The organism is Vibrio sp. DW001, from assembly GCF_029016285.1.
Lineage (GTDB): Bacteria > Pseudomonadota > Gammaproteobacteria > Enterobacterales > Vibrionaceae > Vibrio.
In genome coordinates, this window is the sequence record NZ_CP091975.1 from 3,287,277 (window position 1) to 3,344,947 (window position 57,671).

The window sequence follows — 57,671 nt, forward strand, 5'->3', positions numbered from 1 at the left end:
AAAAGTCGATGCCGAACTCAAACAGATAGCACCCAACCTCACCTTTATGCACGACCCTGCGATTACACCGGATAGCTTACTTCGCCAAGCTACCGCGAATATTTGTGAATGCAGCAAACCACATGTTGCCAACTACCCTATGCACGCTGATTTTTACGGTGATAAACAATTTGGCATCGTGAGTTGCTATAATTCACTCCCCTTAGCTGGCGGCGCAAATACACTCGTACGAATGAACTTAAAAGAAGTCGCAGCTCGTTCTAAAGATAGAGAAGAATTTCTCTCTATTGTATTGCCTGAATATTGTCAGGTTATGTTTGAGATTATTGAAGCTCGTAGTGCATTTTTACACGAAAAGTCCAACTTCTTTGACAGTTTTTTAGTCGAAGAAAAACTCATTAATGAAGATAGGTTTGCACCGATGTTCGGTATCTTTGCCATGGCGGAAACGGTAAAAATCTTATTGGATAAAGAAGGTATTAATGCGGAATACGGCCATGATGACATAGCAAACGAACTTAGCTATACGATCTCTGAGACCTTGGCTAAAATCGTTGAATCGACACCAGTAAAGTATGGCTATCACGGACGTGCCCTTCTTCACGCTCAGGCTGGCATTAGCTTAGATACTGGAGCCACTCCCGCGACTCGAATCTCCTATGGCTATGAACCCGACCCAATCACCCATATCAAGGCGACCGTAGGCCATCATAAATTTTATCCTTCTGGTATTAGCGATATTCTCACTATAGATGAAACCGTAAAATCGAACCCTGAAGCGATGTACAATTTATGTAAAGGCGCGCTAGAGCTAGGAATGAGAGAATTTACAGCGAATGTATTTTCCAATGATTTGGTTCGAATTACTGGCTATATGGTTAAGATGTCAGATATAGCAAAATACAAGCAACAAGGCTCTCGAACCAATACCACTTTCTTAGGTTCTGAAGCCGCCGACAACACTGAAATGCTGAATCGAAAGCCTAGAGTACTCAGTGCTGAAATGAACCCGATTTATCAAAAATAATCTAAAAAGTGAATATTGACATTCAACCTGCGAGCCAACTTCGCACCGCTAAGGTAAGTAAAATACTGACCTATTCGTGTGTTGATGGCCCAGGTAATCGATTGGTAATTTTTTTCCAAGGCTGCAACTTTAATTGCGCGTCATGCCATAACCCTCATTCTATTGCTCACTGTAATCATTGCGGTGAGTGTGTGGCTGAATGCCCGGATAACGCATTGACATTGAATGCACAAAACCAGGTAATCTGGCATGCAGACAAATGTACTGGTTGCGATAAATGCATCGATATCTGTTCTTTTCAATCGTCTCCCAAAATTCGCGAATACCGCCTTAACGAATTATTGACGATCATTAAAGATAACCACTTGTTTTTAAATGGCATTACTGTTTCAGGGGGTGAAGCAAGCTTGCAACTTCCTTTCATTATCTCACTATTCAAAGCGATTAAAGCAGACCCAAAACTTCAGAGTCTCACCTGTTTTATGGATAGTAATGGCTCTTTGTCAGAACAAGGTTGGAATAAAGTTTTACCTTACCTAGATGGTGCGATGATCGATCTAAAATCGTGGGATAGCTCAGTACACGAAGCGCTGGTCGGTAGAAATAATGCGGCTGTATTTCGATCTATAGATGTGTTGTCTTCCGCAAACAAGTTACATGAGATACGTCTTTTAACTATTCCCGAACAGACGGATTATGTCTCAAACATTGACGCTTTAACCACCTACCTCAATCGGTTGCCAAACGACGTCATTATCCGCCTAAATGCATTTCAACATCATGGGGTTACTGGTGAAGCTTTGCTTTGGGAGACCTGTAGCAAAGAAGAAATTGTTGCTTTCAAGCATCTTTTACAAGAATCCATACCTCACCACATTATGATGCCACCTGCTTTTAATTAACGATTACATACGTTCGGTACTATTTGCGTCAAAAATTGAGCATTTACACGCATCAATATTGAGAAAAACCAGATCGTTAACCTCAATGAGTTGCTCACTTGGAATGCGATGAGACAATTGATGACCCGATGAGAGTCGAGACCATAACAAGGTGTCCGACCCCATAGGCTCTCTTAATTCAACCGTCCCCCGATGTAGTGACACAATATCCACTTCTGCATCCAATTGACAAGTTAAATGCTCAGGACGCACACCAAGCGTCACTTGTTGACCATTAATAACGTCTTGTTTGAACGAATATCGGGTTACATTCAATCTCAGGTCACCAGAAACAAAATAAACACTGTCATCTTCAATTGTTAATTTACCATCGATACAGTTCATAGCAGGAGAACCGAGAAAGGTTGCGACAAACAAATTGGCTGGTTTATTGTAAATAGTCTGTGGCACATCTAATTGCTGAATAATCCCATCTTTCATTACCGCGATCCGATCCGCTAGTGTTAGGGCTTCTATCTGGTCATGAGTAACGTAAATCATGGTAGAGCGTAATTTTTTATGCAGTTTCTTAATTTCTAACCTCAGCTCAGCACGTAGTTTTGCGTCCAAATTGGATAATGGCTCATCAAATAAGTAGATATCCGCGTCTCTAACTAAGGCTCGGCCGATAGCCACACGTTGCCTTTGCCCACCAGAGAGCGCGGCTGGTTTGCGATTTAATAGGGGTTCAAGCTGTAATAGCTTTGCTGCCCATGCAACTTTATTCTCAATGATTTGCTTATCAACACCAGCAATCCTCAACCCAAATGACATATTCTTATGTACTGTCATCGTTGGATAAAGTGCATAGGATTGAAAGACCATACCAATACCTCGATCTTTTGGATCAAGCCACGTCACGTCGTTTCCATTAAAGCTAATGCTTCCGCCACTGGTATCGATAAGGCCACCAATCGCATTGAGTAAGGTTGATTTTCCACACCCTGACGGACCTAATAGAACCAAAAATTCACCATCTTCAATTCGTAGATCCAACTGCTTAACTACCTTGGTATTTTCATAGCTAATGTCGAGTTTATTAATGCTGACTACACCCATGTTCTATCCCTTTACTGCTCCAGAGGCGATGCCTCTAACAAACCAACGCCCTGAGGCAACGTATATAATAAGTGGTACTAATGAAGTTAGGATGGTCGCGGCCATATTCACGTTATACGCCCGCTCACCAGTAGTTGTATTGACGATATTGTTAAGCTGTACTGTCATCGGCAAATTGTCATTGCCGCCAAATACCAACCCTATTAAAAAGTCATTCCAAATATTGGTTACCTGCATGATCACCGCCACAATAATAATTGGTACGGACATCGGGAAAATAATTGAGAAAAATACTTTAAAGAAACCAGCCCCGTCTATTCTTGCCGCATTAAACAACTCCACAGGTAAACCGCTATAATAATTTCTAAACAACAGCGTCATTATCGGCATACCAAATATCACGTGAGAAAGAACCACTCCGCTTAATGTCCCATAGATACCTATATTGGCGTAAACACGAATTAACGGATAAATAAACACCTGATAAGGAATGAAAGCACCAAGCAATAAGCAAGCAAAGAGGAGATTGGCTCCTTTTATTTTCCAAAATGAGAGTGCATAACCGTTAATCGCACCAAACATAACCGATATAACGACACTAGGAATCAGTATCTGTACCGAATTCCAAAAACCAACTTGCAGTCCAGAACATTCCAATCCTGTACAGGCGCTACTCCATGCCACTTTCCATGAATTAAAACTGAACTGCTGAGGTAACGAAAAAATGGAACTAATACGTATTTCATCCATTTCTTTAAATGACGTTACCAACATCACGTACAATGGTAATAGAAAGAACAATGCTGTAATAATTAAAAAACCATAAATACCAAATCGTGCCCACTTTGCTTTAACGGTCAGTTTCCGGCCTTTGGGCATTTCATTATTGTTAACAAAACGACTTTTGTCTTTTGAAATCATCGTGTTCATTGTCATTATCGCCCCTGTTTCTTGATATAGTTTGAATAAATAAATGGCGCTATCAGACAAAGTACTGTCGTAAGTAATACGGTAGAAGCAGCCGTAGCAAGACCAATATTGGCGCGTTCGAATAGGTTATCCATTATAAACTTTGCAGGGACTTCACTTGCAATGCCAGGGCCTCCCATTGTCATCGCAACCACCACATCGTACATTTTGATAATGCTTATTGAGAGCAAAACAACAGTCGTAACAATCATCGGTCTTAACATCGGCAAAATGATACTGACGTATACCCGCCATGTAGGAATCCCATCTATTTTTGTTGCATTCCATAAGTCATCATCAATACCTCTGAGGCCCGCAAGTAATAGAGCCATAACCAAACCAGCACCTTGCCAAACCGCGGCAATCACCACGGTATAAAGCACCATATCTGGATTGACTATCCAATCGAATGAAAAAGACTCCCACCCCATACTCCGCACCGTATTTTGAATGCCAAGTTGTGGGTTAAATATCCACTGCCATACTAAGCCTGTGACAATGAATGACATGGCGTAGGGAAATAAAAATACGGTTCGGAAAAAACTCTCCGCTTTTATTTTTTGGTCAATAAATATAGAAAGTAAGAAGCCTAAAAAAAAACATATTGATAGAAATAGAATCGCTATAAAAACTAAGTTTTCTAATGACGTGACCCAACGTGAAGTTTCAAATAATCGCTCATATTGAGCAAAACCAACAAAGTCATTTTTAGGTAACAACTTAGAGCTACTAAAAGACAATCGAACAGACCAGAACATGGTCCCCATATAAGCGACAAATACTGTCAAAGCCATAGGTATTATGGCTAAGTATGCAAGCAGGTTACGCCTTATATGCCGTTTGGTAGCGACTATATTCATAGTAATTCCTTATATTACCAAGAGGATAATGCCCAACCTTGTCTGTTGGGCATATGGCGGTTATTAATCACGTAATGCACGAGCAAAGATATTGACCGCTTTATCTGTCGTCATATCTTTGCCATTCCAGACCTCAGTTACCGCATCCTTTAATGAACCGTATAGGTATTCTTCCATCAACATAGATCCATCGGGTACTTGACGTTCTGTTACTTTAAGAATAGCAGCGCCTTTTTGAGCACAAACATCCATGGTGGAAACATCAATATCTGTTCGAACAGGAATAGACCCTTTAAGGTTATTAAAGGCTATCTGTGTGGATGGCATTAGCATACTTTTAACTAGGTTCTGTTGAGCCTTCACTTGCGCTTTATCATCTGTTTTAGGGAAAACAAAAACGTCACCGCCAACGATATATAGCGAGTCATTTCCTAAACCAGGAAAACAACCAAAGTCTTGATCTGCCACTTTTTTTGCTTGGGTAAACTCGCCTTTCGCCCAGTCTCCCATCACTTGCATACCTGCTTTGTCATTGATAACTAATGACGTTGTATCGTTCCAATTTCTTCCCGGAGAACCCGTGTCTACATAAGGTTTTAACTTCAAAAAAGTATCGACTACGTTTCTAAATCCTTCTGAACTCAAAGTCTTTGCATCACGTTTACCAAGCGTATCTAAGTAGAGTTGTTTCCCACCAACATTACTCAAAATAGTCGCAAATAAGAGATTCTCTTGCCAACTTTGACCACCTAAGGCTAACGGTATATATCCCGCCTCTTTTAGTTTATCCAACGTGGAAAATAATTCGTTAGTCGTCTGTGGTTCTTTATCTATCCCCGCTTTATCAAATGCTTGCTTTGAGTACCAGAACCAACCAGGCATATGAATGTTGACTGGTGCGGCATAAAAATGACCATTTACTTTAATAGCATCAAGGGTTGGTTGAGGGAGAATCTGATCCCAATTATTCGCATTTGCAACCGCATCAATATTATTGAGCATGTCTTCAGCGATCATTTCGTGGTACTGCTGAGAAGTATTAAACAAAGCAGCGGTCGTCGGTGCCCCCCCAATCATGCGATTAATCGCGGCGGAACGAGCGTTAGAACCACCAGCAATAGCGCTGTCTTTCCAGACACCGCCTTCTTTTTCATACGCATCAGCCAACACTTTAATTGCTGCAGATTCGCCACCAGATGTCCACCAGTGCATCACTTCTGCTTCTTCTTTTGCTATTACCCCCATAGAGGTTGTCGCAAGCGCAATAACTAACGTCAGATTCTTCATCATCGTAAATACCCTTTAAATTATTATTGTTCATACAAGTTACAGACTAACTCAGACCCTAATGGAATCGGTTCCATTTATATATTTATACTCATAGAAAACCATTTCATCCAGTCAAAAATAAACAAAATTTTAAACATGCGTCACTGGTCACGCTTTCCCTACAAATGCAACAAAACCACAAGTATTAGTGTCAAAAATGGTAATAAAAATCTAGAATAGGAGAATAAACAGAAAAAGCAGAATACAGAGAGAAGGATTATGGCCACAATAAAAGACGTTGCTAAGCTTGCAGGAGTGGGGGTTGGAACGGTTTCCAGACACATATCTGGGAGTAGTTCTGTATCCGATAAAGCACGCGAGAAAATCAATATCGCTATGCAAGCCCTTAACTACCGTCCAAACAGTATCGCTCGATCTTTATCGTCAAAAAAATCAAATATCATTGGACTCTGGGTGCCTTCTTTTTCCGGATCTTTTCATCGTAAGATGCTTCAAACGATAGAAAGAGAACTTAGAAAACGAGACAAACATATTATTTTGGCTAACGCTGAAGACGCTAAAACAGATCAAGAGCGGATAAAGTGTTTGGATTACCTAATAGAACGAGATTGCGATGGCATTCTTATGTCTTGTCCTGAGTTATCGATTTTTGAACTTGCGAAAGTTGAAGCGCGCTATCCAAATATATTATTTTTAAACCGTGAGTTACCCGATCTGAAGAACAAGTCATTTAGTATTGATCACTATTTAGGTGGTCGTCTAGCAGCAGAGCATCTCGTTAACTTAGGTCACACCACATTCGCTATCGTTACGGGACGCATGAACGCACAAGATGCTCAAAAACGACATCAAGGGTTTATTGATGTTCTGGCCGACAATAAAATACATATTGATCCTGATCTCATCATATCGGGTGGTTATAGCTTCGCTCAAGGCCTTGAGGCCACGAACACGTTGATTGCAAAGCGAAAACCATTCACTGCTCTATTTTGCGGAAACGATAATAGTGCGATGGCGGCAATGTCAGCACTCAATCAAAATAGCTTTGTAGTAGGGAAAGATGTTGCTGTTGTAGGATACGATGATATCGATATCGCGGCGTATACATCCCCGCCAATGACAAGTGTAACAACACCTCTAGAAGACGTTTCTCGAAACGCATGTCATCAAATATTGAATTTGTGTTACGGCGAAAAGCTACCAATACAGACTCATTTTACACCTCAGCTAAACATAAGAGACTCCAGTAAAATTGAATAAGTAATCTGCTTTACACCGTATTTAATGCGTTAATTTGCAAATCTTTTATGAGCGAGTCCTTGATGTCAAAATTTATTGATAATGGAAAACGATATGTGCTTTCCGATCCTACTCTAGTACCGAATTCGGCGGGGTATCTTTGGAACAAGAAAATGATGATTCATATGAACTGCCAAGGTTATGCCGTCGCTCAATATATGAATCCCGAACCACAAAAATATGCCCATACTCCAAATTTGGCTGCGAAAAGCTTTATGCAACCAGAACAGCCTTATTTTTCTCATCATCCAGGTCGTTTTTTTTACGTCAGAGACGATGATACTGGTGAACTATTTTCTGCCCCATTTGCGCCGATTAAAGGTGAACTCGACTACTACGAATATTCACTAGGGCTTTCTGACATTCAGTGGACGATTGAAAAACTCAATCTTCGTATTCATATATCCCTTACACTGAGCCCTACACAAGCAGCTGAACTATGGACCGTTTCCATAGAAAATCTTTCATCAGATAAACGAACCGTTTCATTAATTCCCTATTTTCCTGTTGGTTATATGTCATGGATGAACATGGGTGGTCATTTTGACAAATCATTAAATGGCATTGTGTGTACCTCTATCACGCCATATCAAAAAGTAGAGAACTACACGCAGAATAAATCACTCAAAGATATGACCTACCTTATTTCAGACCGTACTCCAGATCACTATGAGATTAGGATGGAGGCGTTTGAAGGGCAAGGTGGATTGCATAATCCAACGGCTTTGCAAAAAGGCCTTAATCTTGCTAATTGCGACTCAAGCTATGAAATGCCGATATGTGCAATGCAGTATTGCCTTGCTCTCCAACCATCGGCAAGAGAACAGATTAATTTAGTATTTGGTCCTGCGTTAGATAAAGATGAAATATCAACGATTAAAAGCCTGCATTTACCGCTTGCTGATGACGGACAATCCTACCGAGAGTATATGGCTTTAGGTCAGGGCGTTATCAATATTGAAACACCCGATAACACGCTTAATCACTTCATCAATCACTGGTTGCCTAGGCAAGTATTTTATCACGGTGACACCCACCGTTTAACGACCGACCCTCAGACCCGTAATCTACTGCAAGATGGCATGGGTATGGCATATATCAATCCAGCGGCTTGTAGAAAGGTCATTCTTACCGCATTGAGCCAACAGCACCGTAATGGTGAGATGCCCGATGGAATACTCCTAACTCCTGAAGCAGAACTAAAGTACATCAATCAGGTTCCACACACCGACCACGGTGTATGGCTTCCATTGATCTTACAAGCCTATCTTAATGAAACCAATGACATTCAAATCTTGCATAAAAACATTGAATGGAAAGACAGCAATGAAAACAAAAGCGTACTTGAGCATATGAATCAGGCCATGTTCTTTATGATCAGCTCAAGAGATGATCGTGGGTTACCTTATATTGCTCAAGGTGATTGGTGCGACCCTATGAATATGGTTGGTCATAAAGGAAAAGGGGTTTCAGGTTGGTTAGCGCAAGCACTCAGTTATAGCTTGCAGCTTTGGATAAACATTAGCGAGAAGTACAATGATCACGAAACGTTAACGTATTTCTCAGAGGTAGTAGAAGAACTTAAATCCACCATCAATACCCATCTATGGCAAAAAGATTGGTACGCAAGAGGAATAACTGATGATGGTGTCACATTTGGTATTCCAGAAGATAAAGAAGGTCGTATTTATCTGAATACCCAAAGTTGGGCGATGCTAGCAAATGTTGCTGATCAATCCCAACGACACGCCATGTTAAAAGCGATTGATGAACAACTGGATACACCATACGGTGTGATGCTCTTTGCCCCAGCGTACACTCAAATGCGTGAAGACGTCGGCCGCGTCACACAGAAGTGGCCTGGAAGTGCCGAAAATGGATCAGTATATAATCATGCTGCTGCGTTTTATGCCGCTGGTCTCTACAATATAACTGAATCAGATCGTGCCTTTGATGTAGTCCGAAAAATGCTAAGTGATGGCGATAGCTTTGAACAACGAGGACAATTACCCATCTATATACCAAATTACTACCGCGGTGCTTATTATCAATACCCAAGAACCGCAGGTCGCTCAAGTAATTTATTTAATACTGGAACCGGATCTTGGGTTTATCGACTTGTGATTGAACAAATGTTTGGTCTAAAGGGTTGCATCTCAGGGCTAGAGATTAAGCCGCAACTACCTTCTCATTGGGGAGATGTCAGTGCGGTGCGAATCTTTAGAGGTGCAACGTTTGAAGTAGATTATATTGCAAAGCAGGATATTGATAATGTCGTTATCTATGTTGATGACCAACAACTTGGCACTGCTATCATCGAAAACATTGAAGATGGTAAAAAATACAGAGTAACCGTTCATTACCCACAGTCTGCCTAAATACTTAGTTAACCACATACGTTACTTTAGCTAACCAGAGTATTCAAAGTCGGTAAATAATACCTGGGGACATGGTGACTGAACAACAATGTTACTAAGAATAAAAAGACTTCCTAAGAAGCCTTTTTATTTGTCCTCAATAAATAACATATCATCATGCTCTAAAAGTTCAATATCACCATAATCGACTAAATTCGTTAGCTCTCGTTTACTGTGCTCAATATGTTCTATCATGGCTTGTTTCGCTAAAACCGGATCACGTTTCTGTAGAGCCGCAAAGATTTTCCTGTGCTCAGTAAGCCAACTTTCTTTCAATGGCGTGTCGTGTAAGTACTTCTTATTGAGTTGTTGCCAGAGTGGATTTTCTGTCCGAACAACATTCCATAACCGATTGGCGGTATCAATTAGCATACGGTTTTGTGTCGCTTCTGCTATGCACAGATGGAATTCACGATCTAATGTTTCAAATTGTTTGCTGTCAGCAAATGAGTTTTCTTGACGTTGAATGATACTTCTAAGCTGACGCAACTCACTAAGTTTAATATTCTTAGCGGCGAATTCTACGATACTAACCTCTAAAACAAAGCGAGATTGAAGAAGCTCAAATGGCCCTACATCATTGATGTTTGCTGTATCTTCTACTTTTATACGTTTCTCATTATCCGTATTTTCTTTGAAGAAAATACCCGCACCTTTTCTTACTTCAACCAAGTCTTTAAGTTCAAGCATTATGATAGCTTCGCGTATAGTAGCTCGACTTGTTTCGTATTGCTGACTCAAATCTCGTTCTGATGGTAGACGGTCACCTGCTTTAAAAAAACCAGAAAACAATTGCTTCTCTATTTGTAACCCAATTTCGTAGTATCGTCGTCTAATCAATTTTTCTTCTGTCATGCTAGGCTCATAAATTAAATTGTTGTACAAATATTAAAGTGATGATAATTAATCTAATTATCATCACTTTAATATTATCATACAATAGAAAATAAATCCTTCAATCATCAAGGCCTGATCTAACTGAACCCCCATTGGTACGGGGGTCCGAGAAGAAATTATATCGTTTACATAATTAAACCAGCAAGCTCAGGTAACGTCATTGAAATCGCAGGAATGTAAGTTACTAACATTAAGACTAAGAATATGACTAAGAAAAATGGTAATAACGTTTTAATTACTGAATCTATACTGATACCGCTTATCTTACAGCCAGTGAACAGAATTGGACCAACAGGTGGCGTTATCGTCCCCAACGACAAATTAAACACCATCAAGATACCAAATTGAACGGGGTGCATACCTAAACCCATACAAATAGGCAGGAAAATCGGAGTAAAAATCAATACTGCTGGGGTTGGATCCATGAATGTTCCAATGAACAATAATACAACGTTAATGATCAACAGAATTAAGATTGGGTCACTCGTAAATGATAATAATGCATCCGCGATCATCCCAGGAATTTGAGTAAATGCCATAACCCAAGACATGATTGATGACGCCCCAATCATAAAGATTACAATCGATGCCATTTTCGCGGTATCTAAGAAGATAGTTGGCAGATCTTTAACTTTCAGTTGTCGATAGCTGAAGCCTAATATCATCGAATAAACAACAGCAATAGCTGACGCTTCTGTAGCCGTAAACACGCCACCTAAAATACCGCCAATAACAACGACTATCAGAGACATACTTGGAATTGCATCGATAGTCACCTTGATGCATTCTTTCAAGGTCATCGAGTTCTTGCTTATGTAGCCTCTACGTTTGCCCATAATACCAGCGACTATCATAACCCCAAGCCCCCACAACAGACCTGGAATATAGCCCCCCATAAACAACGCTGAAACTGACACACTACCAGCAACCGTTGCGTATACTATTAGTGCGTTACTTGGTGGTATCAACATACCGGTTGGCGCTGAGGCAATATTTACTGCAGTGCTAAATTTTGGGTCATAACCTTCTTGCTTCTGAATTGGGTTCATTATGCCACCGACAGCAGCACAAGATGCGACACCGGAACCACTAATAGAGCCAAATAGCATATTGGATACGACGTTGGTTTGTGCCAATGGAGCAGAAAAACAGCCGCTAACAATCTTGGAGAAGTTTATTAACCGTATGGCAATGCCACCGTTATTCATGATATTGCCGGCTAATATAAAGAATGGTATAGCAAGCAGAGCAAATGAATCTAACCCAACAAACATACGCTGTGCGGATGTTGTTAATGCACCATTGTAAGGCAGAATAACCGTCATTGCCGCGAACGACGAGATTCCAACACTAATGGCTATCGGAGCCCCTAGGACCAATAAAACCACAACCCCTATAAACATTACTAATGAGGCGGTAAATGCCATATCCATTAGATATTACCTCGCTCTTCTGACTGCTCATTATTCAAATCAATAAGTTCGTTAATAAAGGTTACTTCATGACAAAGAAAATAAAACAACATGATTGTACCTGATATAGGAATAGCAGCGTAAATGACACCCATTGGTATTTGTAACGCGGAATCCATCTGCCACATTTGACGTACTGAGCTGCTATAACCGCCACTAACCATTACTGTATAAGCAAAAACAACGACAATTAATTCAATAACCATTTCAACAATGATACGTAATTTTTTATTAAATTTATCTTTAATAAATGTGATGGCCATATGTTCTCTTAATCCAAACACATAGGCGCCACCAAATAAAACCAACCAAATAAATAAATAACGGGATGCGACTTCACTAAACGCACTCGGATTGTCAAAAATATAACGAACAACTACTTGGTATGTAACTAATAGTGTCATTATTCCCATAATGGAAATTAAAAAGACTGAAAGGACTTTGTCTATTCCGAACTTAACTTTTCTTAAGCCTAGAAAAAGGCCATTAAATTTATCATTTCGCATATAATTCTTATCCTGAAATGAAGTTATAAGGTCAACGATTCGCTGACCTTATCTTCTATTAATTATTGCAAGGCAACAATTTTTTTATACAACGCTTTCTGTTCTGCTGTTTTAATTAATTCTTGTTGAAGAGGGATACATGCTTCACGGAATGGCGTGATATCAACTTCATTGAACGTAGCACCTTTATCTTGTGCTGCTTTCTTTGAAACGCTGATTTGTTTTTGCCACAAGCCAAACTCTACTAGAGTGCTCTCTTTTGCTAGACTTTCAAACGCTGCACGATCTTTGTCGGACATTGAATCAAGAAAATCACTGCTTGCCACGACGAGATCTGGAACCATCAAGTGACGGGTTGCAGAATAATAAGGTGCAACTTCATATTGTTTTAGATCGAAGTAGGTAATTTCACTGTTTTCCGCCCCATCAAGCACACCTTGTTGTATCGCCGAATAAACTTCACCTTGGCCCATAGGTACACCTTTACCACCCATGCATGAAAGCGTTTTTATCATCGTATCAGATTGCATTACACGAATTTTTTTACCTTTCATGTCGGCAACAGTATTGATTGGTCCTTCTTTGTTATACATGCTGCGCGCACCGCCAGTGTATGCCGCTATAACTTCAAACCCCATAGGTGATGTTTCTTTGAATAACTCATCTAGAACACTAGAAGTGAATACTTTTTGCTGATGTTCATAACCACTGTAAACATACGGTAGACTGAGAATACCAAATTTGCTGTTGTAGTTTTCTACAAGTGGATTTGCAACAACAGCCATTTGAATAGCGCTATTTTGAACGAGTTCAAGTGATGCTCTTTGATCACCAAGAAGCTCATTTGGAAAGATATTCAATGTATAGCGACCATCTGTTGCTTTAGTGAGTTTTTCACCAAAATCTGCAAGCGCTAAAAACTGTGGGTGTTTATCCGATTGGTTAAACGCGACTTTGATTTCTGATGCGGCATTGGCCACGGACGAAAGACCAAGTACGCTGACTAAAGCGGTGGCGATGGTTAGTACTTTAAATTTGGACATTATTTACTCCGTTACTATTAGTAGGATAAAGTTTCATTTTTGATATGTTTAATATATTTATCGAATTTCGTTCATATCAACAAAATCCATGTCATCGAATGTGAGATTCTCGCCTAGCATTCCCCACACAAAACTGTAATTTTGTGTTCCACAGCCTGAATGAATAGACCAACTAGGTGACAACACCATCTGGTGATTACGAACAACAATATGTCGTGTTTCTTTTGGCTCTCCCATGAGATGGAAAACGACCTGTTGAGGTTTTATATCGAAATAGAAATACGCTTCCATACGACGTTCATGGGTATGTGGTGGCATGGTGTTCCATACACTTCCTGCTTTTAGTGCAGTAACACCCATAGATAATTGAGACGTAGGCAAAACATCAGGGTGAATGTATTGATTAATACATCGCTCGTTTGCATTCTCTTTATCGCCCAAATGAATCACTTTTGCTTCATTTTGGTGAATAACTCGGGAAGGATGAATATGATGAGATGGCGCACTGATGGCATACAATAAAGCCGGGAAGTCATCGTCAACAGAACCAAACACGACATTCTCATTGCCTTGCCCCAGGTATAATGCATCCATATGCTCTAAAACATACGTTTCATTTTTTGTCGTAATCTTAGCTTTACCACCAAGATTAATCATTCCGAACTCACGACGTTGTAGGAAGAAATCCGTACCGAAATCTTTATTATTAATAAAGTCATCCAGAGCCAATTCATTACTCTTAGGTGATACTCCCATAACAACAATACGGTCAATGTGGCTGTATACCGTCACAATGTCATTATCTTTAAACATTTTCTCAGTTAGCAATTCATCACGAAGACGAGTAGTGTCGTATAATTTAGCGTCTACAGGGTTGCTATTATAATTAATATGCATCTAATACTCTTTATTTACGTTAGTTACGTATCCATTAAAACTTGTCGTATTAACTTAGTTCGCTAGTGAAGTATTTGAAATTAAATCATCAAACCAACAATACTTAAAAATAATAACGACTCATTTAGTCAAAGGACCGAAGATGGTATTTTTAAAATGGCTTTTTTGATGACCATCGGCTTATCATTACTTGCACAAAGCGGACGATGTGCTTGGTTTGGATAAAAAATCACGAAATCGCCATCTTGAAGCTTAATAAATTGTTCGTTCTCGACATTATCAAAGAACATTACGTCATTCTCCAACTCAACCAATTTAAGCGCTTCTTCTGAGATGGTGTTTGAATAGCCATATACTTCTTCGCCACTCAATAAAATTTGAATATCAATATATTGCTTGTGAATTTCAGATTTTCTTAGTGCTCGTGGCTCCGTTTCACCGTCTACAAGCATAACAAATACACCATCGTCACCAATCATGTACTTACCAAGATCATTGTTTTCAGATAAAGCGATAGCTTCATTGATCCAATTAACAAACTTTTCAGACATGTATGGTACGAGATCTAATTTTTTTACGTTTCCAAATAACATATATCCTCTCCCTTAAAGCGCCTATTACTCACCTATCCTTTTAGATAGTTGTAAACTGATTTAGCAACAGTGATACCGTTGGCTTCGCTTTGTAACTTGTAAGCATTTTGTGGATCATTGGGGGCTTGTACCGAACCTGAGCCAGCCATAGGTTTAACTGCACGAAGTTCCGTTACCATTTGCTGCATCATTACTGCAAACAATGGATTCCCTAGCTTTTCTGGATTAATAACAATGACAAGGCTGGCAAGTTTGCGCATCTTGTCAAAATCTCCGTACATACGGACCACATGGTTGCTAAAGTTAGCATTCATCAAAATACCAGTTAGCGCATCAATCGCTAGCGCAATACCTGAACCTTTATGACCGCCAAATGTCAGTAGATTTTCCACTTGATGTGGATCCGTTGTCATATTGCCGTCTTTATCGATAGCAAGATTTTCACCAATTTGCTGGCCGGTCTCTTTTGCATGAAGCAACTTACCAAAGGCTGTTGCGCTTGTAGCCATATCAACAATCATCGGGTGTGCATTTTCCACAGGAAAACCAAATGCAATTGGATTGGTCCCTAAGAAGCGTTCAGCGCCACCATAAGGAGCAACGCAGGTATCAGTTTGCGTCATCGAAATACCAATCAAACCTTTCGCTGTCGCCTGTTCCATGAAGTATGAAAGTGCTCCACAATGTGAACCATTCTTGACGCTAACAAAACCAAGACCGGTTTCTTCAGCTAACTCTATAGCGTGATTTGTTGCCGCGATAAGTGCCGAGTGTCCCATGCCATCATCAGAGTCAAATACAGCAACTGAAGGTGAAATTTGTTCAATGCTAAACGTAGGCTCTTTATTCAAGCCACCTTCATTCAAGCGGTGACAATAATGCTCAATACGCATAACGCCATGTGAATGGACACCCGTTTTGTCAGCGTGTATTAACACATCAATGACTTCTTTCGTCGTCTGTTCACTAAGGCCCGCTTTAACTAATTTTTTAAGAGATAGTTCACGCAACTCTGTTTCATTTACTTGAATAGTAGACATCATATTTACCTTAAAAATTTATTACGCCTTTAACCAAAGATTTATTTTCAACGACATCTTCTTTGTATGAATTCCCAAAGGTATGGAAATCGTAATCTCTATTTTTCATCATTGATTCAGAAATTTTACCTTGTTCCATCAACTCGATTACACGTTCAAAATCTTGACGTGTTGCATTACGTGAGCTCATAAGCGTGGTTTCTTTCATATGAAAAGTAGGGTTATGAAATGCTAATTCACCCTTTGTGAAGCCAATAAATACGAGCTTCCCACCGTTACGAATCAGGTTTACTGCATTTGTCATTGATTTGTCGTACCCAGTCGCATCAAATACGACATCAGCCAACTGACCATTAAATTGACTACGAATATCATCAACGTACGTTTCACTTAGCGCATTTAATGTAGCTGTTTGTAGTTTGTCTGCTGCCCAAGTTAGACGTTGTTCAGCAACATCAACAATAACAACGTTATGCCCTTCTGCTTTAATGACTGCTGCTGCTGCAAGACCAATTGGGCCAGCGCCGACAACAAGAACATTATTCCCCCCAGTCAACTGCGCACGGCGAACCGCATGTGCACTGATAGCAAAACATTCAACCAGTGCTCCTTTACTGTTAGACACATTGTCAGGAAGTAGAACCAGATTATCTTCAAGAACCGCTAGGTATTCTGTAAAACCACCATCTTGGTGGACACCGTAAAGAGATACACTTTCACAGCAATTGGTTTTACCTTCTTCGCAAGCTGGGCATTCACCACATGGGATACAAGGAATAACAGAATAGCGCTTAGCCACTTCGGCTTTAGTCACTTTCTCACCGATTTTTTCGACAGTACCGCAAATTTCATGGCCTAATACACGCGGGTATGAAAAGAAAGGCTGTCGACCAGCGTAAGCATGGATATCTGTGCCACAGATACCTACTGAATTGACTTTCAGAAGAACTTCATTGCTTTCGATCTCTGGAATCGGGCATTCAATATACTCAATTGAATTGGGTTCATTACAAATTAAAGTTTTCATCTTATTTCCTAATCCTTCACTAGTTTTTCAATTGTGTTATTGATGCCCACGGTCTCAATATCATCAAACGCGTTTAGAACCTGCTCAATAAACCGTTTATTTTCAACACCGTGCTTTCCAAAGACTTTTTCAATCGCCAATAATGATTTAGCTTGCTCACTTTTCTCAGATACGTGAGACATAATTGATTTATATGTTTCTACCAATGGGTCAGATAGTTCATTACCTTTATTAATCATATCAATTACATAGTGCATCCAACCTGCAATTAACACGGGTTGGCATTTAGCGGGGATATGACGTTCTTGAAGTATTAGATATGGGGCAAGCGCACGTTGAGGGAGTTTTTGAGAGCCATCCATCGCGATTTGTTCGGTTTTGTGTTTGATATTTGTGTTACTAAAACGGGCAATGAGTAAATTGGCATACTCGTTGAGATCAACGTTTAAGTCAGGGCTCAATGATTTAGCTTGTTCATCAAGCATTAACTTCAATGTGACTGATTGGAAATCAGAATCTTGCATACATTGATAAATAAATTCGTATCCAGCGAGTGAACCATTGTAAGCAAGGAATGAATGGCTACCGTTAAGCATACGAAGCTTCATTTCCTCATACGGTAGAACATCACCAACGAGCATCGCGCCTGCTTTTTCCCATGGAGGTCGACCTGCTACAAAATTATCTTCAACTACCCACTGACGGAAATCTTCACAAACTACGCCACAAGGATCGCGATAACCTGTTTGTTCTTCGATGACGTCAAATTGGTCATCGGTCATCGCGGGAACAATACGGTCAACCATCGTGCTTGGGAAAGTGACGTTTTCTTCAATCCAATCACTCAGTTCAGAATCAAGCTTCTTAGAAAATGCGAGAATGACACTCTTGGTTAAGTGGCCGTTTTCAGGAATATTGTCACATGACAAAACGCTAAAAGGCGCGAGACCATTATCACGACGAATTCGAAGAGCCTCGGTAACCAACCCAATAGCCGACATTGGTACGGTTGGATTGGCCAAATCATGAATAATTAATTGATTGGTTTCATCTAACATTCCCGATTGCGGTGCAGCACAATAACCTTTTTCAGTTATCGTTAATGAAACGATTTTAACCTGGTCTTCAGTGAGTTTTAGAATTGCTTTTTCAATACCATCTACTGGTGTATGGATTGATTCAGTAATAGTTCGAACAAGACGACTATGAGTTTCTGTTGCAGACTTCTCAACGACGGTTAACAAATGATCTTGTGCTCGCAAACTGTCTGTTAACTCTGACCCACCAAACATATTAATTTCACAGATACCCCATTTATCTTCAGATCGGTCATTCGTTAAATCGTTATAAACGGCTTGATGTCCGCGGTGGAATGCACCAAAACCAATATGAACGATATTACTTTTAAGTACTGTTCTATCGTAGCTTGTTGTTGATGAAAACTTACCGTTTTCTATTTTATTTTGATCTTCCATACAATCCTATCTTTACAGTCCGAGTGTTGCCTAACTTCAGAATTTGTTAGCGTTTCGTTGTTACTGAGAACACTACACCCAATTGGTTGACCTATCAATATTTTGGATAACCAATAATTCACTTTTATGACGAAGATCTAAAAACAAAACAAAAATAAATAACCAAAATTAGCATTAATTTATTATAACTTGTTAAATATCAATATATTATATTGCAACTTTGATTTAGATCAGCATTTGGTTTACCAATAAATATATCTTTATTAAATCGCTTTGTGATTTAATAAAGATGGACAAAAATCAAACTAACGTATCGGAATAGACACACGGATATCATTATGATCGAGGAAAAAAGACACATAGAAAGACCAATTTTTGCTGAAATACTAAGTTTTGGTGAACCAATGTTCGAATTGAGCCAAGTTAACCTAAACAATAACGGTGAAGCGGACTTCTTAAGCGGCTTCGGTGGTGATGCTTCTAACTTTGCTATCGCTGCTGCGCGACAAGGCGCAAACGTCGGTATGCTCACGCACATGGGAGATGATGAATTTGGAAAAAAATTTCTAAATTTGTGGGATAAAGAGAACGTTAATATTTCAACTGTTGTATCGAACACCAATAGTCATACTGGCGTTTATTTCATTACGCATGATAAAAACGGGCATCATTTTTCATTCTTACGTAAAGGATCGGCAGCGAGTCTTATCACACCATCACAATTACCTGTAGAAGCTATTAAAAATGCAAAGCTTTTACATATCACCGCTATAACACAGGCAATCAGTGATACCAGTTGTGACTCCACCTTCAAAGCAATAGAAATTGCATCTAAAAACAACACGTTGATATCCTATGACACTAACCTACGTTTGAAATTATGGTCATTAAACCGTGCTCGTGCCATCATCAATGAAACGGCTTCACTGGTAGATATATGCTTTCCAAGTATTGATGAGGCACAGCTTCTCACTGGTTTAGAACACGAAGACGATATTATCGATTATTACCTCAAAATCGGGTCTAAAACAGTCGTTCTTAAGAAAGGCGCACTGGGGGCAACGGTAGCCAATGAATCAATCCGCGTATCACTACCACCGTTCAAAACCAATCCGTTAGACGCAACCGCTGCAGGTGATTCATTTGCTGGCTCGTTCTGTACACATTTAGTTAACGGATATTCATTGGAAGAGTGTTTGAAATTTGCAAACGCCACCGCCTCTATCACCATTATGGGTTATGGCGCCGTCGCACCACTACCAACACTTGAACAAGTTTTAGATCGCATTAAAAATGGACAATCAAAATGAATACTTTAGATTCACGTCTCGCTAAATTAAAAGTGATTCCAGTCATCGTAGTAGATGAAGCGGAAGACATTTTGCCTATTGGTAAGGCTCTGTCAGAAAATGGTTTACCAGTAGCCGAAATTACGTTCCGTACTGCGGCGGCGGCGGATGCCATCGTATTACTGCGTAAAGAATACCCCGACATGTTGATTGGTGCTGGTACGATTTTAAATGAACAACAATTACTCGCAGCAAAAGAAGCGGGGGTCGACTTCGTTGTCTCTGCTGGTCTTAACCCTACAACAGTAAAAGCAGCTCAAAAACATAATGTAGCGATTATTGCCGGCGTCAATACACCCTCACTTGTCGAACAGGCGATGGAGTTGGGCCTTACGACTGTTAAGTTTTTTCCCGCAGAAGCATCTGGTGGAATAAAAATGCTCAAAGCCATGCTTGCCCCGTATAACCAGATCAAAGTAATGCCAACTGGCGGTATTAATAAAGATAACATTCAAGCGTATCTTGATGTGCCTAGCGTCCTTGCTTGTGGTGGTTCTTGGATGGTTGACCAATCATTAGTTAAGAATAAAGAGTGGGATAAGATGGCGACGTTGATTAGGGAAATTGTGGCGCAACTCAAGTAATGTAAAAAGAAGCAAAATGGTTCTTTTTACACAGGGGGTAAAGGTTTAGTTTTCGAGCTTGACCTTTATCGAAGAACACCTTCACGAAAAAAAATATCCCGTAACAACAGATCAATAACCACCGCCTTTTACTGGTTAACAACGCGACCCACATCCTCAAAAATTAAGGTATTTTATGCACAGATCATGAAATGCTTGCGCCTGAGGAGAGATTGTTCGATCAATGAGTCTAAATATGCCTATTTGTCGTTTCAATGGAGGGTCGACAAGCGGAATCCAAATCAACCTTGTTTCATTCGTTGGAAACGCAAGTTTAGGCAGTGTCGTCACACCGATTCCAAGCTCTAATACAGAAAAAAGAGACGTAATATTCTCGACGGAGTAGAGCGCGTTCTGACTCAATGTTCTCGCGGGTGTCGGATCGAGGAGTGTGCAAGTTCCATTACGAATAAAGGGCTGATCTAGCAACATTTTCCATTCAATACCGGCAGTATGCTGTGCAATAGGGTTATCACGTAAACAGACCACACCAATCGGATCAGAAATTAAAGGGGTAAAATGTATCTCTTTCTCATCAAGGTGGGAGCAATTTCCCAACGCCAAATCAACTTCACCCGACAGCAATCGAGCTTCGACACCTGCCGCATTATCATCGATTAAGCTCACTTCAACATTTGGATGTCTTTCGCAAAAAGCACCCAGAACGCTCGGTATTAGTTTTGCTGCGACAGACGGTACACTGGCAATACGTACTCTTCCTTGCTGCCCCGCAGCTGCAGCCATTAAGTCATTATTCAGTGCATTGTACACATTTAAGAACTGTACAATTTTGGGTAGGCATATTACACCGAAAGGAGTAAGGGTCGATTTATTACCAGGTTCAAATAAAGGTTGGCCTAGGTTGCGTTCCAGTTCTTTTATTGATGTAGAAAGCGCTGCTTGCGATCGATTTGCTCGATGAGAAGCGGCCCGAAATCCCCCTTCTTCCACCACCAAAAAAAAATGATTCAGTTGCTGAAGTTTAATACTCATGTTTGTGGTCCCTTCTTAGTCCTTTGCTTTCCGTGTGCTCAACCTAGCGATAAGTTTTATTTATCAAACGTACAAAATTTACCGTTTGATTTATCGTTCGTCAAGACGCAAGATTTAACCAATTAGAAACATTTATGTAACATAGTTGGATAATTACGTGAGCACACTAGCAAACAAACACCCAATAGAAACGTCTCTTTTTGCCTCTAAAGCACCTCTTGAGTGGGCACTGGTTAACAACGGAACCTTGTATACCGCTCAAATTCCTATCAATCAATCTGGCGCGGTTGTTGAAGGAGGTATTGAAGCCCAAACGAGACAAACATTAGACAACCTTGTCCATACTTTAGAGTGTGCTGGTGAAACACTTGATTCAGTTTTACAGGTACTGATTTACGTCACTGATCGTGAGTATCTCACCACTGTTAATCAGGTCTACGCAGAGTACTTTAACGCGCCCTACCCTAATCGTGCAGCCATGGTGGTTGCAGGGTTAGCTCGTGAAGAAATGCTGGTGGAATTTGTTGTGTATGCCAGTTCCTCACAACCGACTTAACACATTATCTCATTAATTTCGTGATTGAGGTTTACCTTAATCGATAAGTGAAAGGAACGAACAATGACAACGCTAATCAACAATGTTCACGCTGAAAAAGCACTTTATATCGCAGGTGAATGGCACTCAGGCATCAGCACTATTGCCAACATCAACCCTTCAGATATCACTGAAAATATAGGCCACTTTGCACAAGCAAGCGAAGACCAAGTTCATCAAGCGATTGCCGCGGCTAAGCAAGCACAACCTGAATGGGAAAAAACACCTATTGAACGTAAACAGGCCATATTACAGGCGATTGGCGACGAGCTTATTGCGCGTTGTGACGAGCTTGGCACCTTGTTGTCACGTGAAGAAGGAAAACCGTTTGTAGAGGGTAGAGGTGAAATCTATCGCGCAGGGCAGTTCTTTCAATATTTTGCAGCTGAAGTGCTACGCCAAATTGGTGATAACGCGGATTCTGTCAGACCCGGTGTATCCGTAGAAGTTACCCGTGAAGCTGTCGGTGCTATTGCCATTATCTCCCCTTGGAACTTTCCTACTGCAACGGCAGCGTGGAAGATTGCACCGGCTTTAGCGTTTGGTAATAGCGTTATTTGGAAACCTGCAAACCTAACACCAGCAAGTGCTGTTGCCTTAACAGAAATCATCCATCGTCAAGGACTGCCTGCTGGCGTATTTAACTTAGTGTTAGGTAACGGTTCACAGGTAGGTAATGCGCTTATTAACTCCCCTAAGATAGATGGTGTTAGCTTCACTGGTTCTGTTGACACTGGTCGAAAAGTAGCCACCGCTACCGCGCCCAACTTTGTTCGTTGCCAACTTGAAATGGGCAGCAAAAACGCACTAGTGATTGCTGATGATGCCGACATACAAACCGCAGTAGATGCCACCATAGCTGGCTCTTTTTCTGGTGCTGGTCAGAAGTGCACCGCGTCATCTCGCCTTGTGGTCACAGACGGTATTCATGATGCTTTTGTTGATGCGTTAATCAAGAGAATGGGTAGCCTCAAGGTAGGTCATGCTTTAGAAGATGGCATATTTATGGGTCCAGTAGTGGATGGTAATCAACTTGATGCAAATCTTTCATGGGTAGACAAAGCCCGCCAAAGTGGGGCTGAGCTAGCCGTTGGCGGTGAACGCCTAAACATGAAACATGACGGTTTTTATATGTCTCCAACACTTTTCCTAGAAACCAAAAACAGTTGGGAAGTGAATCAAGAAGAAGTCTTTGCCCCTTTGGCTTGCGTTATTCGTGTTGCCGATTTAGATGAAGCTATTGCGACAACCAACGATACACGGTTTGGTTTAACCGGTGGGATCATCACTCAAAGCCTTCGTTCAAGTGCCCTGTTTAAACAGCAAGTACAAACCGGCTGTGTCATGGTCAACCTACCCACCGCAGGCACAGATTATCACGTCCCATTTGGTGGCCGAAAAGAGTCTAGCTTTGGTCCTAGAGAGCAAGGCCAATACGCAAAAGAATTCTATACCGTAGTTAAAACTGCCTATCAACGACCTTATTAGTGTTTTACGTAGAAACCTAAAAAAACAAAGAATTGAGTGAGGAGTTGATATGTATCAGAAGCGAATAGTGATAGACGGATTGCAATATTGCAACTGGAATCGAGAGTACTTCCAAACGCTAAAAGCAAGCGGTATCACTGCGGTTCACGTGACCTTGGTTTATCACGAAAATGCACGTGAAACCCTAACACGCTTTGCCGAGTGGAATTTACGTTTTGAACAAAATGCCGATTTAATCATGATCGTTCGTTCCATGGCTGACGTGACAAAAGCGAAACAACTGGGGAAGGTCGGTATCTTCTTTGGCGCGCAAAACTGCTCTCCTATCGATGATGAAATTGGCTTAATTGAAGTGATGCGCCAACAAGGCCTGCTGATCATGCAACTGACTTACAACAATCAGAGCCTTATTGCTACTGGATGTTATGAGCAACATGATTCGGGTATCACTCGATTTGGCAAACAAGCTATCGCCGAAATGAATCAAGTGGGCATGATTATCGACATGTCACACAGCGCAGAACGGTCAACTTTAGAAGCGATTGACCTTTCTTCAAGACCGATCTGCATCAGCCACGCAAACCCCACATTCGCGCATCAAGCTCTACGCAACAAATCTGATGAAGTAATCAAAGCCTTAGCCGCACGTGGGGGCCTACTAGGGTTTAGCCTATATCCATTCCACCTACCTAATGGCAGCCAGTGTACTTTGGAAGACTTCTGTCAAATGGTGGCATCTACCGCTGACTTAGTTGGTATCGAACATTTAGCGATTGGCAGTGATTTGTGTCTCAATCAACCCCAATCCGTATTGGAATGGATGCGTAATGGGCGATGGTCAAAGGCGATGGATTACGGAGAAGGATCCGTAAATAACGCCGGTTGGCCTGATTCTCTACCTTGGTTTTGCGGTAGTGCAGGTATGGAGAATATATATAACGGACTCATTCGCCACGGGTTCAGTGAACCTGAAGCGGGAAAAATACTAGGCGACAACTGGTTTAACTTCCTTATGCAAGGGCTTGAACCTAGCACGTAATACAGTAACTCGAACAAGGAATGGTCTACTTCTCATAATAAAAACAAGGTAGACGTTAACTAACATTTGCATCAGCAAAAAACGACTGGAGTCAGAGTATGTCTGATTTAACCAATAGCGTAAAAGCATCAGATCTTAATGTATCACACGGAATCACTGGGCGGACATCTGAAATGAAAACGACCAATGCAATTCAAGAAGGATCAACGTCCGACAAATTAGGACTGAAGAATCCAGCATTGTGGTACAGCGGAGGGTTCATCGCTCTGTTCGTACTTTTAGCACTTTACGACGGAGAGCTACTATCAACAATAGTTAACGCCGGTTTCGCATGGTCGGTCAAAGTCTTTGGCCCATACTGGCAGCTTTTATTGTTACTTACCTTTTTAATTGGCCTTGGTTTAGCTGCAGGACGAACGGGTAAAGTCATCTTGGGAGGTATCGACAAACCAGAGATGGACGCCTTCCGATGGATGGCGATCATATTCTGTACTTTACTGGCTGGCGGGGGCGTATTCTGGGCTGCCGCTGAACCAATTGCTCACTACGTCAGTCCACCACCGTTATATGGCCCGCAAGAGAATGCTCAGCAAGGTGCGATAAACGCCCTGTCTCAATCATTTATGCACTGGGGATTTTTGGCATGGGCAATAGTAGGCAGCTTAACCTCTATCGTTGTAATGCACCTTCACTATGATAAAGGTTTGCCTTTAAAACCAAGAATTTTGCTTTATCCCGTATTAGGTGACCGCGCATTGAAAGGCACCATAGGTGCTCTCATTGACGCTTGTTGTATTGTCGCTGTTGCTGCCGGAACAATAGGACCCATTGGTTTTCTTGGTCTTCAAGTGAGTTACGCATTAAATGTGCTATTTGAGATTCCCGATGGCTTTACAACACAATTAATTATCATCCTTTTTGCTATCGTGCTTTATACCCTTTCTGCATTGAGCGGGCTAAACAGAGGCATGCAAATGCTAAGCCGCTATAACGTTATTCTTGCACTAGCATTGATGACTTATATCCTTATATTTGGCCCGACGAACTTCATTTTTAATGGCTATATTCAAGGGGTTGGTAGCATGTTGGATAACTTCATTCCAATGGCAACTTACCGCGGAGACGAAGGCTGGTTAAGCTGGTGGACCGTATTCTTCTGGGGCTGGTTCTTAGGTTATGGGCCGATGATGGCCATCTTCATTGCTCGAATATCTAGAGGTCGCAGTATTCGCCAGTTGGTTACAACTATCAGCATTATTGCTCCTTTGGCAACCTGCTTCTGGTTTACCATTGTTGGTGGTTCTGGCTTAGCGTTTGAAATTGCGGAACCGGGCAGCGTGAGTAAAGCATTTGAAGGTTTTAATCTACCAGGTGCACTATTAGCGGTAACACAACAATTACCGTTCCCAATGTTGATTTCTATTTTATTCCTAATATTGACTACAATTTTCATTGTGACCACCGGTGACTCGATGACGTACACCATCAGTGTGGTGATCAGTGGTGAAACGGAACCAAATGCAATTATTCGAACTTTTTGGGGTGCGATGATGGGGGTGACAGCACTTATTTTGATATCTCTGGGGTCTGGAGGAATTTCAGCCTTACAATCTTTTATCGTGATTACTGCCGTCCCTGTATCGTTAATCTTATTACCTTCGCTATGGAATGCACCGCAAATTGCAATGAAGATGGCCAAAGAGCAAGGTCTATAACCTCAACGACATAACGTGAAATGATGGGCGAATAGCATCGCCCAAATCGAATACCTCTAATAACTAAAAAGTGGTGAGCAATATGCACGCACATCGTTCGATAAACGCAGAAGACACACTACGCAGTGCTGACATTGTTATGGTGCCGGAAAGGCTAGGAGCAATGCACCAAAACCGAATTAGTTTTGTCAGAAGCTTAGTTCGTAAAATGGCGCAACAGAAGTGGCAAGTAACCCAACATGAATGGCAACTTTCTCCTCAAGGCTTTGGGCATGTTATATACAAACTAACAACACCGAACCGCGTTTACCACCTTGTTGTTTTTTGTGATGAGATTGCTGATGACGAACGAAATGATAGAGTAATCGCTGAAAAATGGGATGTCACTTTTGCGCTGGTAGACGGGTGTGTGAACGTTGCGCTTATTGATGAACTAAGAGCGAATGTTCCACTTCAAGAAGCAGGTAGAAACCCTAATAATGTATTGGTATTGGCTCGTGCTAACAAAAGCGTGCGTATCTTCGAACACATTGTTAGTCAACTCACCGTCGGTGCACAACCTCGGCCAGAAGAGTTAGCCGATGTTGGCTATATCCTTCGTACCACAGCCGTTTATGGCAACGGCAAATTCGGCATTGCTGACTTTAAATTACTGGAAGAGAACCCAGATTTCGATCAGTCTTTTAGCGCCCAAATGTGTGCTGTTTATTTACTCAGAGCGTTTAGCCTAGATTGGGTAAATTATCTGGCTATCCAACAAAGCGGCGACAAAGCGGTCAGCTTACATCGTACCCTACAGCGTTATCTCGGCGTGGGAAATGCCACAGGATTGGGCATGGCTCCTTATTTGATAAACCATCCCGCGATTGTTAACCAGTGGATGACAACCAGAGAGAAGGCGCTTGCCAGTGTACTGAGTACTTCTATTGACGTTGATAAAACACCTCAATTGAATGCCTTATTATTAAAGGCTATCTGCCATTTGAACCAAGTTGTGACGATTAACGATGTTCAAAAAGCGTTGAATATCGCGGCGGTGGATGAACTTAGCCAACTACAAAGAAACCTGAGTTCATTATTACTTCAATGTTCAAATTGGTGTGACTTACTTGAGCGCAATAATAAATTGAGCTTGGAATCACAAGAGATTCTTATCTCTTGCTTAATGGAAATCTATCCCGAACGTGTTGATGTATTTGCAAATAAAATGAACTGCGATGAATCATTATCCTTGCCTAGTGGCAAAAAAATTCATGATCTGCTGGTGACACTAGAGCAAAACTATCACTGGGCCATTAATACCGATTTCACCCAAAAAGAAAATAGCTATTGGTTTTGGTATCGATCTGAAGATAAAGAAGAACCGCGTTTAGGTGTACGAGGTGAAGAGCAAGGCGAAGATAGAGAGCTGCCACTCGACATAGCAAGGCAAGCTTTTCGGCTATATAACGCCCTATTGGCGCATGCCCCAGAGTTGTCTCTTACTGCGTTTTTAATCAAACAACCTCAATACCGTACCATCGCTCGACGAGTCTGGACCTTAGGTCATGAGGCCTTGGGTGATATACAAATGAATGTACTTCATCAATCATCGTTACCTATGCATCTCTTGCGTTGCAAACTTGCTATTTTTGGTGCAACTAAGTTTGATCCTCGTTCTGATCGTTGGGTTCAAGTTACGTTCTTTCAAGGTGCACCATTGCTTGATGAAATTCATGACGGAGAGTGGTTATTTCCATTACTTCCAAGTGCAGAGCAGATAAGTGGAGGTAACAACAAATGATTGTTTCTCATAACGAATTAATCGCCGCTGTAAACAAAGCATTTCTAGGAATGAGGCGATTATGTGGCGAAGCCGATGTCATCGCCAACATGGTAGCCGATCTTCAAATGATTGGATTGGACGGGATAAAACAATTCAACAACGCCAGTGCTTTCATTAAGAATGAAGTGGACTGTCCTGTAGACATCCAGATTACGAGCGAGAGCAGCATTGAAGTTGATCTACACAACTGTAGTTTAGCCTGTCATCTGCCCATTATTCTTGATTACGCATTAGAGCAAATGGTGAACAGTAAAACGTTAACTATAGAACTAAAGCATTGCCACAACCGTTGGCTAAGCTACAGTGAATTGGTAAAGCTGGCCAACAAAGGGATAACCTGTTCAGCCAGTTGGGACAATGGAACAAGCCCAAAAAAAACGCTTTATATCTTAAATCGAGGCTGTCTTACACCTGAACTGTTTTTGTCGGAACTGCCCCCTAAATCTGACGGCCGAGTCCACAATATGAAAATAATACTGTCTGTAAATGATTTTGACATTGAGAAACTGTCTAATGGATATGACCGCCATATCAACTCGAAAGAGCTTAAACAAGTACAAGATAAAGCGTGGAAAGACGGTATTTATATAGACGATTTAGAATGGGAGTTACTAAAGAAAAATGCAGCCGCCATTTTGGTAGAAAATAGCCAGCGCTCGATTCAAGGTGCGGGAGAAATCGTTTAGAGACTATAACAAATTCGGTATGTACTCGTGCAAAATTCACGTTATAAAACAGGCGTCAATAAACATTGAATGCGTTGAAGCGTTACTAATGATAATTACACTAAGCTTACTGGTTTATTCGGAACTTAATAACATAATTCAAAGCGCCTGATGAAGAATCATCAGACGCTTTAATCTATATTGTCATTTAAATCGCGTTAACGTAGTCCAACGTATAGAACGGGAGGGCTATCATTAATAATGACCAAACAACTAAGATTACGTGAAGTACATCATTCTCAGAGAACCAAATTTTCTTTTGTTTCCAAAGAAGCTCACCAATACCTAGCTTCCAATATTTATCGAAGAAGTAATAAGACGCATAAATTAGGGCCCAAGAAATCATGCATAGTAAGTCATAGGTCGCACCAGTTTTAATATAACTCACGGTATTTATGAAGATAAAAGCAATGAAACTTGGCAATGAAGCAAACATCATAAATTCAAACGTTATGACTGACTTAGTTGCTGTAAATGCTCCCCACAGAGTAATAACAGTGTAGCCGACTGTCATAATAGCCGCATACCATATAAAGATATCAAACCAAACTGATTCTGGTGCTATTGAAGTGTATGCGATCGCTACCGTCATAGCGTTCATACTGACCTGTTGGAAGATAAGATATATGACTTCCCACCAAGTCGTCCATGAACACTCTTCACGGTGTTTCGCTTTCAATTCATAGCCAAAAGCCTGAAAACTTGTGCCAGCAATAATAGCACCAACCCCCCAAAGGATCATTGATACTCCCCACCAAAATCGAGACATTTGGTCGTCTTGCATGACAAAGAACTGAACACCAACAAGTGTTACAATAACACCAAGTAAATACACCCAGAACGTAGATGAAGGCTGACTGATGTCGAGCTCTTTACCAAGAAAATTAACTCGAACAAGCGGTTGTTCTTCACCCCAATTCTCCTTCGTCAAGCTTGGGTGTTTGAGCTCATGGACTTTCTCAAAAATAGACATATTAGTTTCCTCTTTAAAAGGTCGAATCTCAACCTAATTAAACTATGCCTCGTGATCAGGTATTAGCACGAGTTTGCCAACATGCTTACGACTCTGAAGTTCTTCTTGAGCTTCAACAATATCAGAAAGCGGGAACGCCTTTGCGAGAGCAGGTTTGATATCGCCGTTCTCAATAGCTTCAATCAAACTAGGGAATACGGGTTCGTCCCAACCAGTACATCCAATTAGAGTAAGATCTCTTAGGTACATAGTGCGAAAATCCAGCTCTACTAGTGGACCTGCAATAGCACCAGATGATGCATAACGACCGCCACGTTTCAGCATTTTCAGATTGTTCACGAAGTTGTCACCGGCGACATTATCAATGATGACATCCACAGACATTTCACCCAGTACTTCCAATGCATTTTTTCCGAAGTCAATCACTTCATCAGCACCGTAAGAACGTACACGTTCGATCTTATCTTCACCTTCTGCCGCACCGATAACATAAGCACCGCGACGTTTAGCGAGTTGAACAACGGCAGAACCCACACCACCTGATGCTCCAGCCACATAAACACGATCACCCGCTTTGACGCCTGAACGCTGTACCATATTTTCTGAGGTACCATAGGCGCATGGAATAGTGCCCAATTCAGCGTCGGTCCAATCACATTCAACAGGAAAAACTTCGCTAGACGTAATCTTCACATATTGAGCGAAAGCACCGTCGAAATCAGAAGCCATCCAAATATTATCCGGCGAATCAAAACCCTCGTGGCGAATACATGCCCGGATAAGAACTCGTTTCCCAACTAGATGTTGGTCAGCCTCATCTTTTGCTTCAACAACTAAGCCAGCGCAATCAGTGCCTTGAATGAACGGGAATGGTGTTTCTGCATTCCAACCACCGTCTTTTTCGTCTGCCGCGTCGCCAATCTCATTTTCGTCGTCAGACAAAGTATTCGTACCTTGAGTCACCTTCTGAGAGTACCAACCAATTCGTGTGTTGATTTCAGTATTGTTTACTCCAGCGGCGAGAACTTTAATAAGCACTTCACCCTTACTTATTACAGGCATAGGAACGTCTTTGTACTCCAGCATTTCATAGCCACCGTTACCCATGGTGACCACTGCTTTCATAGTTTTACCACCTTCCTTAAGGTCAAAACGGCTTTTGTCTTTATTGATATGAAGATTCACTTTCATTATTTTTCCTCTTTTTCTTATGTATGTTGATAGCCGTAGCCCAACGCTACGGCTTTACGGCGTTAAATACTTATTGTTTTTCTTTGATCTTCGCCATTTTGTGGTACGTCTTCGACCTTCGCCATTTTGTGGAACTTTAGTGCCAAAATTGCACCAACTAAACCAATGACCATAGTCGCGATGAAATATGCACGATAGCCGCCTTCGTTACCGAACGAGCTCCATAAAATATTATTCATTTGCGGAATAAAGATATCTGGTAGGTAGCCGATCAAGCTAACACAACCGATTGCCGTGCCTGTTAAGGCTGCACTAATTTTTGCCTGACCCAATAATGACCAGTAAGTACCGCGGATAATGTAAGCAAACAGACCTGTTAGCAGAACTAGTCCGCTGATCACTGTCGTATTTGCATGGCTAGAAATTAGGCCAAGTGCTAGCAAGCTTGCACTACCACCCAACAAGCCAAGACATACCGTAACCGCTTTACCAATTTTGTCCGCTAAGAAACCGCCCAGAAAACCACCGACAGGACGCATCCATAAAACACCAACCATCACAGAACCGACAGCGACGGCGTCAAAACCAAGGTTTGCTTGAAGATGGCCGCCATAATAATATGTCGCCCAAAAAACTGAATAACCGCAGAAGATAATCAAACCGTGGATGTATACGAACTTATTCTTAAGGATCTGGCTAACATCAGAAAACTTAAAGCCTTCTTCTTTATCGCCTTCACCAGCGCGTTCATCGTCAGTTTTAACAAACATGGCGACTAGAATCGCGATGGCGACTAAAGCGATCACGTACATATAGATGATCGCAGTTAGCGCTGTAGTCTTATCTGCTAGCTCTAAGCTATCACCTAAAGTTGCAGAGAATATAGCGAGTGCAATACTACCAAGAGCGGCTTCCACCAAACCACGGCCACCGTCAAGGAAGCCAAAGAATCGGCCTTCGTCCTCGGGGGTTGATAACATTTTGACTAGCTTCATATGCGCAGACCAGAACGTCAGAACAGCAAAGATACCCCAAACAATAAATACACCAACGACACCACTAAACGATGGCACTTGAGCGAACCAAAAACCACCGGCTGCGGTACCAAGTAAAGAAACGACCAATAGACCTTTTGCAGAGAACTTATCACTCAATACACCGCTTGGAAAATAGCCTGCAATAAACACCATACCTAGTATTGAATAAATATTATTGAGATCGGCTATATTCATCTGAAACACTTCAAGAATGGTTTCTTGATATTGCGCTTTCAAATAAACCAAGGGGAAGACTGCCCCCGCAGCGAGTATTACTAACGCGAACTGAAAGTACCGCGCCAAATTTGACTTATTCATTTTTCACCTTTATTTGATTAAATTAAATAGTATCTAACCCTAACCTTCACACATTATTAACGTGTAAAAATCCGAACTGTTTATTGTTATAATTAATAATATTAAATAAAATCTCACCTCTTATTTAATTAAGCGGTAATGGACGCCAATTAACTTTCACCAATTGACGCACTTATAATTAAAAGGGTGTTAATGTTTTATTAGAATTGACTAAATACCGTTTCTACAGCAAATGCTCCTGGATCCTTAGTCCCAGATAAACTGTCACTATTTAGGTAAGAGGAACGCCCTGCTTTAGCACTAGTCATTGCAACTGTGGATTCCGCTCCCATTTTTGCCGCTTCAATTGATGCCATAAAACCATTCTCTACCCAAGCTTCTAACGCAGGATGTAACGCATCAATCATGGTGCGGTCACCGGGCTTCGCTCCACCATAAGCCATCATCTGATCTAGACCTGCTTGCAGTGCTTTTGGAAGTGAACCATTCAGTTCAAAATCACGACCTGCTGCGGTAAACAAGATTGAAAGCAATACGCCTGAAGAACCACCCATGACGGACGTTAGGCAATCTGCAATAGTCGTTAATAGCTTTGATTTGTCTTGTAGAGGCAATGCATTCGCTTTAAGTTGGGCAAGGACTTTACGTGCTCCAGCAGAAAAAGTAGAGCCGGTATCACCATCACCCACGATTGAATCTAGATGGTTTAACTCTGCTTCAATGTCGATGATAGATTGACAAACTGTGTGCAGTGCTAATGCCGTTTCTTCATCATGAGAGGGCTCAAACGCCTTCTTCACAACTAGATTTTCACACTTGGTTACTGGCACTTTACGACGAGCAACGACACCCGGCCATGCACCCGTTTCAACTTCTGCAGTTAATGCTTTAGTGATCTCATCATCCAATTGAATCGTGGAAATAGAGAATCCTTTCATATCGATAGCTGTCATTAGCGAGCCGCTAACGATGAAGCTCGCTTGCTGACCAAGCTCTGACTCCATCACCTCTTTGGCCACGATGTTCATCTCGATTGGAGATAGACCACCTAAGTTGTTTAGAAGAATTGCGTTGTCGGTTGTCGGTTTCGCTTCAATAAGCTTGCTTACCATGGTTGATACAAGATCTTTTGCTTTTGGTAAGTCGATGGTTGCAATACCCGCTTCGCCGTGAATACCCAAGCCAAGCTCAGCTTTGCCTTGTGCGATTCGATCATTGCTTTCACCAGGTAATGAACAACTTGTTAGCGCCACACCGATAGAGGCCGTTTTATTATGTGCATCAACGGCGGCTTGCTTTACTTCTTCAAGAGACCCACCATTTTCTGCAACATAGCCTGCCACTTTCTGTACGAACAGCGTACCTGCAATACCGCGTGGTTGAGGGTTCTCTGGGATGGATATGTCATCACCAACAACAATCAGATCAACCTTACATCCCATCTCTTTTGCTTTTTCTACTGCAAGGCCGAAGTTAAGGCGGTCACCTGTGTAGTTTTTGATGATCACGAGACAGCCAGCGTCACCCGTTACATGAAGAATGGCACTAAGCACTGCATCCACACTTGGGGCAGCAAATAGGTCACCACATACTGCGGCAGTCAGCATACCTTTGCCTACAAAACCGACATGTGCTGGCTCGTGGCCTGAGCCCCCACCACAAATAATGGCGACTTTCTCTTTATTCCAATCATTACGAACAACGACTTTAATGTCATTATTAAAGTCTAATAACATGAGATTTTCTTTTTGCGTTGTATATAAAGTGCCATGGATAGAATCCATAACAAACGACTCTTTTGAGTTTAAAATAAGATCTGACATGTCTTTTCCTTAATCCAATATTTTAAATATTCTGTTATTTACCAAGTTGATGTGCCGTTAGAATCGCTGAGTAAACCGCGTCTGCTGTTACAGGGAATGGCATATTGTGTATGGTTTCACCTTCAGCGGTTGCCCCTTCAGCTACTTCGCGTAATTTGTCTTGGTTTAGCTCCTTCACGCCCATTTCAAATAGGTTTGTTGGCAAGCCAACAGAGCGGCAGAAATTAAGGACGGTATTGATCTCTTCTAATGGTGCGTTCTCTAGTACTAACTGAACGAGTGTACCGAATGCTACTTTTTCACCGTGGTATAGGTGGTGACACTCCTCTAGCTTCGTTAAGCCATTATGAATGGCGTGGGCAGCGGCTAGACCACTACTTTCAAAGCCAATGCCGCTTAAATACGTGTTTGCTTCAATAATGTTTTCTACCGCTTTAGTGCTCACACCATTCTCTGCCGCGACTTTTGCTTTTAGACCATCTTCAAGCAGCGTTTCATAACATAGTTTTGCTAGAGCTTGAGCAGAGCGAGTTGGGGCACCGCCTGCCATTGTTGGCTTACCAGAAGTCATGTTTGCGCGAGCTTCGAAGTACGTAGAGAGTGCGTCACCCATACCAGAAACAAGTAAGCGAACCGGTGCTTTTGCGATAACGGCTGTATCCATCACTACCATATTTGGGTTTTGTGGGAAGAGTAGGTACTCACTAAATTCACCTTCAGGCGTATAGATAACCGCGAGTGCACTGGTTGGGGCGTCAGTAGAGGCGATAGTCGGCACCACGACTACTGGTACTTTCGCGTAGTATGCCACTGCCTTAGCGGTGTCTAATGTTTTGCCACCACCGATACCAACGATTACGTCGTTCTTCTGAGTTGAAGCGATATTGATAATACGGTCGATTTCTTGACGTGAACACTCGCCATTAAACACATCCATAGCAAGTAGCATTTCTTCTTTCTGGAAGCTCGTTTTTACCGTGTGGCCAACGAGACCTGTAACAAATTCGTCAGCGATCGCCAATGGGTTTTCACCTAAGGCTTTCACGTAGCCAGCGATTGAGCTTAGTACGTTCTCACCTTGTACGTATTTGCTTGGGCTAATAATTATCTTATCCATGGACCTTAAACCTTCTGTTTTTCAAAGTTAGGCTCATCCTATTATTGAGCGCTAAATTTCAGAAGAAATTAACGAGTATTAAAAGTCTAATTTTGACGTTCACATCAATTAAAGCGATATACGTCTGTCATGACGAATAAAAACAACAACTGGATCACATTTACAAATCAATAGCTTCAAAAGCGTTTCATAATGCAACACTCTACCACCCTTATGCGTTTCATAATGTAACGCTTAATTTTTATTATTTATAATAAAAATCAATAATTTAAAATTTATATCCCTAGATATAAAAACATCAACCTTATATCTAGAAAAAAGCAATCAATTGGAGGCGCTACACTTGTATCTTCCAACGAATCAAGCAAGTCGACGTGTCTTTAAGAAGAAAAAAGCGCAGTACAGGACCTAGCCATTGATGCTATTAGACTTAAACCTTTTGAGAAAATGAATCGATGGTCAAAATTAGGGCACATAATGATCAACGTAGACATGCGGAAGAATCACTGAGATATCAGGAGATAGCGCTTACAGCACAAAGGAGATGGCTTTCACCAAAGTGTATATGCAACAATATTATATTTACATAAACATTTATAAATGTGATTAGCTCACACTATAATTACGGTTTGTACGGTTACAATAACTCTTTTATCCCTCTTTTATGGCCTTAACTTGAATGCTTTCTATCGAAGATAGTAAAACTCGCTGGGAATTTTTCCAAAAGCATCAGTGGGTATCACTTGAGTTCTCACATTCCCCTATATTTCAATCTTGGCAACGCTGTGTAAAACAGATCAGTCCATATGATTGGTCAAGACCGCATATTGCCTCTGGCTACACGCTAGCTTCATTGATCCGACGTACTGAACGAATCATCAACTGTGCTACCACACTCACTGAAGACACTTACGACTTACTGCGTGATGAGAAGCTACTGTTGATTATGACGGATGACAATGGTTGCGTGATGTTCATTATCGGTCACCATGAATTGGAATCTGAGATGGAGGCGTTAGGTATCAAAACAGGCTGTTTTATGAGTGAGGATAAAATTGGTACCAACGCGGTCAGTCTTTCTATTGACACCAATATGCCCAGCGAGGTGTTTGCTGCCGAACATTTTAAACGTGACCTTCATAATTTCTCCACCGCCGCCGCCCCGATTATTGATACCTATGGCAAGTTACGTGGCACTATCTTGCTCGTTAAGAAAGTCGAGGACTACCATAGATATGATCTTGTTATCGCTTCCTCGTGTGCCAAAGAGATCAGCCTTCAACTTCATATTCAAAGTGAACAGGAGAACATGAATCGCCTCCAGTCAGCTTATATTGCCACTTTGGAATACATGGATGATGGCATCATCTCATGGGATGGAGATAACCAACTATCCCTTATAAGCCATCAAGCGGAAAAGCTGTTAAAGGTAAATAGTAACGACCGGCTAGACAGCAACATATTCAACACTATCCGTTTTGCTCCTAATGTTGAAAACAGCATTAAACAAGGCAAGATGGTTCACCGTAAACAAACTACTTTCGAGGTCGATGGTGAGTTTATAGAAGCTGTCATTACCTACAGCTACTTAGCTGACGGTACTAACCTACTCTTTATTCATCCAATCGATACGATCCGCGAACAACCTCAACAACCGATCACTGATAGTGCTAAGTACAACTTCGATAGCTTGCCGTTTATCTCACGTGAGATGAAGCATGTGGTGACAGTTGGCCGCCGCGCAATTGAATCTCAAGCTCCTATCTTGATCACTGGCGAAAAAGGGGTTGGTAAAACCAAGTTAGCAATGGCAATTCACAATGAGAGTGAGTATCGAGATGGACCTTTTATTACTCTCAACTGTCACTCAACCGACCCTAAGCAGTTACTTCGTGAGGTCCTTGGTTGTGATGGGAGACAAGGAGAACAGGGAGAACTGTCCAAGTTCGAACTGGCACATAATGGCACCCTCTACTTGGAGAATATCGAATATCTTGTTACCGACCTGCAAACAACAATCCTTAATCTACTGAAAGCCGGTAGTATCAGTCGTAGTGATAGTCAGCGCCTAATCCCAGTAAGTTTTCAACTCATAACCAGCACCACAGTAAACATTAGTGAGTATGTCTCTCAAGGTTCTTTTGGCCGTCAACTTTATTATGAAATATCTACAAACGAATTACATATTCCGCCCATAAGAAAACGCAAAGAAGACATAGAACATATGATCTTTAAAATAGTTAATAGTTATGAGAAGCGCAATAATGTAACTATTACACTAAAAAAAGCGGTTATAGATATGCTGCTCAACTTCCATTGGGTGGGAAATAACTCTCAACTAAAAAACGTCATCGGACGTATGTTATTAAACCGCAGCTCAAACTTGGTTAAACTTGAGGATGTTCCAGACGAAATTAGGCGTCACTTTAAGCGAAAATTAAACGCAGGATCGGGCGTAATGCCCCTAGAAGAGTTAGAAAAACAGGCGATCATCCAATCATGGAAATTACTTAACGGTCACACGCAAGATATGGCTAAAGCACTCAATATTAGTCGTACGACGCTATGGCGAAAAATTAAAAAGTATGAGTTAACCGATATGATGGATTCATCTTGAATGCTGTTTTTTTTGAATGCTTCAGTGGCGGTTTGTCAGTTGAGTAATTCTTCAGCATTCAAACACTTTACTGAAAAATTGAAAGCTGACATTGCCCTTGAAGCGGCAATTCAAACTCAATGAATGTTGATTCGCCACCCACCTTCTTCTGCTCGGTTTTTCTGTGAGAGACAGCAACAAGACCTATCTAGATTAACTGCCCCTCACCGCTTGGCGTAGTGCCTTAATTAAAATGAGAGACGACGTTGCTCCGGGATCTTGGAAACCGATGCTGCGTTCACCTAAGTAACTTGCACGGCCTTTCTTAGCTTGCATTTCAATTGTTGCAACCACACTTTTTTCTGCTATTTCAACCATCTCATCGAATAAACGTTCGACCGAAACACCGCTATCTAATTGTGGCATAATCGAATTAAGAACCGGTAACCAGACATCACACATAGTCTTGTCCCCCTGCTCCGCTTTACCACGAGAGATAACACCGTCAACACCACACCTCAGTGAGCGAATAAGCTCTTCAAACGAAAGTTGTTCACGGTTACCGATCGCCGTTGATGTGAGAATAAATAAAGTACCGTAAAGAGGTCCACTTGCGCCGCCAACACTTGAAAGAAGAGTCATACCTGTGTTCTTCAAAATAGTTGAGATATTTTGCTTCTCAACGGTTGGTAATTTTTCAATCACTTTTTTGAAACCACGGTTCATATTCCAACCGTGGTCAGCGTCACCGATGTCTCGGTCAAGGTCAGTTAGAAAGTCTTGGTTTTCATCGAATGCCGTTGCGCATAGTTCAAGCCAATGAATGATATGTTGTTTTTCAATTTGCATTGTTCTCTACTTCCTTGTTCGGAACCTTGGTTACCATTTTATAGCCGCTGTATCGACTGGGGCATCAAATAGCTCTACCATCTCTTTATCTACTTTTAGAAGCGTGATAGATACCCCTTCCATGTTTAGAGAAGTACAGTAGTTACCAACCATGTTACGCACAATACGGAAACGCTCTTTCTCACAAATCTCCGCGAGACGGCGGTATACACTGTATAACTCAGAAATGGGTGTACCACCAAGACCGTTTATAATTGCGATATAGTCTTGGTTTTTTTCAAACTTTTCGATGGAAGATTCAACCTCATCCCATTCACCTTCTTTACGATTCCAGATGCGCAGAGTACGGCTGTATTCCTCGTTCTCCTTAAGCTCGACGAACATCTTGTCTACCAATTCATCAGCGTTTGTGTATGTGATACGCTCAATACCTGGTTCACCATGGATACCGATACCGAACTCAACTTCGTTTTCGGCAAGTTCAAATGATGGTTTACTCGCGGCCGGTACCACACACGCGTTGAGTGCGACAGCAAGAGAGCGGCAGTTGTTGTTGACCCGACGACCTAACTCTTCACATTGCTCTAGTGAGTAACCTTTATCTGCTGCTGCACCAACAATTTTTTCGACCAGCACTGTGCCTGCAACACCGCGGCGACCTGAAGTATATAAACTACCTTTAACGGCGACATCATCATCAATAAGCACTGAGCCTACTTTTATGCCATCTGCATGAAGTAGCTCAACGGCAATTCCGAAGTTTAGTACGTCACCTGTGTAGTTTTTAATTAAAAATAATACGCCTTCGCCTGTATTTACTTGATTAGCGCACTCATACATTTGGTCAATAGTTGGACGGATAAAAATTTCACCAGGACAAGCCCCCGTCAACATACCTTTGCCTACAAAACCCACGTGTAGAGGCTCGTGGCCACTTGCACCGCCAGATACTAAGGCGACTTGACCAAGCGATTGCTCATGCCATACATAGCGAGGCTCGTAATTCACTTTAAGCTCTGGGCGAGATGCTACAAGGCCACTCAGCTGATCTTGTACGACATCTTCAACGTTATTTATTAGTTTTTTCATTGTCCTGTCCCGCTAATTTTTTGGATTCCAAAGCATGCTCCAAATTTGGTTGATCTGGATACGAATCTTGCCTATTAGCATGGTAGTTCTCTTTTAGTAAAACAACAGCCAAAGACTTTAGCCTATATTGAATATATTTTACTGTATCACTGATTCTTAAACACTTAGTTTTCTTGGTTATTGTGTTAATGCTCTCTTAACTGCTTTATCAAGAGTTCCAATCACGCCATTCCATATTCACTTACTGTTCTAACTGCGTTCCTACACTGCATCAAATATAAAAAACCTCCATTAAGTCAAACTTAATGGAGGTTAAAAAACAATCAATTTGTATTATCAACTAACAACTGCTGTCTAGCTTGCTACTTCATTATTCAACTGTGACTGCTTTCGCTAGGTTACGAGGTTGGTCAACATCGGTACCTTTAATTAGCGCTATATGATAAGAGAGTAACTGCATAGGTACCGTATAAAAAATCGGGGCAACAATTTCATTTACGTGTGGCAGAGTCACGATCTTCATCCCTTCAACAGCTTCAAAACCTGCTTTCTCGTCAGCAAACACATACAACAAACCACCACGAGCACGTACTTCTTCAACGTTCGACTTAAGCTTTTCAAGAAGATCATTATTAGGTGCGACGACAACGACAGGCATATCTGCGTCAATAAGTGCTAACGGTCCATGTTTAAGTTCACCCGCGGCATACGCTTCTGCATGAATGTAAGAGATCTCTTTTAGTTTAAGCGCCGCTTCCATCGCGATTGGGTAGAACTCACCACGCCCTAAGAATAGGGTATGTTGCTTGTCTGCAAAATCGACGGCTAATGCTTCGATTTCTTTGTCGTACGCAAGCGCTGCTTCGATCTGAACAGGTAATGCATGGATAGCTTGAACGATCTCTTTCTCTTTCTCTGCATCAATTTGCTTATTCTGCTTACCAATCGCGGTAACGAGCATGAGCATAGCGGCAAGCTGAGTCGTAAATGCCTTCGTCGATGCAACGCCGATTTCTGTACCCGCACGAGTCATAAACGCAAAGTCAGATTCGCGAACCAAAGAAGAACCCGATACGTTACAGATAGTCATTGCCGCCATGTAACCCTTCTCTTTAGCAAGGCGGAGTGCCGCCAAGGTATCGGCTGTTTCACCTGATTGAGAAAGCGTAATCAACAAACTGTTAGGACGAACGACAAATTTACGGTAACGGAACTCAGAGGCAATCTCAACGTCACAACTGACACCCGCTAGACCTTCAAACCAATATCTTGCAGCCATACCAGAGTTGTATGATGTTCCACATGCAATAACCTGAACATGCTCAACTTTAGACAGAATCTCTAACGCATTGACACCGATACTTTCAATAATGACCGAATCTTGCGTAATGCGCCCTTCCATCGTGCTTTTTAATGCGGTTGGCTGTTCAAAGATCTCTTTTTGCATAAAGTGACGGTATTGACCTTTGTCACCAGCATCATGCTCAGCATTCGATTCTATAACTTCACGTTCGACCGCTTCACCATTTGCATCGATAACACGCACATCGCGGCGGGTAATCTCGGCCACGTCTCCTTCTTCAAGGTACATGAATCGGCGAGTAACACTTAAAAGAGCCAATTGATCAGAGGCAAGGAAGTTTTCGCCAATACCTAAACCAATAACAATTGGGCTACCTGAACGAGCAACAACCAGACGTTCTGGATCGTTACGATCAACGATGACTGTACCGTATGCGCCGTCTAGCTGAGCCGCCGTTTTATGTAGAGCCTCAACTAAAGTGTCAGAGCTACGACGCTCCCATTCAACAAGATGAGCGATGACTTCTGTATCTGTTTGAGATTCGAAAATGTATCCACGTTGTTTCAGCATTTGACGCAATGGTTCGTGGTTTTCGATAATACCGTTGTGAACAACAGTGATATCGCCGGAGATATGAGGGTGAGCATTGATTTCAGAAGGTTCACCGTGAGTTGCCCATCTTGTATGCGCAATTCCGGTGCCACCTAATACATCTTGTTGCGCCACTGCGTCAGCAAGCTCTTGCACTTTACCTAAACGACGAACACGTGTGAGTTTCTGGTCTGCATCAACCACAGCAACACCCGCGGAATCGTAGCCTCTATATTCTAATCGGCGTAAGCCCTCTACCAAAATTTCAACAACATCGCGTTGTGCTACTGCACCAACTATTCCACACATGTAATTTCTCCAAATTTCAAATAATTTGTACTTTGCGAACCTGTCATTCGTTCACAATAATATTAGGATGCGCGGACAACTCGCACACCTTTAGACTCGATTGTTAGTTTCTGTTGATCGCTTAAATTCTCATCCGTAACCAAAACATCCACGCTTTGCCACGCGAGTTCCAGATTGGGAATTTTCCTACCAATTTTTTCGGATTCAATCATAACAATGACTTCTCTAGACACATCCGCCATAACTTGGCTCAATCCTATCAACTCATTAAATGTAGTGGTTCCACGCAATAAATCGACACCATCAGCACCAATGAAAAGTTGGTCAAAGTCGTAAGAGCGCAATACCGATTCAGCGACTTGCCCTTGAAAGGATTCTGACCTGATATCCCATGTGCCACCAGTCATGAGAAGGGTTGGTTCGTTTTCTAGTGCATTCAAGGCATTGGCAACATGCAATGAATTCGTCATCACTACTAAGCCTTGTTTGTAATTTAATTCCGGAATAAGGGCACCAGTAGTACTGCCACTATCGATTACAATGCGATTATGGTCCTTAATTAGCTGAGCAGCCAACTTCGCAAGTTTTATCTTTCGATCCGAAACTTTATCGATATTTTCATCATTAACAACCTCTTTAGGAATGGCGATAGCACCACCGTATCTCCTTAAGAGAAGGCCATTCGTTTCCAACGAAGCCAGATCTTTTCGAATAGTCACTTCAGAGGTATCAAACTTCTGTGAAAGCGCTTCTACACTGACTTCACCCAATTCTGAAACGATCTTCGCTATCGTATGGCGTCTTAACTGTGTATTTCTTTTTGTCATAGACTGAAACTTATATATTACGAAACGAAAGCATTATATTTCAATTGAAACTTATTTGTCTATTTATTTCGAGCTAAAAATTAAAAATTTTGAGCGTAAACTTTGTCCTAGAACAACTCTAGACAGTGATCTTGATCAGATTTTTTGTTAGAATTCGCGCCCTAAAGAAATTTAATTACAAAAAAAGCCGTTATTTTTTTGCAACTTTTCGTCTTTAACATAGAGAATGCAAAAAAATAGTGATTTGAGCCATAGCAGGCTGCCGCAATGCGGCTACACTATATGAAAGATTTTACGCTCGTTTAGATAGCAGAATTGATTGATGTAAATAGCAGCAAAAATGTTGTCATTTTCTTTCTTATGTTCTTCTAAACAACAACCAAACTTTAAAATGTAAACATACTTACCGGAGAGTATCTTCCATGAAAAAGACCAAAATCGTATGTACGATTGGCCCTAAGACTGAATCTGTAGAAAAATTAACTCAACTTGTTGATGCTGGCATGAATGTAATGCGCCTTAATTTCTCTCATGGTGATTTCGAAGAGCACGGCACACGTATCAAAAACTTCCGTTCTGTGATGGAAACTAAAGGTAAGCAACTTGCTATCCTTCTTGATACTAAAGGCCCAGAAATCCGTACTATCAAACTAGAAAACGGCAATGACGTTGATCTAGTCGCTGGTCAAGAATTCACTTTCACAACTGATATTACAGTTGTTGGTAACAAAGACATCGTTGCTGTAACTTACGCGGGTTTCTCTAAAGACCTTACCGTTGGTGACACTATCCTAATCGATGATGGCCTAATCGAAATGGAAGTGATTGCAACGACTGATACTGATGTTAAATGTAAAGTTCTTAACAACGGTGCTCTAGGCGAAAACAAAGGTGTAAACCTTCCTGGTGTTTCAGTTAAGCTTCCTGCGCTATCTGAAAAAGATAAAGCTGACCTTAAATTTGGTTGTGAGCAAGGCGTAGATTTCGTTGCGGCTTCTTTCATTCGTAAAGAAGAAGACGTTAAAGAAATTCGTGAGCTTCTTGTTGCTAACGGCGGCGAAAGCATCCACATCATCTCTAAAATTGAAAACCAAGAAGGTGTTGATAACTTCGACGCTATCCTTGCTGCTTCTGACGGCATCATGGTTGCTCGTGGTGATCTTGGTGTTGAGATCCCAGCAGAAGAAGTAATCTTCGCTCAGAAAATGATGATCGAGAAATGTAATCGCGCACGTAAAACGGTTATCACTGCAACTCAAATGCTTGACTCTATGATCAATAACCCACGTCCAACTCGTGCTGAAGCGGGCGATGTTGCAAACGCAGTAATGGATGGAACAGATGCTGTAATGCTTTCTGGTGAGACAGCGAAAGGCAAATACCCTGTTGAAGCAGTAACAATTATGGCTCAAATCTGTAACCGTACAGATAGAGTATTAAAAGCTGAACTCGGCGATCGCTTAGATAGCCCACGTTTACGTATCACTGAAGCAGTATGTAAAGGCGCAGTAGACACAGCGGAAAAACTAGCCGCTCCACTTATCGTTGTTGCAACTGACGGCGGTAAATCTGCTCGTTCAGTACGTAAATACTTCCCAACTGCAAATATTCTTGCGCTTACTACTAACAAGAAAACGGCAGCACAGTTAGTTCTTACTAAAGGTGTTCGTCCAGTTGTTGTTGATTCAATCGCTAACACTGACGAATTCTATGTTAACGGTAAAGAGCTTGCGCTAAATACTGGTCTTGGTAAGAAAGGTGATATCGTCGTGATGGTTTCTGGTGCACTCGTTGCTTCAGGCACGACAAACACCGCGTCTGTACACGTACTATAAAATTCAAATATTGAATTTAGAAAGAGGGCTAAATAGCCCTCTTTTTTTGTGCCAAAGAAAATAATCAGACTAAAGTCGCAGATAAAAGCAGCATATTGATAGAGCTTAAATATGAAGAATCGGGGATCCCCCCGATTCTTACCATCCGAAAAACTCTTTGTGATGTGTATTTAAAAGTAGAACCATTGGTAAAAAATAAATTGCACTCATATTAATACCAAGTATAACCAAGCTTCCGACGGTTACTCTTACTAATGATTTGTTCAACATACCGTGCCTCATATACCCAGACTGTATGACTTTATTACTAAACCGAAGATATCGCGTTTTGTCCAAAACGAGCTAATCGTTCAAAAAACAATCAATTTGTTTATCTATAAGTGTAGCTTAGATAATTTTTAAAATTCTACTTTAGTCTAGTTGTTGCAAATATGTGACAAATCGCTCGTTATTACGTATTAAAAGTGAGATGGAAATATTGAGAAATAGGTGCCCATGCATATTGATATTCACTCCATCAAGCACATTTTACTAAGCAACTATTTAGTGGTATTGGTAAAAGTTTTCTTCATTCAAAATTAAAGCCCTCTATTCAATAGAAGGCTTTATTTCATTGCGGAAATTTTAACGTATTAAGCTTTCAAAGCTCGCTCACCCCGAACAATACCGACGACACCAGATCGCGCTACCTCAACGACCTCTGTTACATCCGAAATAGTGCTAATAAAGGCATCGAGTTTATCACTATCACCCGCCAACTGGATGGTGTACAAAGCGGGTGTGATATCAACTATCTGACCACGAAAGATATCCGCTGTACGTTTTACTTCTGTTCTCACGGTTCCGCTTGCCTTAACCTTAACCAACATAAGCTCTCTCTCAATGTGGTTATATTCGGTCACTTCTTGCACTTTTAAAACATCGATCAATTTATTCAACTGTTTTTCTATCTGCTCAAGTACCATGTCATCACTATCGGTAGTGATGTTTAGTCTCGATAATGTCTCGTCATCCGTTGGAGATACCGTTAACGATTCAATGTTATATCCGCGCTGAGAAAAAAGACCAACAACACGAGAAAGAGATCCGGCTTCATTTTCAAGTAGCAGTGAAATTATATGTCTCATTAGGTTCTCTCCGTTTTACTTAGCCACATTTTGTCCATACCTTCGCCTTTGATATGCATTGGGTATACGTGCTCAGTTTCATCTATTGTAATGTCTACAAAAACCAATTTATCTTTCATATCTAAAGCACGCTTTAGCTCTGATTCCAATTCATCCGGAGAAGAAATACGAATGCCAACATGCCCGTAAGCTTCAGCAATAGCAGCAAAATCTGGGACAGAATCCATATAAGAAGAAGAATGACGGCCTTGATAGATCATATCTTGCCACTGCTTAACCATACCTAAAAATCGGTTATTTAGGTTAATGATCTTAACTGGAATGTCATATTGAAGAGCCGTCGATAACTCTTGAATATTCATTTGAATACTTCCATCACCCGTGACAATAACCACCTCTTCATCCGGCATAGCAAATTTAACGCCCATACCAGCGGGTAGTCCAAAGCCCATCGTGCCTAAACCACCAGAGTTTATCCAACGACGTGGTTTATCAAACGGATAGTAAAGTGCAGCAAACATCTGATGCTGGCCCACATCTGACGCTACATAAGCTTCACCATCGGTTAATTTATATAACGTCTCAATCACTTCTTGAGGTTTTATTTTATCTGGCGACTTTTCATAACTCAGACAGCTACGAGCTTGCCATTGATTGATGTCACTCCACCAGCGATCGATAGCTTCTACGTCATTCGAACCATTCTGCTCATCCAGAAGTTTCAGCATCGCATCCAAAACGACATCGGCAGAACCAACGATTGGAACATCCGCCCTAATGATCTTAGAAATCGAAGAAGGGTCAATATCAATATGCATTACCTTGGCATTTGGGCAATATTTTTCTACATTGTTTGTCGTTCTGTCATCAAAACGAACACCCACACCGAAGATTAAATCACAATTATGCATCGCCATATTGGCTTCATAAAGCCCGTGCATACCCAACATACCCAACGCGTTTTTATGGGTTCCAGGAAAAGCACCTAGTCCCATTAATGTGCTTACCACTGGTAAATTCAGTCTTTCCGCTAATTGAATTAATTGTTTGTCACATTCAGATATTACGGCTCCACCACCTACATATAAAACTGGCTTTTTAGCTTCCAACAACGTTTTTAAGCCTTTTTTAATTTGCCCTTTGTGACCAGTCATTGTGGGATTATACGAGCGCATCTTGATTGATTCTGGATACTCATAGGGGAACTTAAGCAGTGGATTTAACATATCCTTCGGGAGATCAACAACAACAGGGCCGGGACGACCAGTTGATGCTAAATAGAATGCTTTTTTTATTATCTCAGGGATTTTCTTAGGATCCGTCACTAAGAAGCTATGCTTTACGACGGGACGTGAAATTCCAATCATATCGCACTCTTGGAATGCATCATTACCAATGAGTGTGCCGGGTACTTGGCCAGAAAGTACGACGAGAGGTGCCGAGTCCATATAAGCGGTGCCGATACCTGTAATCGCGTTGGTTGCCCCAGGACCAGAAGTAACAAGTACTACGCCAGTTTTACCTGTCGCACGCGCGTAACCATCAGCCATGTGCACAGCGGCTTGCTCATGACGTACAAGTACGTGTTCAATATCGCTTTTCTCGTGAAGTGCATCGTAGATGTCAAGAACTGAGCCACCAGGGTAGCCAAAGATGTGTTCAACGCCTTCGTCTAATAACGAACGAACAACCATATCCGCGCCGGATAACATTTCCATTGTTTTCTCTCCTTAATACGTCCAATTAGCTGCAGCTGATAAGCCCTAAGCTCGTGGTATCTTGGTGTGTGACCAATGACCTACTAATTGTCGTATTACATAGTTAGGGCTTATTCGTAGCCTAAAATATTGAGCTTTAGATGTTTAGAACCTCTAGGAGTTCGTAAAAGCTCACAATATATCCATGAATCAGTACAAGGCATACCCTCAATACTGAGTCCCTAATTTCAATCTTATCGTCTCTGAAATCAAGAGCAAACAGCAAAAAACGACCATCCGCTATTATTCTTTAATTTATCAGCGATTAACTCTAACATTGGAAACATTAGCAGCACATAAAGCAACCAGCTAGGTTTAATTTCAACAAAAAAGCCCGTTGAATTTTTTGCTTCAACGGGCTTTAATCACAAAGTCATAATGCTCATTAGCTTATTGAGCTATTTGTCATTTTTTTTCTTTGTTTTATCCGTATACATATCTTCAATTTCTTCTTCGTAACGCTCGTGAATAACCTTTCGGCGTAATTTTTGCGTCGGCGTTAACTCACCTTTGTCCATAGAAAATGCTTTGGGCAACAATGTAAATTTCTTAACCTGTTCGAATTTAGCCAGGTCCTTTTGAAGTTCAGCAACTCTTTTCTCTAACATTTCCACAATATGGCTATGTTTAAGTAGCTCCATTCTATCGTGATATTTGATGTTAAGTTCTTTGGCATATTCTTCGAGCGATTCAAAACTAGGCACAATAAGCGCAGATACAAACTTACGTGTATCTGCGATAACCGCAATTTGCTCTATGAAATGATCTTTACCAATAGCACCTTCTACCACTTGTGGCGCTATATATTTCCCGCCGGAGGTCTTCATCAATTCTTTGATACGGTCAGTAATAAAAAGGCATCCGTTTTCATCAAATTCACCAGCATCACCTGTTTTTAAGAAGCCATTATCATCAAACGTTGCTGCTGTCTCCTCGGGCATTTTGTAATAGCCACGCATCACCATTGGGCCACGAACAAGAATTTCACTATTTTCGCCAATCTTCACTTGTGCGCCAGGCATAGTGGTACCGATAGAGTCTGGGTTAAATATCCCGTCATCCCAACAAGAAACCGTTGCCGTTGTTTCTGTCATGCCATAACCGAGCTTAACGTTTATGCCAATTGCATGGAAGAAACGACCGATTGTTGCGTCTAACTTCGCACCACCACAAGGCATAAAGTTAATGTTGCCACCAAGCAATGCACGCAGTTTAGCGAGGACTAATTTGTCAGCTAGCTTAAAGCTCTTTTTAAGTATAATTGAAGGCTCTCTGCCTTCTTGCTTACAAACCGCGATGCGTGCTCCCATGTTTACAGCCCAGGTAAAAATCATCTTACGATGCACAGGCGCTCGGGATACTTTTTCATGGATAGCGGCAAATATTTTCTCGTAAAAACGAGGAACAGCACACATTACCGTAGGACGGATATCGGCTAGTGCATCACGGACCTGCATTGTATCTTGCAGGTAGCAATTCGTTGCACCTTTATAGAGTACGTAAAAACTCCACGCACGCTCATAGACATGTGACAAGGGCAGGAAGCACAGCGATACATCGTCTTCCGTCAATGTCATCTTAAGGTCATGACCTTCACACTGAGAGGCCATATTCGAATAATCCAACATGACACCTTTAGGCTGTCCTGTCGTCCCAGAGGTGTATATTAGAGTAAATAAATCTTCATAATTCGCTTCGTCTAATCGGAGATCTAAGGTTTTCTGGTATTCCTGTGAACCTCTCGCGATAAAGTCATCCCATTTAATCGCATACGGATTATCTTGTAGATCAACATCATCACACATAACAACGATAAGCTCTAACTCATCGCAATCATCAAAAATATTAACAGCTGCGTCATATTGTGGCTGTTCACCAACGAAAAGAATTTTTACGTCAGCATTTTGAAGAATAAATGCGGACTGATTTGCGGTATTCGTTGGATAAATTGGAACCGTTACAGCTCTCACTTGTAACGAGCCGACATCGGCCATGGTCCAGCGAGGCATGTTATTCGAGAAAATACCGACTTTGTCTTGCGCTTTCACCCCTTGCGCCAGCAGTGCGAGAGACAACAAATCTAGTTGCTCACCAAAATGCTTCCAGCTGATGCCTTTCCATGCATTTGCAACTTTATGACGAAGCGCTATTTTGTCTCCACCTTTTGCAACTTGCTCTCTAATACGTTTTACGAGATGAAAATCTAAATTGGCCATTTTATTTACCTTTGGCTTACACATGTAAGCTTAATCTGCCGACAAGTGTACATTTAGCATTGGAAAAGGCAACAAATGAAGGTCTTCTAGATAGCGTAAATTGACAAATTTGTGTATTAGGCACTATCTGAATAAATTAATTGGTTTTGAAGTCAAACTCTTGTTGCTCTAGAACTGAAAAAGCCCCTACAAGACTCTTTCTTATTGGGGCTTTTTTGTTCTTAATTTAAGCGAATCTAATTTGATTTAGCGATCGCTTCACCGCAAATAAGCATTAACTGATCACGCATCCAGATATGACCTCGATCTTTCTCACTAGATTCATGCCAGCTTAAGAACCCGTCTATTTTGTTGCTCTCAAGTGGAAAATCCATCACCTTTAAATCGAGTCTATCTGACAGGTTTTCTACTAACCAGCGGGGTGCAACTGTAATCAACTCTGACTGACTCACTACATAAAGCACATTGCTAAGGCTTGTCCCCATATAAGCAGCACTGCATTCAAGGCCTTTGTATGCTTGTTCTGAGAAACTACGCATGCCATTCAGTTTAGATAACTTAGCATGTTTTTCAGCTAACAATTCTTGCTCAGAGATAGCATCACTAATTCTAGGGTGCGAAGACGCAGCCACGACAACGAGTTCATCACTAAAAATTTCAGTGCTTGAAAAGCCTTGCTCTTCAAAGCGTTCATAATCGATAACGAAATCGACTTCTTGAAAACGCATCTTTTCATTCAAGTTTGCATCAAATTCAGCGTCTAGGTGTAAGCGAATATTTGGTGCTTGCTCCCCGATACCCGTTAAGATTTTCGGCGCAAAACGCACATCACTTGGACTACATATTGCCAGCTTAAATAGTCGGCTTGAGGTTTGAGCTGCAAAAATAGAACTTGGAAGTTCATTACGAACTAATTGCAATGCTTGACGTACTGGCCCAAACAACTGACGAGCTCTTTGTGTTGGTTGAATGCCTCTACCATGTCGCATGAATAGTTCGTCGTTAAACATAACCTTAAGTCGCGCAACCGCATTACTTACTGCCGGTTGAGACATGTTTAAATTATGCGCGGCTCGAGTGATATTTTGCTCTTGCATAACTGCATCAAAAACAGTTAGCAAATTTAAGTCCACTCCTCGTAGCGTAGATTCCATTCTGTGGCTAGGTGCAACATTATTTGATTCGGATTTATTGTGCATTTATGTGCCTCATAAGTTTTTCTACGTTGCTTTAGTGAGTATCGTCATTACACGGTTGTCACTGAGTTAGGAACCTAGAATGTAGTTAGTATGCTTATCGTAACAACAGCCTGTTGTCCGTGTGATACAACTATCCGTCAATAGGTTAGGTTAATTCAATAACCTTTATAAATAATTACTTTATTTTATCTCATTAGAAAAAATATCTTTAAATTTTAATTATTTACAATAAAACCTAAAATTATATAAATAATCTAAAGTAATGGAATTGAGGAAAATCATTCGGCAAACACATGACAAAAACAATAATGGTGGATGGAAAATTGGTCTTAAGAACTAAACTGGATGAATTCTGACTAACTGTGCATTAGAAAGTAATAGCATTTTGACTTTTTTTTGACGCGCTCGTTGCTAATAAGCGTCATTCACCGGTGTCACACTAGCTCATGGTTAGTCGTTTACGGCTGATAGTAGGTTTACTTCAAATAGCGGTGTGGCTAGGAAAATCAACCTGCTCCCACAACGATTTTCTCAAATTGTCACTCGATTGCCAGTTACCGGCAACTATCCAATCAACAATATACTTTGCTACGTCTGGGTACTTCACACTTTCAGCTTGGCCTGCATCCAACCAGTTTCTAACCGCCGTAGGATCTAGGTAATCCATAGAGTGAGCCAACCCTAAATTTTCTAGCGTCGCCACATTGCTTTCTTGTTCGAATTGTCCAGAAAGCGGCTTTAAAAGCAGTTTTTTTCCTAATGATAATGCCTCTGAAGGAAGCTCGAAACCGCCGTTGGCTATCACGCCCTGACAACGGTGCAGCTCTTTTTGAAAACCTATATACGACGGTATCCTGTACTCTATGTTCTCGATCGTCTGCTCATTTTTGGTACCTGGATGGTAGCAAACAAAATTTTCACCCGTAAAGCGCAACAAAAGATCAGTAATATCATGGATACTTTCAAATGGAAGATAGACCAGCACTTGTTTGCCCGTTTCGACTTTATGGGCTTTGTCAGTATAAACAATCGGAGGCAGAATAGGTTGGTCAAAATGGTACCAATGCAAACCTATATGAATATCTGAAGGTGCAAAGTGTTGGATAAGTTTGTTGTCTAACCAATTATTCCCTTTTTTCGGCACTTCATACCTGAATGCATTTTGATGGCTAATTCCAATACAAGGCACGTTTTGTCTCTTTGCTGCCCAAGCACTAATAGGTTCAAAATCATTCAATACTAAATCGTAACTGGAAAGATCCAGTGTTTTGATCTCTTTTAAGAAATGCCAAGGAGAACAATTTAGGGCTGTTTTGACATAATTAACTCGCCCTTGCTCAGTAAGAAAACTAATCCCTTTCTTAGCTCTGTATTCGCCAAACTCCTCCATAGAAAAATACGCTGATTTGTTTCTCCCAGAAAAGAAGAAGTCTACCGATACCTCTTTTTCTTTTAGTGCACATGCCATTGCCCGAGCTCGAGTTATATGGCCGTTACCGGTACCTTGTACACCATACAGAATTTTCAAGACTGAACGCCTAACAAGTAAAACGCAAACGTCGTACAGCCAACCCCTAACGCAGCGCCAATAACGACATCGGTTAAAAAATGGACACCGAGTAAAATACGAGATGCGCCTATCAGTGTTGCCCAAATCAGTGCCATAAAATAAGAGTCAGGATAGAATTGTCCCAATAACGTCGCCATGACAAAAGCCGCAGAAGTATGTCCTGAAGGTAAACTGTATTTATCTGAAGGGGTAATAAAAGAATTTAATTGATTCGACAGCACTTCTGGCCGTTTACGACGGATACTATTTTTAGCTAACCAGTAGATAGGCAGTTCTATAGCAAAAGCCAATAGACCCACACCAAGAAACAAATGGCCTACCTCTTTGTCTATGAATAATGCTGACAGTCCAATCAACACATATAAGTGACCATCACCAGTATGTGAAATTGCTTTACCCACTCGCGCAACATCGTGACTAAAACGATGCTGTAGAAAGAACAGAGAGACCGCTAGATCAAATCTAGCGATTGGTTCCATAGTTCGCATATTGTCGTCCTCACTGATTACATTACATCAAATAATTTATTCGATCTAAATGACAACAAAGTGACGATTTATTATACAAACGATGACAATCTGATATTTATTGTGTTACGGAGTTCTACGTTGCTCAGGTTTACCTACCAGGTTGATAAGAGATGTGTTCGATTAGAAATGATTTGAACTGGCTGCAACGCTCCGGCATTGGTTTCCTTGGTCGATAGTACATGTTGATATCAAAAGTCGCACAAAGGTAGTTATCCAACACACTGATAAGATTCTGATTCTGGATATGTTCTTTTACAATCGACTCTGGTAGGTAGGCAATGCCAGCGCCACGAAGCGAAAAATCCAGTAAGATCTCACTATTATCGCACTCTAGGGCATCTTTAATCGTCACGATAGTTGGCCGACCATCAAGCTCAAAACACCATCGATTACCTCCAAGTAATGTCCGAGCATACAAGCAACGGTGGCTTTTTAGCTGCTCTGGATTATCCGGTGGGCCAAAACTTTGCAAATAACTTGGTGATGCACATAAATAGAGTGGTTCGCTAAGCAAGTGTCTTTTGACTAAAAGCGAGTCTATTTGTTGTTCTCCCACATAACTCGCATTTGCTCGAAACGCAAAATCGATGTTTAGGGCATCAAAATCCCCTGCTTCGATAAACAACTTAAAATCTACTTTTGGATGCAACTGCATATACCGAGAAATAATATCAGTGAGGTACTGTTTAGCGAATAAAGGGGTTGAGGAAATCCTGATTTCGCCTTGTAAGGTTTCTGCTAAATTTTGCACCTCTTCTATCGCTGTGTTTATGTCCGGTAAAAGACCATTAAATCGCTGGTAAAGTTTTTGACCAGCCTGCGTCGCAACCAATTGACGAGTACTTCGTTTTATTAATTCAACGCCTATAATCTCTTCTAACTCTTTCACCCACCGACTACCTGCTGCGGGCGATAATCCCTGTTCATTTGAGGCCGCTTTAAATGATCCTGTCCTGATAACCGCACAGAAAAATACGATTTTATCTAAAATAGGTTGGCGACTATTCAGATGATGTTTAGACATGATGCCTCCAAAAGGAATCCCACATTACTTTATTAACCCTTTTTCCAAAGCGATCATTACGAGCCCTGCGGTGGAGGTAGCCCCAAGTTTTTTCTTTATTCTAAGTCGGTGAGTTTCTACTGTTCGAACACTGATATGTAACGTGTCAGCAATATCCTTGTTACCCGCCCCACTGACAATAGCCTGAAGAACATCGGCCTCCCTTTTTGACAGCGTTTCGTCTTTTTCTTTCGGCTCTTCATTAAATTGTTCTAATAGTTTATCGGACGCTTGAGAGCTTAAATATGAATGACCATTTGCCACCTGATTGATTGCCATCACTAACTCGTCAGAACCTACATCCTTTAAGACATACCCTTTAGCGCCCGCCTTTACTGAACGAATTACATAGTCTTTAGAATCATGCATTGACAACATAATCACTGCCGTTTGAGCACCTGCTTTTTTAAGCCTTTCTAAGACCTCTATACCATTTAACTTGGGCATATTTATATCAAGCAGCAAAACATCAGGTTTAAGTTCTTGTGTTACTTTTAGAGCATCTTCACCCGTTCCAACACAGGCTAAAATAACAAGGTTGTCTTCTCTATCTAATCGAGATTTCAGTCCATCTTGCATCAAACGGTGATCGTCGGCTAGTACGAGGCTAATCATATAAACTCCATCTTAAGCATCACACGAATTTCCGTTCCTTCCTCGAGATTACTGGTGACTCTAAACTCTCCACCAATCGCTTGAATTCGTTCTTTCATATTCTGTAATCCCATACTGTCTTGGCGTAGAAACTGTTGCCTTTTATCCGTTGAAACACTAAAGCCTTTTCCATCATCACTCACTGTCAGAAGTAATTTTTTGCCTTCTCTTTGCAATATAACATCGACACCTTTTGCCTGAGCATGCTTCTCAACATTGTGCAACGCTTCTTGAACAACGCGATAAAGTGTCGTTTCTACTTCAGGCACCATCTTTATTCCATCAATATCATGTTCGAAAATGAGCTCTAATTCTGTGCGACTACGCAAATCATTGATATAAGAATCTATTCCCGCCACCAACCCCAAATCATCCAGTTGAGGCGGTCGGAGATCTCTGGATATTCTACGCAGCTCTACGATTGCTTGTTCCATAGCTTGTTTACTTGCTTGCAACTCCCCCTCTTTAAGGGCTTCATCGGGCTCTTTTTGCAGGTTTTCTAATCGATATTTAGCTGCCACAAGCAATTGATTTACACCGTCATGTAACTCTCTGGAAACTCTTTTTCTCTCATTTTCTTGCGATTCAATAATCTGTTGATTGAGTAAGCTCATTTGCTCATTTGCTAATTTACGCACATTTAGGTTTAACGATGCTCCCAAACCAGCAACTAACGATACAGCAATAAATACAACAACGAACAATGCTGCCGAACTTTTGCTTACATTCATATCAAAGCCATTTTGCATGTGTGATATTTGATTTTCCACATCATCTAAATAAACACCGGTTCCAACCATCCATCGCCATTTATCAAGAGAAACGGCGTAACTAAGCTTGGGTAAAGGCTCTTGTTTCGAAGGTTTGTGCCAAAAGTAATCGACAAAACCACCTCCATGCCTAGCAACATAGATGAGCTCTTGAAGTAGTTTTTTACCCTTAAAGTCTTCGACATCCCACCAGTTTTTTCCGACTCGATCTTTCTGGTGCGGTAGAACTAATGCTATGCCATCCCAGTCATAAACAAAGAAGTACCCATCGCTCCCATATGTGAGCTGACTCAATTTTTCAGAAACTATTTGCTTCGCCGTTTGCTCATCAAGCGTTGAATCTAAGTAATAAGGTTCAATGCTTTTTATCGCAAGTTCAACGTACTGTTTAAGTTCTTGTTTTTTTGAAGTCACAATATTACTTCGTGTAAGTTTAACTTCATCTTCGACAAGGTTTTTTGCCTGACTAAACAATAAGCTAGCAACAATTGCCACTACCATAATTAGAGGCAAAACTGAAAGCAAAATTATATTTATTGACAGTTTTCTACTGTTAACAAACTCCATTACATCACCTTATATGGATTAACAATATGTACGTAGTTTTACTGTATGTTTTTTTCTAGCTACGTAATTTCACTGATAAGAATTGCGCAATTCCCCCAATATCCGACAGGTTCAATCCAACCTAAACTAACCACAAATGTAACATCAATTTAACAATTTTAACTATTAGATGTTCACATTTTGACTTAACAAGGAATTTGTCCCCTACAAGGAGAACAGAATGAACATGAATAAAATTGCTCTTGCGACCACTATTGCTATTGCAACAACTGGTTTTACCATGAGCGCTAACGCGACAAGCAAAATATTGCTGAAAACCCCTGTCGCTTTCGGTACTCATCTACCTGCTCTAGGCACACCTATAAAATGGTACGCCGACCGCATTACTGCCATGTCTGGTGGTACGATAAAAATGAAAATTTATGAACCAGGTAAGTTGGTTAATCCAGCGGAAATATTAGATGCTGTTTCTACTGGTAAAGTAAATTCAGGTTATGCGACAGCGGGTTATTGGCAAGGCAAACTCCCAGCTTCTGCACTCTTTTCTGCGGTACCTTTTGGCCCAGAAGCTGGCGAATATATGGCTTGGTTATATTTTGGTAACGGACTAAAACTGTATCAAGAAATGTATGATCAGGGTGGCTACAATGTGAAAGTGCTCCCATGTGCCATCATTTCTCCTGAAACATCAGGCTGGTTTAAGAAGCCAATTGAAAAACCAGAAGATCTGAAAGGTTTGAACATGCGCTTCTTCGGTCTAGGGGCTTCCGTAATGGAAAAACTGGGAGTCGGTACGGTTCAGCTACCAGGTGGTGAGATATTTGGTGCACTTGAAAAAGGCGCCATTGATGCTTCTGAGTTTTCTCAACCCGCAATTGATCAACGCTTAGGTTTCCACAAAATAGTTAAATACAACTACTTCCCTGGATGGCATCAACAGTCCACTGTTTTTGAACTACTTATTAACAAAGACACTTGGGCAAAAATGGACGAGTCTCAGCAAACTGCGGTTGAAACTACCTGCATGGCAACCATGACATATTCCATAGCGGAAGGTGAAGCCATACAGTTCGATGCGATGAAGAAAGCCAAAGAAAATGGTGTTGAAATTCGTTACTGGAATGACGAAATGCTTAGCCTATTCGAATCCACTTGGCTAGAAGTTGTCGACGAAAAGACCAGTGCTGACCCATTCT

At 41.2% G+C, this 57,671-nt stretch carries 48 protein-coding genes (2 of these 48 cut by a window edge); 16 read left to right on the top strand and 32 right to left on the bottom strand.

Annotated features, from left to right (window positions below):
• Together L3V77_RS14995 and L3V77_RS15000 are read left to right on the top strand one after the other, a co-directional pair.
• A protein-coding gene (locus L3V77_RS14995) for a YjjI family glycine radical enzyme (RefSeq protein WP_275134847.1) crosses the window boundary here: on the top strand, positions 1-1,027 show its 3' portion. The gene continues 500 nt to the left of window position 1, outside the view; 1,027 of the gene's 1,527 nt are visible here — the last part of the coding sequence; its start codon lies beyond the left edge, outside the window; the stop codon is at positions 1,025-1,027.
• Positions 1,028-1,047: 20 nt separating this feature from the next.
• Positions 1,048-1,929 (top strand): YjjW family glycine radical enzyme activase, encoded by an 882-nt coding sequence (locus L3V77_RS15000; RefSeq protein WP_275136789.1) that lies wholly within the window; start codon positions 1,048-1,050, stop codon positions 1,927-1,929.
• A gap of 3 nt (positions 1,930-1,932) precedes the next feature.
• Here the strand turns inward: L3V77_RS15000 and L3V77_RS15005 are convergent, their stop codons facing one another.
• From L3V77_RS15005 to L3V77_RS15020, 4 genes are all read right to left on the bottom strand, one after another.
• On the bottom strand, positions 1,933-3,027 hold the full coding sequence (locus tag L3V77_RS15005) for an ABC transporter ATP-binding protein (protein WP_275134848.1): 1,095 nt from the start codon (positions 3,025-3,027) through the stop codon (positions 1,933-1,935).
• Positions 3,028-3,030: 3 nt separating this feature from the next.
• Complete coding sequence (locus L3V77_RS15010; RefSeq protein ID WP_275134849.1) at positions 3,031-3,963, bottom strand: carbohydrate ABC transporter permease; 933 nt, start codon at positions 3,961-3,963, stop codon at positions 3,031-3,033.
• Positions 3,963-4,856 carry a sugar ABC transporter permease gene (locus tag L3V77_RS15015; RefSeq protein ID WP_275134850.1) on the bottom strand — a complete coding sequence of 298 codons (894 nt, stop codon included), beginning with the start codon at positions 4,854-4,856 and terminating at the stop codon, positions 3,963-3,965. The genes L3V77_RS15010 and L3V77_RS15015 overlap by 1 nt, the downstream gene beginning before the upstream one ends.
• 63 nt (positions 4,857-4,919) lie before the next feature.
• A complete protein-coding gene (locus tag L3V77_RS15020) occupies positions 4,920-6,146 on the bottom strand; it encodes an ABC transporter substrate-binding protein (RefSeq protein WP_275134851.1) in 1,227 nt (408 codons plus the stop codon).
• 258 nt (positions 6,147-6,404) lie between these two features.
• Here L3V77_RS15020 and L3V77_RS15025 point away from each other — a divergent pair, with 258 nt between their 5' ends.
• Entirely contained in the window at positions 6,405-7,406 is a 1,002-nt protein-coding gene (locus tag L3V77_RS15025; protein ID WP_275134852.1) for a LacI family DNA-binding transcriptional regulator, read from the top strand.
• Between the two features lie 62 nt (positions 7,407-7,468).
• Positions 7,469-9,823: an amylo-alpha-1,6-glucosidase gene (locus tag L3V77_RS15030; RefSeq protein WP_275134853.1), complete on the top strand. Its 2,355-nt coding sequence runs from the start codon at positions 7,469-7,471 to the stop codon at positions 9,821-9,823.
• 126 nt (positions 9,824-9,949) lie between these two features.
• Here L3V77_RS15030 and L3V77_RS15035 read toward each other — a convergent pair whose 3' ends face one another.
• The 9 genes from L3V77_RS15035 to L3V77_RS15075 form a co-directional block, all read right to left on the bottom strand.
• A complete protein-coding gene (locus tag L3V77_RS15035) occupies positions 9,950-10,717 on the bottom strand; it encodes an FCD domain-containing protein (protein WP_275134854.1) in 768 nt (255 codons plus the stop codon).
• A gap of 167 nt (positions 10,718-10,884) precedes the next feature.
• Positions 10,885-12,192, bottom strand: a complete 1,308-nt coding sequence (locus L3V77_RS15040) for a TRAP transporter large permease (RefSeq protein WP_275134855.1) — start codon at positions 12,190-12,192, stop codon at positions 10,885-10,887.
• On the bottom strand, positions 12,192-12,737 hold the full coding sequence (locus tag L3V77_RS15045) for a TRAP transporter small permease (RefSeq protein WP_275134856.1): 546 nt from the start codon (positions 12,735-12,737) through the stop codon (positions 12,192-12,194). The genes L3V77_RS15040 and L3V77_RS15045 overlap by 1 nt, the downstream gene beginning before the upstream one ends.
• Positions 12,738-12,799: 62 nt before the next feature.
• Positions 12,800-13,780: a TRAP transporter substrate-binding protein gene (locus L3V77_RS15050; protein WP_275134857.1), complete on the bottom strand. Its 981-nt coding sequence runs from the start codon at positions 13,778-13,780 to the stop codon at positions 12,800-12,802.
• Between the two features lie 57 nt (positions 13,781-13,837).
• Positions 13,838-14,677, bottom strand: a complete 840-nt coding sequence (gene kduI / locus L3V77_RS15055; protein ID WP_275134858.1) for a 5-dehydro-4-deoxy-D-glucuronate isomerase — start codon at positions 14,675-14,677, stop codon at positions 13,838-13,840.
• Between the two features lie 128 nt (positions 14,678-14,805).
• A complete protein-coding gene (locus L3V77_RS15060; protein WP_275134859.1) occupies positions 14,806-15,270 on the bottom strand; it encodes a YhcH/YjgK/YiaL family protein in 465 nt (154 codons plus the stop codon).
• Between the two features lie 32 nt (positions 15,271-15,302).
• Positions 15,303-16,313 carry an Ldh family oxidoreductase gene (locus L3V77_RS15065; protein WP_275134860.1) on the bottom strand — a complete coding sequence of 337 codons (1,011 nt, stop codon included), beginning with the start codon at positions 16,311-16,313 and terminating at the stop codon, positions 15,303-15,305.
• Positions 16,314-16,320: 7 nt separating this feature from the next.
• Positions 16,321-17,337 (bottom strand): zinc-binding alcohol dehydrogenase family protein, encoded by a 1,017-nt coding sequence (locus L3V77_RS15070; RefSeq protein WP_275134861.1) that lies wholly within the window; start codon positions 17,335-17,337, stop codon positions 16,321-16,323.
• An 8-nt stretch (positions 17,338-17,345) separates the two neighbouring features.
• The gene (locus L3V77_RS15075) at positions 17,346-18,812 is read right to left on the bottom strand and encodes a mannitol dehydrogenase family protein (protein WP_275134862.1); all 1,467 of its coding nucleotides are present in this window, start codon (positions 18,810-18,812) and stop codon (positions 17,346-17,348) included.
• A 338-nt stretch (positions 18,813-19,150) separates the two neighbouring features.
• On the opposite strand from L3V77_RS15075, the gene L3V77_RS15080 reads away from it, so the two are divergent.
• Both L3V77_RS15080 and L3V77_RS15085 read left to right on the top strand, forming a co-directional pair.
• On the top strand, positions 19,151-20,122 hold the full coding sequence (locus L3V77_RS15080) for a sugar kinase (RefSeq protein WP_275134863.1): 972 nt from the start codon (positions 19,151-19,153) through the stop codon (positions 20,120-20,122).
• A complete protein-coding gene (locus tag L3V77_RS15085; RefSeq protein WP_275134864.1) occupies positions 20,119-20,745 on the top strand; it encodes a bifunctional 4-hydroxy-2-oxoglutarate aldolase/2-dehydro-3-deoxy-phosphogluconate aldolase in 627 nt (208 codons plus the stop codon). The genes L3V77_RS15080 and L3V77_RS15085 overlap by 4 nt, the downstream gene beginning before the upstream one ends.
• A 156-nt stretch (positions 20,746-20,901) precedes the next feature.
• Here the strand turns inward: L3V77_RS15085 and L3V77_RS15090 are convergent, their stop codons facing one another.
• Positions 20,902-21,777 (bottom strand): LysR family transcriptional regulator, encoded by an 876-nt coding sequence (locus L3V77_RS15090; RefSeq protein ID WP_275134865.1) that lies wholly within the window; start codon positions 21,775-21,777, stop codon positions 20,902-20,904.
• A 157-nt stretch (positions 21,778-21,934) separates the two neighbouring features.
• On the opposite strand from L3V77_RS15090, the gene L3V77_RS15095 reads away from it, so the two are divergent.
• The 6 genes from L3V77_RS15095 to L3V77_RS15120 all read left to right on the top strand — a co-directional run bounded on the left by L3V77_RS15095 (position 21,935) and on the right by L3V77_RS15120 (position 29,125).
• The gene (locus L3V77_RS15095) at positions 21,935-22,333 is read left to right on the top strand and encodes a RidA family protein (protein WP_275134866.1); all 399 of its coding nucleotides are present in this window, start codon (positions 21,935-21,937) and stop codon (positions 22,331-22,333) included.
• A 63-nt stretch (positions 22,334-22,396) separates the two neighbouring features.
• Positions 22,397-23,860 carry an aldehyde dehydrogenase family protein gene (locus L3V77_RS15100; RefSeq protein WP_275134867.1) on the top strand — a complete coding sequence of 488 codons (1,464 nt, stop codon included), beginning with the start codon at positions 22,397-22,399 and terminating at the stop codon, positions 23,858-23,860.
• Positions 23,861-23,909: 49 nt separating this feature from the next.
• Positions 23,910-24,899: a membrane dipeptidase gene (locus L3V77_RS15105; protein WP_275134868.1), complete on the top strand. Its 990-nt coding sequence runs from the start codon at positions 23,910-23,912 to the stop codon at positions 24,897-24,899.
• Positions 24,900-24,997: 98 nt separating this feature from the next.
• On the top strand, positions 24,998-26,614 hold the full coding sequence (locus tag L3V77_RS15110) for a BCCT family transporter (RefSeq protein ID WP_275134869.1): 1,617 nt from the start codon (positions 24,998-25,000) through the stop codon (positions 26,612-26,614).
• Between the two features lie 70 nt (positions 26,615-26,684).
• Positions 26,685-28,397: a hypothetical protein gene (locus L3V77_RS15115; RefSeq protein WP_275134870.1), complete on the top strand. Its 1,713-nt coding sequence runs from the start codon at positions 26,685-26,687 to the stop codon at positions 28,395-28,397.
• Positions 28,394-29,125, top strand: coding sequence for a DUF3726 domain-containing protein (locus tag L3V77_RS15120; protein WP_275134871.1), 732 nt, complete (start codon positions 28,394-28,396; stop codon positions 29,123-29,125). The genes L3V77_RS15115 and L3V77_RS15120 overlap by 4 nt, the downstream gene beginning before the upstream one ends.
• A 187-nt stretch (positions 29,126-29,312) precedes the next feature.
• Here the strand turns inward: L3V77_RS15120 and L3V77_RS15125 are convergent, their stop codons facing one another.
• From L3V77_RS15125 to L3V77_RS15145, 5 genes are all read right to left on the bottom strand, one after another.
• The gene (locus tag L3V77_RS15125) at positions 29,313-30,137 is read right to left on the bottom strand and encodes a hypothetical protein (RefSeq protein ID WP_275134872.1); all 825 of its coding nucleotides are present in this window, start codon (positions 30,135-30,137) and stop codon (positions 29,313-29,315) included.
• 42 nt (positions 30,138-30,179) lie between these two features.
• Positions 30,180-31,328, bottom strand: coding sequence for a zinc-binding dehydrogenase (locus L3V77_RS15130; protein ID WP_275134873.1), 1,149 nt, complete (start codon positions 31,326-31,328; stop codon positions 30,180-30,182).
• A gap of 62 nt (positions 31,329-31,390) precedes the next feature.
• Entirely contained in the window at positions 31,391-32,683 is a 1,293-nt protein-coding gene (locus L3V77_RS15135) for an MFS transporter (RefSeq protein ID WP_275134874.1), read from the bottom strand.
• A gap of 200 nt (positions 32,684-32,883) precedes the next feature.
• Positions 32,884-34,506, bottom strand: a complete 1,623-nt coding sequence (locus L3V77_RS15140) for a dihydroxyacetone kinase subunit DhaK (protein WP_275134875.1) — start codon at positions 34,504-34,506, stop codon at positions 32,884-32,886.
• A 34-nt stretch (positions 34,507-34,540) separates the two neighbouring features.
• Positions 34,541-35,623 carry a glycerol dehydrogenase gene (locus L3V77_RS15145; RefSeq protein ID WP_275134876.1) on the bottom strand — a complete coding sequence of 361 codons (1,083 nt, stop codon included), beginning with the start codon at positions 35,621-35,623 and terminating at the stop codon, positions 34,541-34,543.
• 679 nt (positions 35,624-36,302) lie between these two features.
• Between L3V77_RS15145 and dhaR the strand changes: the two genes are divergently transcribed.
• The gene (gene dhaR, locus L3V77_RS15150; protein ID WP_275134877.1) at positions 36,303-38,240 is read left to right on the top strand and encodes a dihydroxyacetone kinase operon transcriptional regulator DhaR; all 1,938 of its coding nucleotides are present in this window, start codon (positions 36,303-36,305) and stop codon (positions 38,238-38,240) included.
• The gene (locus L3V77_RS15155; protein WP_275134878.1) at positions 38,241-38,363 is read left to right on the top strand and encodes a hypothetical protein; all 123 of its coding nucleotides are present in this window, start codon (positions 38,241-38,243) and stop codon (positions 38,361-38,363) included.
• A 69-nt stretch (positions 38,364-38,432) separates the two neighbouring features.
• On the opposite strand, the gene dhaL is transcribed toward L3V77_RS15155, so the two are convergent.
• The 4 genes from dhaL to L3V77_RS15175 all read right to left on the bottom strand — a co-directional run bounded on the left by dhaL (position 38,433) and on the right by L3V77_RS15175 (position 43,187).
• The gene (gene dhaL, locus L3V77_RS15160) at positions 38,433-39,068 is read right to left on the bottom strand and encodes a dihydroxyacetone kinase subunit DhaL (RefSeq protein WP_275134879.1); all 636 of its coding nucleotides are present in this window, start codon (positions 39,066-39,068) and stop codon (positions 38,433-38,435) included.
• A gap of 30 nt (positions 39,069-39,098) precedes the next feature.
• A complete protein-coding gene (dhaK, locus tag L3V77_RS15165; RefSeq protein WP_275134880.1) occupies positions 39,099-40,157 on the bottom strand; it encodes a dihydroxyacetone kinase subunit DhaK in 1,059 nt (352 codons plus the stop codon).
• Positions 40,158-40,527: 370 nt separating this feature from the next.
• The gene (glmS, locus tag L3V77_RS15170) at positions 40,528-42,360 is read right to left on the bottom strand and encodes a glutamine--fructose-6-phosphate transaminase (isomerizing) (protein ID WP_275134881.1); all 1,833 of its coding nucleotides are present in this window, start codon (positions 42,358-42,360) and stop codon (positions 40,528-40,530) included.
• Positions 42,361-42,422: 62 nt separating this feature from the next.
• A complete protein-coding gene (locus L3V77_RS15175; protein ID WP_275134882.1) occupies positions 42,423-43,187 on the bottom strand; it encodes a DeoR family transcriptional regulator in 765 nt (254 codons plus the stop codon).
• Between the two features lie 422 nt (positions 43,188-43,609).
• Here L3V77_RS15175 and pykF point away from each other — a divergent pair, with 422 nt between their 5' ends.
• A complete protein-coding gene (gene pykF, locus L3V77_RS15180; protein ID WP_275134883.1) occupies positions 43,610-45,022 on the top strand; it encodes a pyruvate kinase PykF in 1,413 nt (470 codons plus the stop codon).
• Between the two features lie 632 nt (positions 45,023-45,654).
• Here pykF and ilvN read toward each other — a convergent pair.
• From ilvN to L3V77_RS15225, 9 genes are all read right to left on the bottom strand, one after another.
• Positions 45,655-46,149 (bottom strand): acetolactate synthase small subunit, encoded by a 495-nt coding sequence (gene ilvN, locus L3V77_RS15185; protein ID WP_195704408.1) that lies wholly within the window; start codon positions 46,147-46,149, stop codon positions 45,655-45,657.
• Entirely contained in the window at positions 46,149-47,867 is a 1,719-nt protein-coding gene (locus L3V77_RS15190) for an acetolactate synthase 3 large subunit (protein WP_275134885.1), read from the bottom strand. Before L3V77_RS15190 ends, ilvN begins: the two co-directional genes overlap by 1 nt.
• A gap of 437 nt (positions 47,868-48,304) precedes the next feature.
• Complete coding sequence (locus tag L3V77_RS15195) at positions 48,305-50,122, bottom strand: long-chain fatty acid--CoA ligase (protein ID WP_275134886.1); 1,818 nt, start codon at positions 50,120-50,122, stop codon at positions 48,305-48,307.
• 236 nt (positions 50,123-50,358) lie between these two features.
• Positions 50,359-51,321 carry a transcriptional regulator LeuO gene (gene leuO, locus L3V77_RS15200; RefSeq protein WP_275134887.1) on the bottom strand — a complete coding sequence of 321 codons (963 nt, stop codon included), beginning with the start codon at positions 51,319-51,321 and terminating at the stop codon, positions 50,359-50,361.
• A gap of 481 nt (positions 51,322-51,802) precedes the next feature.
• Positions 51,803-52,849 (bottom strand): MJ1255/VC2487 family glycosyltransferase, encoded by a 1,047-nt coding sequence (locus tag L3V77_RS15205; RefSeq protein ID WP_275134888.1) that lies wholly within the window; start codon positions 52,847-52,849, stop codon positions 51,803-51,805.
• On the bottom strand, positions 52,846-53,379 hold the full coding sequence (locus L3V77_RS15210; RefSeq protein ID WP_275134889.1) for a phosphatase PAP2 family protein: 534 nt from the start codon (positions 53,377-53,379) through the stop codon (positions 52,846-52,848). Before L3V77_RS15210 ends, L3V77_RS15205 begins: the two co-directional genes overlap by 4 nt.
• A gap of 130 nt (positions 53,380-53,509) precedes the next feature.
• Positions 53,510-54,445 carry a LysR family transcriptional regulator gene (locus L3V77_RS15215; RefSeq protein ID WP_275134890.1) on the bottom strand — a complete coding sequence of 312 codons (936 nt, stop codon included), beginning with the start codon at positions 54,443-54,445 and terminating at the stop codon, positions 53,510-53,512.
• A 24-nt stretch (positions 54,446-54,469) separates the two neighbouring features.
• On the bottom strand, positions 54,470-55,099 hold the full coding sequence (locus tag L3V77_RS15220; RefSeq protein WP_275134891.1) for a response regulator transcription factor: 630 nt from the start codon (positions 55,097-55,099) through the stop codon (positions 54,470-54,472).
• Positions 55,096-56,475 carry a cache domain-containing protein gene (locus tag L3V77_RS15225; RefSeq protein WP_275134892.1) on the bottom strand — a complete coding sequence of 460 codons (1,380 nt, stop codon included), beginning with the start codon at positions 56,473-56,475 and terminating at the stop codon, positions 55,096-55,098. Before L3V77_RS15225 ends, L3V77_RS15220 begins: the two co-directional genes overlap by 4 nt.
• A gap of 220 nt (positions 56,476-56,695) precedes the next feature.
• On the opposite strand from L3V77_RS15225, the gene L3V77_RS15230 reads away from it, so the two are divergent.
• On the top strand, positions 56,696-57,671 hold the 5' portion of the coding sequence (locus L3V77_RS15230; RefSeq protein ID WP_275134893.1) for a TRAP transporter substrate-binding protein. 92 nt of this gene lie beyond the right edge of the window; the window shows 976 of its 1,068 coding nt (coding positions 1-976); the start codon lies at positions 56,696-56,698; its stop codon lies beyond the right edge, outside the window.

Coding starts and splice junctions, on each gene's coding strand:
- L3V77_RS15005 (WP_275134848.1), bottom strand. CDS start 3,027: ATGGGTGTAGTCAGCATTAATAAACTCGACATTAGCTATGAAAATACC.
- L3V77_RS15010 (WP_275134849.1), bottom strand. CDS start 3,963: ATGACAATGAACACGATGATTTCAAAAGACAAAAGTCGTTTTGTTAAC.
- L3V77_RS15015 (WP_275134850.1), bottom strand. CDS start 4,856: ATGAATATAGTCGCTACCAAACGGCATATAAGGCGTAACCTGCTTGCA.
- L3V77_RS15020 (WP_275134851.1), bottom strand. CDS start 6,146: ATGATGAAGAATCTGACGTTAGTTATTGCGCTTGCGACAACCTCTATG.
- L3V77_RS15025 (WP_275134852.1), top strand. CDS start 6,405: ATGGCCACAATAAAAGACGTTGCTAAGCTTGCAGGAGTGGGGGTTGGA.
- L3V77_RS15030 (WP_275134853.1), top strand. CDS start 7,469: ATGTCAAAATTTATTGATAATGGAAAACGATATGTGCTTTCCGATCCT.
- L3V77_RS15035 (WP_275134854.1), bottom strand. CDS start 10,717: ATGACAGAAGAAAAATTGATTAGACGACGATACTACGAAATTGGGTTA.
- L3V77_RS15040 (WP_275134855.1), bottom strand. CDS start 12,192: ATGGATATGGCATTTACCGCCTCATTAGTAATGTTTATAGGGGTTGTG.
- L3V77_RS15045 (WP_275134856.1), bottom strand. CDS start 12,737: ATGCGAAATGATAAATTTAATGGCCTTTTTCTAGGCTTAAGAAAAGTT.
- L3V77_RS15050 (WP_275134857.1), bottom strand. CDS start 13,780: ATGTCCAAATTTAAAGTACTAACCATCGCCACCGCTTTAGTCAGCGTA.
- kduI (WP_275134858.1), bottom strand. CDS start 14,677: ATGCATATTAATTATAATAGCAACCCTGTAGACGCTAAATTATACGAC.
- L3V77_RS15060 (WP_275134859.1), bottom strand. CDS start 15,270: ATGTTATTTGGAAACGTAAAAAAATTAGATCTCGTACCATACATGTCT.
- L3V77_RS15065 (WP_275134860.1), bottom strand. CDS start 16,313: ATGATGTCTACTATTCAAGTAAATGAAACAGAGTTGCGTGAACTATCT.
- L3V77_RS15070 (WP_275134861.1), bottom strand. CDS start 17,337: ATGAAAACTTTAATTTGTAATGAACCCAATTCAATTGAGTATATTGAA.
- L3V77_RS15075 (WP_275134862.1), bottom strand. CDS start 18,812: ATGGAAGATCAAAATAAAATAGAAAACGGTAAGTTTTCATCAACAACA.
- L3V77_RS15080 (WP_275134863.1), top strand. CDS start 19,151: ATGATCGAGGAAAAAAGACACATAGAAAGACCAATTTTTGCTGAAATA.
- L3V77_RS15085 (WP_275134864.1), top strand. CDS start 20,119: ATGAATACTTTAGATTCACGTCTCGCTAAATTAAAAGTGATTCCAGTC.
- L3V77_RS15090 (WP_275134865.1), bottom strand. CDS start 21,777: ATGAGTATTAAACTTCAGCAACTGAATCATTTTTTTTTGGTGGTGGAA.
- L3V77_RS15100 (WP_275134867.1), top strand. CDS start 22,397: ATGACAACGCTAATCAACAATGTTCACGCTGAAAAAGCACTTTATATC.
- L3V77_RS15105 (WP_275134868.1), top strand. CDS start 23,910: ATGTATCAGAAGCGAATAGTGATAGACGGATTGCAATATTGCAACTGG.
- L3V77_RS15110 (WP_275134869.1), top strand. CDS start 24,998: ATGTCTGATTTAACCAATAGCGTAAAAGCATCAGATCTTAATGTATCA.
- L3V77_RS15120 (WP_275134871.1), top strand. CDS start 28,394: ATGATTGTTTCTCATAACGAATTAATCGCCGCTGTAAACAAAGCATTT.
- L3V77_RS15125 (WP_275134872.1), bottom strand. CDS start 30,137: ATGTCTATTTTTGAGAAAGTCCATGAGCTCAAACACCCAAGCTTGACG.
- L3V77_RS15130 (WP_275134873.1), bottom strand. CDS start 31,328: ATGAAAGTGAATCTTCATATCAATAAAGACAAAAGCCGTTTTGACCTT.
- L3V77_RS15135 (WP_275134874.1), bottom strand. CDS start 32,683: ATGAATAAGTCAAATTTGGCGCGGTACTTTCAGTTCGCGTTAGTAATA.
- L3V77_RS15140 (WP_275134875.1), bottom strand. CDS start 34,506: ATGTCAGATCTTATTTTAAACTCAAAAGAGTCGTTTGTTATGGATTCT.
- L3V77_RS15145 (WP_275134876.1), bottom strand. CDS start 35,623: ATGGATAAGATAATTATTAGCCCAAGCAAATACGTACAAGGTGAGAAC.
- dhaR (WP_275134877.1), top strand. CDS start 36,303: ATGCTTTCTATCGAAGATAGTAAAACTCGCTGGGAATTTTTCCAAAAG.
- L3V77_RS15155 (WP_275134878.1), top strand. CDS start 38,241: ATGCTGTTTTTTTTGAATGCTTCAGTGGCGGTTTGTCAGTTGAGTAAT.
- dhaL (WP_275134879.1), bottom strand. CDS start 39,068: ATGCAAATTGAAAAACAACATATCATTCATTGGCTTGAACTATGCGCA.
- dhaK (WP_275134880.1), bottom strand. CDS start 40,157: ATGAAAAAACTAATAAATAACGTTGAAGATGTCGTACAAGATCAGCTG.
- glmS (WP_275134881.1), bottom strand. CDS start 42,360: ATGTGTGGAATAGTTGGTGCAGTAGCACAACGCGATGTTGTTGAAATT.
- L3V77_RS15175 (WP_275134882.1), bottom strand. CDS start 43,187: ATGACAAAAAGAAATACACAGTTAAGACGCCATACGATAGCGAAGATC.
- pykF (WP_275134883.1), top strand. CDS start 43,610: ATGAAAAAGACCAAAATCGTATGTACGATTGGCCCTAAGACTGAATCT.
- ilvN (WP_195704408.1), bottom strand. CDS start 46,149: ATGAGACATATAATTTCACTGCTACTTGAAAATGAAGCCGGATCTCTT.
- L3V77_RS15190 (WP_275134885.1), bottom strand. CDS start 47,867: ATGGAAATGTTATCCGGCGCGGATATGGTTGTTCGTTCGTTATTAGAC.
- L3V77_RS15195 (WP_275134886.1), bottom strand. CDS start 50,122: ATGGCCAATTTAGATTTTCATCTCGTAAAACGTATTAGAGAGCAAGTT.
- leuO (WP_275134887.1), bottom strand. CDS start 51,321: ATGCACAATAAATCCGAATCAAATAATGTTGCACCTAGCCACAGAATG.
- L3V77_RS15210 (WP_275134889.1), bottom strand. CDS start 53,379: ATGCGAACTATGGAACCAATCGCTAGATTTGATCTAGCGGTCTCTCTG.
- L3V77_RS15215 (WP_275134890.1), bottom strand. CDS start 54,445: ATGTCTAAACATCATCTGAATAGTCGCCAACCTATTTTAGATAAAATC.
- L3V77_RS15220 (WP_275134891.1), bottom strand. CDS start 55,099: ATGATTAGCCTCGTACTAGCCGACGATCACCGTTTGATGCAAGATGGA.
- L3V77_RS15225 (WP_275134892.1), bottom strand. CDS start 56,475: ATGGAGTTTGTTAACAGTAGAAAACTGTCAATAAATATAATTTTGCTT.